The organism is Streptomyces sp. NPDC006872 (assembly GCF_040635845.1).
GTDB lineage: Bacteria > Actinomycetota > Actinomycetes > Streptomycetales > Streptomycetaceae > Streptomyces.
Genome location: NZ_JBEYIL010000013.1, coordinates 180,847 through 238,334 on the forward strand (window position 1 = coordinate 180,847; position 57,488 = coordinate 238,334).

At 70.0% G+C, this 57,488-nt stretch carries 51 protein-coding genes and 1 pseudogene (2 of these 52 only partly in view); 32 read left to right on the forward strand and 20 right to left on the reverse strand.

Annotated elements, in window-relative coordinates; genetic code table 11:
* The 3 genes from ABZ725_RS34140 to mshC all read left to right on the forward strand — a co-directional run.
* On the forward strand, positions 1-228 hold the final stretch of the coding sequence (locus ABZ725_RS34140) for a DUF3090 domain-containing protein (protein WP_351920664.1). It extends 363 nt beyond the left edge of the window; the window shows 228 of its 591 coding nt (coding positions 364-591); the start codon falls outside the window, past its left edge; the stop codon is at positions 226-228.
* Complete coding sequence (locus tag ABZ725_RS34145; protein WP_358806347.1) at positions 192-1,034, forward strand: SCO1664 family protein; 843 nt, start codon at positions 192-194, stop codon at positions 1,032-1,034. Before ABZ725_RS34140 ends, ABZ725_RS34145 begins: the two co-directional genes overlap by 37 nt.
* A gap of 231 nt (positions 1,035-1,265) precedes the next feature.
* A complete protein-coding gene (gene mshC / locus ABZ725_RS34150) occupies positions 1,266-2,495 on the forward strand; it encodes a cysteine--1-D-myo-inosityl 2-amino-2-deoxy-alpha-D-glucopyranoside ligase (RefSeq protein WP_358806348.1) in 1,230 nt (409 codons plus the stop codon).
* A 104-nt stretch (positions 2,496-2,599) separates the two neighbouring features.
* Here mshC and ABZ725_RS34155 read toward each other — a convergent pair whose 3' ends face one another.
* The 8 genes from ABZ725_RS34155 to ABZ725_RS34190 all read right to left on the reverse strand — a co-directional run bounded on the left by ABZ725_RS34155 (position 2,600) and on the right by ABZ725_RS34190 (position 10,958).
* On the reverse strand, positions 2,600-3,535 hold the full coding sequence (locus ABZ725_RS34155; RefSeq protein ID WP_358806349.1) for a PAC2 family protein: 936 nt from the start codon (positions 3,533-3,535) through the stop codon (positions 2,600-2,602).
* Positions 3,536-3,672: 137 nt separating this feature from the next.
* Positions 3,673-4,344, reverse strand: a complete 672-nt coding sequence (locus ABZ725_RS34160) for a FadR/GntR family transcriptional regulator (protein WP_351908204.1) — start codon at positions 4,342-4,344, stop codon at positions 3,673-3,675.
* A gap of 93 nt (positions 4,345-4,437) precedes the next feature.
* Entirely contained in the window at positions 4,438-5,733 is a 1,296-nt protein-coding gene (locus ABZ725_RS34165) for an amidohydrolase (protein ID WP_358806350.1), read from the reverse strand.
* Complete coding sequence (locus ABZ725_RS34170; protein WP_358806351.1) at positions 5,730-6,491, reverse strand: nucleoside phosphorylase; 762 nt, start codon at positions 6,489-6,491, stop codon at positions 5,730-5,732. The genes ABZ725_RS34165 and ABZ725_RS34170 overlap by 4 nt, the downstream gene beginning before the upstream one ends.
* Positions 6,488-7,354 (reverse strand): ABC transporter permease, encoded by an 867-nt coding sequence (locus ABZ725_RS34175; RefSeq protein WP_358806352.1) that lies wholly within the window; start codon positions 7,352-7,354, stop codon positions 6,488-6,490. Before ABZ725_RS34175 ends, ABZ725_RS34170 begins: the two co-directional genes overlap by 4 nt.
* Complete coding sequence (locus ABZ725_RS34180; protein WP_358806353.1) at positions 7,354-8,400, reverse strand: ABC transporter permease; 1,047 nt, start codon at positions 8,398-8,400, stop codon at positions 7,354-7,356. The genes ABZ725_RS34175 and ABZ725_RS34180 overlap by 1 nt, the downstream gene beginning before the upstream one ends.
* A 1-nt stretch (position 8,401) precedes the next feature.
* Positions 8,402-9,922, reverse strand: coding sequence for an ABC transporter ATP-binding protein (locus tag ABZ725_RS34185; RefSeq protein WP_358806354.1), 1,521 nt, complete (start codon positions 9,920-9,922; stop codon positions 8,402-8,404).
* Entirely contained in the window at positions 9,903-10,958 is a 1,056-nt protein-coding gene (locus ABZ725_RS34190; protein ID WP_358806355.1) for a BMP family ABC transporter substrate-binding protein, read from the reverse strand. Before ABZ725_RS34190 ends, ABZ725_RS34185 begins: the two co-directional genes overlap by 20 nt.
* 318 nt (positions 10,959-11,276) lie before the next feature.
* Between ABZ725_RS34190 and mtnA the strand changes: the two genes are divergently transcribed.
* Entirely contained in the window at positions 11,277-12,308 is a 1,032-nt protein-coding gene (gene mtnA / locus ABZ725_RS34195; protein WP_358806356.1) for an S-methyl-5-thioribose-1-phosphate isomerase, read from the forward strand.
* Positions 12,309-12,370: 62 nt separating this feature from the next.
* Here the strand turns inward: mtnA and mtnB are convergent, their stop codons facing one another.
* The 3 genes from mtnB to ABZ725_RS34210 are packed head-to-tail and all read right to left on the reverse strand — an operon-like array spanning position 12,371 to position 14,297.
* Positions 12,371-12,979 (reverse strand): methylthioribulose 1-phosphate dehydratase, encoded by a 609-nt coding sequence (gene mtnB / locus ABZ725_RS34200; protein ID WP_358806357.1) that lies wholly within the window; start codon positions 12,977-12,979, stop codon positions 12,371-12,373.
* The gene (gene mtnC / locus ABZ725_RS34205) at positions 12,976-13,701 is read right to left on the reverse strand and encodes an acireductone synthase (RefSeq protein ID WP_358806358.1); all 726 of its coding nucleotides are present in this window, start codon (positions 13,699-13,701) and stop codon (positions 12,976-12,978) included. The genes mtnB and mtnC overlap by 4 nt, the downstream gene beginning before the upstream one ends.
* The gene (locus tag ABZ725_RS34210; RefSeq protein WP_351908184.1) at positions 13,698-14,297 is read right to left on the reverse strand and encodes a cupin; all 600 of its coding nucleotides are present in this window, start codon (positions 14,295-14,297) and stop codon (positions 13,698-13,700) included. Before ABZ725_RS34210 ends, mtnC begins: the two co-directional genes overlap by 4 nt.
* A 442-nt stretch (positions 14,298-14,739) precedes the next feature.
* Here ABZ725_RS34210 and ABZ725_RS34215 point away from each other — a divergent pair, with 442 nt between their 5' ends.
* The 4 genes from ABZ725_RS34215 to mtnK are packed head-to-tail and all read left to right on the forward strand — an operon-like array spanning position 14,740 to position 19,652.
* Complete coding sequence (locus tag ABZ725_RS34215; protein WP_358806359.1) at positions 14,740-15,837, forward strand: substrate-binding domain-containing protein; 1,098 nt, start codon at positions 14,740-14,742, stop codon at positions 15,835-15,837.
* Complete coding sequence (locus ABZ725_RS34220) at positions 15,824-17,374, forward strand: sugar ABC transporter ATP-binding protein (protein WP_358806360.1); 1,551 nt, start codon at positions 15,824-15,826, stop codon at positions 17,372-17,374. The genes ABZ725_RS34215 and ABZ725_RS34220 overlap by 14 nt, the downstream gene beginning before the upstream one ends.
* 36 nt (positions 17,375-17,410) lie before the next feature.
* The gene (locus ABZ725_RS34225; protein WP_358806361.1) at positions 17,411-18,457 is read left to right on the forward strand and encodes an ABC transporter permease; all 1,047 of its coding nucleotides are present in this window, start codon (positions 17,411-17,413) and stop codon (positions 18,455-18,457) included.
* A 22-nt stretch (positions 18,458-18,479) separates the two neighbouring features.
* A complete protein-coding gene (gene mtnK, locus ABZ725_RS34230; protein ID WP_358806362.1) occupies positions 18,480-19,652 on the forward strand; it encodes an S-methyl-5-thioribose kinase in 1,173 nt (390 codons plus the stop codon).
* Positions 19,653-19,658: 6 nt separating this feature from the next.
* Here mtnK and ABZ725_RS34235 read toward each other — a convergent pair.
* The 5 genes and pseudogenes from ABZ725_RS34235 to ABZ725_RS34255 form a co-directional block, all read right to left on the reverse strand.
* A pseudogene (locus ABZ725_RS34235) lies at positions 19,659-19,865 on the reverse strand (SMI1/KNR4 family protein); the annotation flags it as partial.
* A 98-nt stretch (positions 19,866-19,963) separates the two neighbouring features.
* Positions 19,964-21,580 (reverse strand): glycerol-3-phosphate dehydrogenase/oxidase, encoded by a 1,617-nt coding sequence (locus ABZ725_RS34240; protein ID WP_351908174.1) that lies wholly within the window; start codon positions 21,578-21,580, stop codon positions 19,964-19,966.
* A gap of 9 nt (positions 21,581-21,589) precedes the next feature.
* Positions 21,590-23,128: a glycerol kinase GlpK gene (glpK, locus tag ABZ725_RS34245; RefSeq protein WP_351908172.1), complete on the reverse strand. Its 1,539-nt coding sequence runs from the start codon at positions 23,126-23,128 to the stop codon at positions 21,590-21,592.
* A 96-nt stretch (positions 23,129-23,224) separates the two neighbouring features.
* The gene (locus ABZ725_RS34250; protein WP_358806363.1) at positions 23,225-24,019 is read right to left on the reverse strand and encodes an MIP/aquaporin family protein; all 795 of its coding nucleotides are present in this window, start codon (positions 24,017-24,019) and stop codon (positions 23,225-23,227) included.
* 367 nt (positions 24,020-24,386) lie between these two features.
* Positions 24,387-25,151 carry an IclR family transcriptional regulator gene (locus ABZ725_RS34255; protein WP_351908168.1) on the reverse strand — a complete coding sequence of 255 codons (765 nt, stop codon included), beginning with the start codon at positions 25,149-25,151 and terminating at the stop codon, positions 24,387-24,389.
* A gap of 355 nt (positions 25,152-25,506) precedes the next feature.
* On the opposite strand from ABZ725_RS34255, the gene metH reads away from it, so the two are divergent.
* The 4 genes from metH (at position 25,507) to ABZ725_RS34275 (ending at position 33,567) form a co-directional block, all read left to right on the forward strand.
* A complete protein-coding gene (metH, locus tag ABZ725_RS34260; RefSeq protein ID WP_358806364.1) occupies positions 25,507-29,043 on the forward strand; it encodes a methionine synthase in 3,537 nt (1,178 codons plus the stop codon).
* Between the two features lie 114 nt (positions 29,044-29,157).
* Positions 29,158-29,856, forward strand: a complete 699-nt coding sequence (locus ABZ725_RS34265) for an HAD family phosphatase (protein WP_358806365.1) — start codon at positions 29,158-29,160, stop codon at positions 29,854-29,856.
* A 444-nt stretch (positions 29,857-30,300) separates the two neighbouring features.
* On the forward strand, positions 30,301-31,908 hold the full coding sequence (locus ABZ725_RS34270; protein WP_358806366.1) for an ABC transporter substrate-binding protein: 1,608 nt from the start codon (positions 30,301-30,303) through the stop codon (positions 31,906-31,908).
* Positions 31,909-31,980: 72 nt separating this feature from the next.
* On the forward strand, positions 31,981-33,567 hold the full coding sequence (locus ABZ725_RS34275; protein WP_358806367.1) for an ABC transporter substrate-binding protein: 1,587 nt from the start codon (positions 31,981-31,983) through the stop codon (positions 33,565-33,567).
* A gap of 92 nt (positions 33,568-33,659) precedes the next feature.
* Here ABZ725_RS34275 and ABZ725_RS34280 read toward each other — a convergent pair whose 3' ends face one another.
* The gene (locus tag ABZ725_RS34280) at positions 33,660-34,331 is read right to left on the reverse strand and encodes a response regulator transcription factor (RefSeq protein WP_020141342.1); all 672 of its coding nucleotides are present in this window, start codon (positions 34,329-34,331) and stop codon (positions 33,660-33,662) included.
* Positions 34,332-34,345: 14 nt separating this feature from the next.
* Positions 34,346-35,335 carry a RecB family exonuclease gene (locus ABZ725_RS34285; RefSeq protein WP_358806368.1) on the reverse strand — a complete coding sequence of 330 codons (990 nt, stop codon included), beginning with the start codon at positions 35,333-35,335 and terminating at the stop codon, positions 34,346-34,348.
* Between the two features lie 187 nt (positions 35,336-35,522).
* On the opposite strand from ABZ725_RS34285, the gene ABZ725_RS34290 reads away from it, so the two are divergent.
* The 3 genes from ABZ725_RS34290 (at position 35,523) to ABZ725_RS34300 (ending at position 38,687) form a co-directional block, all read left to right on the forward strand.
* On the forward strand, positions 35,523-36,941 hold the full coding sequence (locus ABZ725_RS34290; protein WP_358806369.1) for a site-2 protease family protein: 1,419 nt from the start codon (positions 35,523-35,525) through the stop codon (positions 36,939-36,941).
* A 44-nt stretch (positions 36,942-36,985) separates the two neighbouring features.
* Positions 36,986-37,888, forward strand: coding sequence for a tRNA (adenine-N1)-methyltransferase (locus tag ABZ725_RS34295; RefSeq protein WP_358806370.1), 903 nt, complete (start codon positions 36,986-36,988; stop codon positions 37,886-37,888).
* 220 nt (positions 37,889-38,108) lie between these two features.
* Positions 38,109-38,687 carry a hypothetical protein gene (locus ABZ725_RS34300; RefSeq protein WP_358806371.1) on the forward strand — a complete coding sequence of 193 codons (579 nt, stop codon included), beginning with the start codon at positions 38,109-38,111 and terminating at the stop codon, positions 38,685-38,687.
* Between the two features lie 57 nt (positions 38,688-38,744).
* Here the strand turns inward: ABZ725_RS34300 and ABZ725_RS34305 are convergent, their stop codons facing one another.
* Positions 38,745-39,050, reverse strand: coding sequence for a ferredoxin (locus tag ABZ725_RS34305; RefSeq protein WP_358806372.1), 306 nt, complete (start codon positions 39,048-39,050; stop codon positions 38,745-38,747).
* Between the two features lie 243 nt (positions 39,051-39,293).
* Between ABZ725_RS34305 and arc the strand changes: the two genes are divergently transcribed.
* From arc to prcA, 6 genes are all read left to right on the forward strand, one after another.
* On the forward strand, positions 39,294-41,060 hold the full coding sequence (gene arc, locus ABZ725_RS34310; protein ID WP_351908148.1) for a proteasome ATPase: 1,767 nt from the start codon (positions 39,294-39,296) through the stop codon (positions 41,058-41,060).
* A 233-nt stretch (positions 41,061-41,293) separates the two neighbouring features.
* Positions 41,294-42,805: a depupylase/deamidase Dop gene (gene dop, locus ABZ725_RS34315; protein ID WP_358806373.1), complete on the forward strand. Its 1,512-nt coding sequence runs from the start codon at positions 41,294-41,296 to the stop codon at positions 42,803-42,805.
* Positions 42,806-42,993: 188 nt separating this feature from the next.
* Positions 42,994-43,212, forward strand: a complete 219-nt coding sequence (locus ABZ725_RS34320) for a ubiquitin-like protein Pup (protein ID WP_030955201.1) — start codon at positions 42,994-42,996, stop codon at positions 43,210-43,212.
* A 113-nt stretch (positions 43,213-43,325) separates the two neighbouring features.
* Positions 43,326-43,838, forward strand: a complete 513-nt coding sequence (locus tag ABZ725_RS34325; RefSeq protein ID WP_358806374.1) for an endonuclease VII domain-containing protein — start codon at positions 43,326-43,328, stop codon at positions 43,836-43,838.
* Positions 43,790-44,635: a proteasome subunit beta gene (gene prcB / locus ABZ725_RS34330; RefSeq protein ID WP_351908141.1), complete on the forward strand. Its 846-nt coding sequence runs from the start codon at positions 43,790-43,792 to the stop codon at positions 44,633-44,635. The genes ABZ725_RS34325 and prcB overlap by 49 nt, the downstream gene beginning before the upstream one ends.
* A gap of 62 nt (positions 44,636-44,697) precedes the next feature.
* Complete coding sequence (gene prcA, locus ABZ725_RS34335; protein WP_351908139.1) at positions 44,698-45,435, forward strand: proteasome subunit alpha; 738 nt, start codon at positions 44,698-44,700, stop codon at positions 45,433-45,435.
* A gap of 75 nt (positions 45,436-45,510) precedes the next feature.
* On the opposite strand, the gene ABZ725_RS34340 is transcribed toward prcA, so the two are convergent.
* A complete protein-coding gene (locus ABZ725_RS34340; protein ID WP_358806375.1) occupies positions 45,511-46,527 on the reverse strand; it encodes a LacI family DNA-binding transcriptional regulator in 1,017 nt (338 codons plus the stop codon).
* 132 nt (positions 46,528-46,659) lie between these two features.
* Here ABZ725_RS34340 and ABZ725_RS34345 point away from each other — a divergent pair, with 132 nt between their 5' ends.
* The 11 genes from ABZ725_RS34345 to ABZ725_RS34395 form a co-directional block, all read left to right on the forward strand.
* Positions 46,660-47,928, forward strand: a complete 1,269-nt coding sequence (locus tag ABZ725_RS34345; RefSeq protein WP_358806376.1) for an MFS transporter — start codon at positions 46,660-46,662, stop codon at positions 47,926-47,928.
* Positions 47,929-47,937: 9 nt separating this feature from the next.
* Positions 47,938-49,299, forward strand: coding sequence for a Pup--protein ligase (pafA, locus tag ABZ725_RS34350; protein WP_358806377.1), 1,362 nt, complete (start codon positions 47,938-47,940; stop codon positions 49,297-49,299).
* Between the two features lie 125 nt (positions 49,300-49,424).
* Complete coding sequence (locus ABZ725_RS34355) at positions 49,425-50,429, forward strand: FKBP-type peptidyl-prolyl cis-trans isomerase (protein WP_358806378.1); 1,005 nt, start codon at positions 49,425-49,427, stop codon at positions 50,427-50,429.
* Positions 50,430-50,490: 61 nt separating this feature from the next.
* Positions 50,491-50,862: an FKBP-type peptidyl-prolyl cis-trans isomerase gene (locus tag ABZ725_RS34360; RefSeq protein WP_351908129.1), complete on the forward strand. Its 372-nt coding sequence runs from the start codon at positions 50,491-50,493 to the stop codon at positions 50,860-50,862.
* Positions 50,863-51,018: 156 nt separating this feature from the next.
* Positions 51,019-51,996, forward strand: coding sequence for a WYL domain-containing protein (locus tag ABZ725_RS34365; protein WP_351908127.1), 978 nt, complete (start codon positions 51,019-51,021; stop codon positions 51,994-51,996).
* 18 nt (positions 51,997-52,014) lie between these two features.
* Positions 52,015-53,052 carry a WYL domain-containing protein gene (locus tag ABZ725_RS34370; RefSeq protein WP_358806379.1) on the forward strand — a complete coding sequence of 346 codons (1,038 nt, stop codon included), beginning with the start codon at positions 52,015-52,017 and terminating at the stop codon, positions 53,050-53,052.
* Positions 53,049-53,339: a hypothetical protein gene (locus ABZ725_RS34375; protein WP_358806380.1), complete on the forward strand. Its 291-nt coding sequence runs from the start codon at positions 53,049-53,051 to the stop codon at positions 53,337-53,339. Before ABZ725_RS34370 ends, ABZ725_RS34375 begins: the two co-directional genes overlap by 4 nt.
* Before the next feature lie 20 nt (positions 53,340-53,359).
* Positions 53,360-53,554, forward strand: coding sequence for a hypothetical protein (locus ABZ725_RS34380; protein ID WP_079663381.1), 195 nt, complete (start codon positions 53,360-53,362; stop codon positions 53,552-53,554).
* 281 nt (positions 53,555-53,835) lie between these two features.
* A complete protein-coding gene (tatA, locus tag ABZ725_RS34385) occupies positions 53,836-54,126 on the forward strand; it encodes a Sec-independent protein translocase subunit TatA (RefSeq protein ID WP_351908119.1) in 291 nt (96 codons plus the stop codon).
* A gap of 47 nt (positions 54,127-54,173) precedes the next feature.
* Positions 54,174-55,136, forward strand: coding sequence for a twin-arginine translocase subunit TatC (gene tatC / locus ABZ725_RS34390; RefSeq protein ID WP_358806381.1), 963 nt, complete (start codon positions 54,174-54,176; stop codon positions 55,134-55,136).
* A 191-nt stretch (positions 55,137-55,327) separates the two neighbouring features.
* On the forward strand, positions 55,328-57,488 hold the 5' portion of the coding sequence (locus tag ABZ725_RS34395) for a DEAD/DEAH box helicase (RefSeq protein ID WP_358806382.1). Its footprint extends 692 nt past the window's final position; 2,161 of the gene's 2,853 nt are visible here — the first part of the coding sequence; it begins with the start codon at positions 55,328-55,330; the stop codon falls past the right edge of the window.

The following is a 57,488-nucleotide window of genomic DNA, read 5'->3' on the forward strand; positions in this document are numbered from 1 at the left end:
GACTCCGAGGAGGACCTCGCCGAGGCCGAGGAAAGGCTTCTTCAGGACGAGGAGAACGGGCCCCCGATGCTGCGGGTCCGGCTCACCGGCGCGCAGGCGCGAGCCTTCGCCAAGCGTGCCCTCGACGTCGTCAACGCGGGCCGGCCGCCGTGTCCGCTGTGCAGCCTGCCGCTCGACCCGGAAGGACACGTATGTCCGCGCCAGAACGGATACCGCCGGGGGGCGTGAAGACCACCGACCCGGCCTCCGCCGAAGCGTACGAACTCCTCGCGCACGGCGAGCTCACCGTCCGCGGCCGTATCCGTGACGCCTCGAACGCCGCCCTGTACTGCACCGTCGCGCACGAGGGCCGGGAGGCCGCCTGCGTCTACAAGCCGGTGGCCGGCGAGCGACCCCTGTGGGACTTCCCCGACGGCACCCTCGCCCAGCGCGAGGTCGCCGCCTACGAGGTCTCCGAGGCGACCGGCTGGGGCCTCGTCCCGCCTACCGTGCTGCGGGACGGGCCGCACGGCGAGGGCATGTGCCAGCTGTGGATCGAGACGGCCCCGGAGGCCGAGCTGCTCGCCCTCGTCGACGCGGAGGAGCCCGCGCCGGGCTGGAAGGCGATCGGCTTCGCCGAGGTCGGCGAGGGCCGCACCGCACTGCTCGTGCACGCCGACGACGAACGGTTGCGCCGGCTCGCCGTCCTCGACGCGGTGATCAACAACGCCGACCGCAAGGGCGGCCATCTGCTGCCCACCGCCGACGGCCGGCTCTACGGCATCGACCACGGCGTCACCTTCAACGCCGAGAACAAGCTGCGCACGCTCCTGTGGGGCTGGGCGGGCGAGCCCCTGACCGGGGAGGCCGTCGAGGCGCTCAAGGCCCTCAGAAGCGCCCTGGAACCCGGCGAGCGGCTGGCGGTCACCCTGGCCGGGCTGGTCACGCCCGTGGAACTCGACGCCACGCGCGCGCGTGCCGACGCGCTGCTGGCCTCCGGGAAGCACCCGGAGCCGAGCGGAGAGTGGCCGGCGATCCCCTGGCCGCCGGTCTGACGCCGGTCCGGCGTCGGCCTGCTGTCGGTCCGGCATCGGTCCGGCATCGGTCCGACAGCAGTGTGACGTCCGTCTGACATGGTCCGGCATGTTCCGACCCGGTTCGACCAGGTCTGACCGGCCCCTGTCGGGCCGGGACGCACACCGGCCGGAATCACACAAGACCGTCTTCCCGGCCATCCGGCCCGCTCCGGTTCGTATACGTAACTTCCGTCCGGTTAGGCTCATGACATGCATGCCTGGCCCGCTTCCGAGGTCCCCGCCCTGCCTGGTCAGGGCCGCGACCTGAGGATCCACGACACCGCGACCGGCGGCCTCGTCTCCCTCGACCCCGGTCCCGTCGCCCGTATCTACGTCTGCGGCATCACGCCGTACGACGCGACCCACATGGGTCACGCGGCGACCTACAACGCGTTCGACCTCGTTCAGCGCGTGTGGCTCGACACCAAGCGGCAGGTCCACTACGTCCAGAACGTCACCGACGTCGACGACCCGCTGCTGGAGCGGGCCGAACGCGACGGCGTCGACTGGGTCGCCCTCGCCGAGAAGGAGACGGCCCTCTTCCGCGAGGACATGACGGCCCTGCGGATGCTCCCGCCGCAGCACTACATAGGCGCCGTCGAGGCCATACCCGGAATCGTCCCGCTCGTCGAACGACTGCGGGACGCGGGCGCCGCGTACGAACTCGAAGGCGACACCTACTTCTCCGTCGAGTCCGACCCGAACTTCGGCAAGGTCTCGAACCTCGACGCCGCCGCGATGCGGCTGCTGTCCGCCGAGCGCGGCGGCGACCCGGACCGCCCGGGCAAGAAGAACCCGCTCGACCCGATCCTGTGGCAGGGCGCCCGCGAGGGCGAGCCCAGCTGGGACGGCGGCTCGCTCGGCCGCGGCCGGCCCGGCTGGCACATCGAGTGCGTCGCCATCGCCCTCGACCACCTCGGGATGGGCTTCGACGTCCAGGGCGGCGGCTCCGACCTCGCCTTCCCGCACCACGAGATGGGCGCCTCCCACGCCCAGGCGCTGACCGGCGAGTTCCCCATGGCCAAGGCGTACGTCCACGCCGGCATGGTCGCCCTCGACGGCGAGAAGATGTCCAAGTCCAAGGGCAACCTCGTCTTCGTCTCGAGGCTGCGCCAGGACGGCGTCGACCCCGCCGCCGTCCGGCTCACCCTCCTCGCCCACCACTACCGGGCCGACTGGGAGTGGACCGACCAGGTCCTGACGGACGCCGAGGCCCGGCTCGGGCGCTGGCGTGCCGCCGTCTCCCGGCCCGACGGACCGCCCGCCGAGGCACTCGTCGAGGAGATCCGCGAGGCCCTCGCGAACGACCTCGACGCGCCCGCCGCCCTCGCCGCCGTCGACCGCTGGGCCGCGCTCCAGCAGGAGCGGGGCGGCACGGACATCGGCGCACCGGGCGTCGTGTCGCGGGCGGTGGACGCACTGCTGGGCGTCGCCCTGTAGCCGTCCGGTCCCACTCCCGCACCCGCGTACGACGTGAGGGGCGGTGCGCGCCACATGGCGCGCACCGCCCCTCATCAGTGCTTTCAGGCCGTTTTCTGGCCCTTTCAGTCCTCCGACGAATCGTTGTCGTCGGAGGAGTCGCCGCTCGCTTTCGGCGGTTTCGGGGGGCGTGTGCGCTCCCCGGGCCCGGGCGGGCCGCCGCCGTCCCGGCGTCGCAGATAGCGCTCGAACTCGCGGGCGATCGCGTCGCCCGACGCCTCCGGCAGCTCCGCCGTGTCCCGGGCCTCCTCCAGCGTCTGCACGTACTCGGCGACCTCGCTGTCCTCGGCGGCCAGCTGGTCCACGCCCACCTGCCAGGCACGCGCGTCCTCGGGCAGCTCGCCCAGCGGGATGCGCACGTCGATCAGGTCCTCCAGGCGGTTGAGGAGGGCCAGCGTCGCCTTCGGGTTCGGCGGCTGCGAGACGTAGTGCGGGACGGCCGCCCAGAGGCTGACCGCCGGCACGCCCGCGTGCGTGCACGCCTCCTGGAGGACGCCGACGATGCCCGTCGGCCCCTCGTACTTGGTCTCCTCCAGGTCCATCCGCTGCGCCAGGTCCGCGTCGGACGTGGTGCCGCTGATCGGAACCGGACGCGTGTGCGGGGTGTCACCGAGCAGGGCGCCCAGGATGACCACCAGCTCCACGCCCAACTCGTGCGCGAAGCCCAGCAGCTCGTTGCAGAACGAGCGCCAGCGCATCGACGGTTCGATACCGCGTACGAGCACCAGGTCGCGTGGCTTCTCGCCGCCGACCCGGACGACCGACAACCTTGTCGTCGGCCACGTGATCTTGCGCACGCCGGCGTCCATCCACACCGTGGGGCGGTTCACCTGGAAGTCGTAGTAGTCCTCGGCGTCCAGCGCCGCGAACACCTCGCCCTTCCACTCCCGCTCCAGGTGCGCGACCGCGGTGGAGGCGGCGTCGCCGGCATCGTTCCAGCCCTCGAACGCGGCCACCATGACCGGGTCGATCAGCTCGGGAACCCCCTCGAGCTCGATCACCCAGCGCCTCCTTCCGACGTGCCCTCGCTTGACCACCCAACCTTACGGCGTTCTGCGGGGGCGCCCGCAGCCCCCTTGTACGGGGGAGTGACCGGATCACTGCCCCGTTCGCCACCCCCGAACACCCCCCACCGGCCTCAGAGCGTGGACCGCAGCCACTGCTCCACGCTCGCGATGTGCACCGTCGCCCACGACCGCGCCGCCTCCGCGTCCCGGTCGCGCAGGGCCGCCAGGATCGCGCGGTGCTCGCGCAGGGTGCCGGAGACCGCGTCCTCCTGCGTCAGTCCGCGCCAGATCCGGGCCCGGGTGGTCGGCCCCGAGAGCCCGTCCAGCAGCGAGCAGAGCACCGAGTTGCCGGCGCTCTGCACGATGCCCCGGTGGAACTCCAGGTCGCAGGCGACCAGTTCCTCCACCGACGGCTCGGCGCCGAGCTTGTCCAACTGGGCGTCCAGCGCGTCCAGTTGCTGCTCGCTGATCCGCAGGGCCGCCATCGCCGTCGCGGCCGGCTCCAGGATCCGGCGCACCGCGAGGAACTCCAGGACGGTGTCGTCGCGGTGGAAGTCGACGACGAAACTCAGCGCCTCCAGAAGCAGTTGCGGATCCAGGCTGGTGACGTACGTGCCGTCGCCCTGCCGTACGTCCAGGATCCGGATCAGCGACAGGGCGCGCACCGCCTCCCGCAGGGAGTTGCGGGACAGGCCCAGCTCGGCGGCCAGCTCGCTCTCCTTGGGGAGCCGGTCGCCGGGGCGCAGCGCACCCGAGACGATCATGCCCTTGATCTTCTCGATCGCCTCGTCGGTGACAGCCATGGCCGGCCTCCCTGTGGTTCCTCGTGGTACCTGGTGGTTCGACGTCCAGACATCGGATGTCTCAGCGCCATTATGGGGCCAGATGAGGCCAGATCAGAGGGTTGCCTCCAGATCCGCGATCACCGCTCGCTCGTCGAGCGTCCTGAGCGTGCGGTCGCGCATCAGCACCCGTCCGTCGACGACCGTGTCCCGCACGTCAGCCGAGTGCGCCGCGTACGCGAGCGTCGACCACGGGTCGTGGCGCGGACGCAGATGCGGTGCGTCCAGGTCCAGCACGATCAGGTCGGCCCGCTTGCCCGCCTCCAGCGAACCGAGCCGCTCCGCGAGCCCCAGCGCCCGCGCGCCCTCGATCGTCGCCATCCGTACGGCCTGCTCGGCGCCGACCGCCGTAGGGTCGCCGCCCGCCTTGTGCACCAGCGCCGCCTGCCGCACCGCCCCCAGCACATCCAGCGAGTTGGAGCTGACGGCGCCGTCCGTGCCCAGCCCCACCGTCACGCCCGCGCTCAGCAGCCGCGGCACCGGCGCGATCCCGCAGCCCAGCTTCAGGTTCGACACCGGACAGTGGGCGACGGCCGTGCCCGTGCGCGCCAGCGCCGCGATCTCCGGCCCGGTGAGGTCGACGGCGTGCGCGAGCAGCACATCGGGGCCGAGCAGCCCGAGCGAGTCCAGCAGCTCCACCGGCCGCTTCCCGTGCTTCACCTCGACGGTGGCGACCTCGGTGGCGTTCTCGGCGGCGTGGATGTGCACCAGCGCCCCGAACTCCCGGGCCAGCGCGAAGACCTCGATGAGCTGCTCGGGGGAGAGGGTGTACGCGGAGTGCGCGAAGACGACCGGGCGGCGCCCGTCCCGCGCGGCCCCGCGCCCCTCCAGATCCCGTCGTGCCCACGCGAGCCGGTCCCCGTACGCGATGCCGTCCGGCGGTTCGGGCACGTCCATGAAGGTGGGCCCGGTGTGCAGCCGCCAGCCCGCCTCACGGGCCGCCCGCTCGGCCGCCTCGTGGAACCAGTACATGTCCAGCGCCGAGGTCACCCCGGCCCGCACGCTCTCCGCGACCGCCAGCCGCACCGCCGCCGCCACGTTCTTCGGCGCCAGCAGCTCCGCCTCCCACGTCAGCACCCGCTCCAGGAAACCCTGCAGGGTGACGTCGTCGGCGCGACCGCGCAGCAGGGTCATCGCGAGGTGGGTGTGCGTGTTGATCAGGCCGGGCAGGACGAGACAGCCCCGGGCGTCGATCTCCTCGTCCGCCGGGTACCGCGCCCTGAGGTCCTCGGCGGATCCGACGGCGAGGATCTCGCCCTCGTGGACCGCGACCGCCCCGTCCGGCACGACCGTTCCCGCCTCGTCCACCGTCAGCACGTCACCGCCGTGCACCAGCAGGTCGATGCTCACGCCTGCTCGCCTTCCGCCAGCAGCCGCAGCGCCTCCAGGGCCACCACCGCGCCCCGCTCGACGCCGGCCGCGACGACCTCCCGGTGCGGGTCGTAGGCGCCGGTCGACAACGGTGCGTCCTCGTCGACCAGCTCGTCGGCGTTCGCCCCGTCGATCACCAGTACGCCGCCCGCGACCAGACCGCGCAGCGAGGCCGTGACCAGCAGCGCGGACAGCTCCATCTCGATCGCGGCGAGCCCGGCGCCGTCATAGGAGAACAGCGGGATCAGGCCCGGCTGGAAGGCCGCCCGCGTCCACACGATGCCCCGGTGGTGCGGGGCGTCGGCCTCGCGGGCCGCGCGCAGGAGCGCGAAGACCGCCTCGGGCGCCGACACCGCCGGGTACTCCGGGGGCAGCAACTGGTGGGTCACGCCGTCGTCGCGGACGGCCGCCTCCGCGACGACCAGGTCGCCGTCGGCGATGCCCGGCTTCATCGCGCCCGCCGTGCCGAACCGCAGGACGGTGCGCACGCCCGCGTCCGCCAGCTCCTGGAACAGCAGGATCGCGCCCGGCCCGCCCACCCCGTGCGAGGCGACGACGACCGGCACGCCCTTCCAGCTTCCGCTGAACACCCGGTACTCGCGGTGGTACGACACCTCCTCGGCGCCGTCGAGGAGCGCGGCCACCGCCGCGGCCCGGGCCGGGTCGCCCACGACCACGGCGTGCGCCGGGAGCCCGGTGCGCGGTATACGGGTGACGGGCAGCAGGTCCTGTGTCATCGGACGGCTCCAGTGGGACGGGGGCGGCGACGGCGGCGGGCCGTCGTGAGGAACAGGGCGCCGAGCGTGACGACGTACGGCGCGGCGTCGGTCGCCTGCTGGGGCATGCCGAGCCCCTGGAGACGGAACCCGGCCGCCTCGGCGAGCCCGAACAGCAGCGCGGCGAGCAGCACGCCCAGCGGCGCGGCGCGGCCCAGCATGACGGCCACGACAGCGATCCAACCACGGCCCGCCGTCATGTTCTCCGTGAACAACGTGACGTTCCCCAGGGCCAGTTGGGCGCCCGCGAGCCCGCACAGCACGCCCGACAGCAGGATCGCGCCGTACTGGTACTTTGCCGGGCTCACGCCGAGCGTGGCCGCCGCGTCGGGCGCCTCGCCGACCCCGCGCAGCCTGAGCCCCCACACATGCCGGGACAGCAGCAGCGCGGCGACCGCGACCGCCGCCCAGGAGAGATACGCGAGCGGGGTGAAGCCGCCGATCAGCGGCAGCCCGGCGAGCGACGGATCGTCGAAGGTGCCCTGCACGCCGAAGACCGTCCGCAGCAGGAAGCTGGTCAGGCCGACGGCCAGCAGGTTCATGGCGATGCCGAGCACCACCGCGTCCCCGCGCAGGGTGACGGCTCCCACGGCCAGGATCAGCGAGTACCCGGCCGCCGCGAGGGCCGCCGCCAGGACGCCGAGCCAGGGGCTGCCGGTGAACCAGCTCGTCGCCACGGAGGTGAAGCAGCCCATCAGCATCATGCCTTCGAGGCCGATGTTGAAGACCCCGGCGCGTTCGCAGATCGCGCCGCCGAGGGCCGCCAGCAGGATCGGGGTGAGGGCGCGCAGCGCCGACATGAGCAGATCGGAGTCCAGGAACATCAGACCGCCTCCCTTTCCCGGGAACGACGGGTGAACCACCGGCTCGGGAAGCTCAGCCGGGCCGCCAGGAACACGATCACGATCGCCTGCAGCACCTGCGTCAGCTCGCGCGGCACCTCGGTCGTCCGCTCCATCGCCAGTCCGCCGACCTGGAGGACGGCGAAGAAGAACGCGGCGATCACCGTGCCCAGCGGAGCCGCGGCGGCCAGCAGCGCCGCCGTCAGACCGGTCCAGGTGTAACCGGGCGCGGTGAGCGAGCCGTCCACGAAGCGGTACGGGAAGCTCAACACCCCGATGGCGCCCACGAGTCCGGCCAGACCCCCGGAGACCGACATCAACTTCAGTGTCAGGCCCCGGCGTTCCACACCCGCGTACGCGGAGAAGCGGGAGTTGAGGCCCGTCATGCGGATCTCGTAGCCGACGGCGGTGCGCCGGTCGGTGAACCAGTAGGCGGCGGCCGCGATCGCCACCAGGACGAGCCCGAGGGTGACCGTGGAGTCGCCGAACGCGGGCAGCGCCACCCCGTCCGGCAGCGCCCGGGTCTGCGGCAGGCTGGAGCCCGGCTCCTTGAGCGGATACCGCGCCAGGTAGGAGGCCAGCGACATCGCCGGGTAGCTGAGCAGCAGGCTGCTGACCAGCAGCGGGACCCCGAGGTGGTTCTCGCACAGGGCGGCCAGCACGGCGTATCCGGCGCCCGCGGCCATCCCGGCCAGCAGGGCCGCGGCGACGGTGAGGGGCGCGGGCAGCGGCGAGTAGAGCCCGGTGACGGCGGCCGTGATCCCGCCGAGCACCAGCTGGCCGTCGCCGCCGAGGTTGATCAGCCCGGCCCGCAGCGGGATCGCCAGCGCGAGCGCCAGCCCGAGCACGCTGGTGCCGGTGGTCAGGGTCGAGCCGATGCCGTCGCCGCCGAGCGCGCCGGTCAGCACGGCCTCGTACGCGCCGATCGGGTCCGCGCCGGTGCCGAGCAGGAACAGCGCGCCGATGACGAGTCCCGCGAGCACGGAGAAGGTGAGGGGGGAGCGCAGGGCTCCGGATATCCGTGTCATGTCAGTGGGTGACCTCCACAGGGGCGCCCGCCATCGCGAGGCCCAGCGTCCGCTCGTCCGCCTCGCCCTTCGGGTACGACGCCGCGATCCGGCCCTCGTACATCACCAGGACGCGGTCCGCGAGCCCCCGGATCTCGCTCAGCTCGGCCGAGACGAGGAGCACGGCATGGCCGGCGTCCCGGTAGGCGATCAGCTCGTCGTGGATGTTCTGGACGGCGCCGATGTCGACGCCACGGGTGGGTTGCTCCACGAGCAACAGCGGTGCGTCGTGGGCGAGTTCACGGCCGATCAGCAGCTTCTGCAGATTCCCGCCGGACAGCGCCGAGGCGGGGACCTCGACGGTCGCCGCCTTGATCCCGAACCGCTCGACCAGCCGTCGGGCGTGCGCGCGGACGGCGCTCGGCGGCAGCAGACCGCGGGCGGAGAGGGACGTGCGGTGGTGGCCCATCGCCAGGTTGTCCGCGACCGAGGCGGCGGGGGCCGTGCCGACCGCGTGCCGGTCCTCGGGGACGTAGGCGAGGCCCTTCGCGCGTCGCTCGGTCGCGGAGGCATGGGTGACGTCGTCGCCCTGCAGCGTGACGCGGCCCGCGGTGACCGGCCGCAGCCCGGCCAGCGCCTCGACCAGCTCGCTCTGGCCGTTCCCGGCCACGCCCGCGACGCCGACGATCTCGCCGGCATGGACGGTGAGGTCCACATCGTGGACGGAGTCCGTACTGACACCGGTCACCTGCAGCACCGCCGCACCGGGCGTGCCCGACGCGTGGACGCGATCCAGCTCCACCGCGCGGCCGGTCATCGCGGCGGCGATCGCGGCGGCCGTCGTGTCGGCGGTGACCAGCCGGGCGACGACCCGGCCGTCCCGCAGGACGGTCACCCGGTCGCTGCCCTCCAGCACCTCGCGCAGCTTGTGGGTGACGAGGATCACCGTACGGCCCTGTGCGGCAAGCGACTTGAGCACGGCGAACAGGGCGTCCGCCTCGGCCGGCGTGAGCACGGCCGTCGGCTCGTCGAGGATCAGCGTGCGGGCGCCCCGGTGCAGCAGCTTGAGGATCTCCACCCGCTGGCGCAGGCCCACCGGCAGCTCGCCGACCCGGGCGTCCGGGTCGACGTCGAGACCGTGTTCGTCGGCGAGTTCGCGCACCCGCCGGCGGGCCGCGGCCCGGTCCACCAGGCCGAAGCGGCGCGGTTCGGCGGCGTAGACGATGTTCTCGGCGACCGTCAGCGAGTCGAACAGCTTGAAGCTCTGGTGGACCATGCCGAGCCCGGCGGCCATGGCGTCGGACGGGCTCGTGAAGCGCACGTCCGATCCGTCGATCCGGATCGACCCGGCGTCGGCGCGCTCCATGCCGTACAGGACCGACATCAGCGTGGACTTGCCCGCGCCGTTCTCACCCATCAGGGCGTGGATCTCGCCGCGGCGGACGGTGAGGTCGACGGCGTCGTTGGCGAGCGTGCCGGGGAACCGCTTGGTGATTCCCCGGAGCTCGACGGCGACATCCGTGTCAGGCGGCTGCGGGGTCATCGACCTTCAGCTCTCCGGAGACGATCTGGTCGCGCAGCGCCTCGACCTTCGTCAGCACGTCCTTGTGGTCGGCGATCACGCACTTCGACGAGTCCACGCCGTCCTCCAGGCCGGTCAGGCTGATGCCGCCCTCCTTCAGGCCGTACGAGACGGTCGTGCCCGTGGTGCCGCCGAGGACCGACTCGACGCCCTTCTCCACGGCGACGTCCGTGCGCTTGATCACGTTGTCGACGACCGTGCCGGGCGCCGAGGGGCACTGGTTGACGTCGACGCCGTACGCGAACGCGCCCTTGGCCTTCGCCGCCTCGAAGACGCCGTAGTTGCCGGCCGCGGCAGCCGCCATGAGCTGGTCGTAGCCCTTGGCGAGCAGGGTGTTCGCCTGCTCCTTGGCACGGGCCGAGTCGTCGAACGGGGACTGACCGCCGACGAAGCGGGTGGACGTCTCCGTCTTCGCGGCGACCTTCTTGGCGCCGGCCGCGAACGGGTCGCTGTAGCGCCGGAACTGGGGGGTGTCGAGCACGTCCACCGCGCCGACCTTGCCGGACTTGCTGAGCAGGCCCGCCTCGGCGCCCGCGAGGTAGACGCCCTCGTGCTCGCGGAAGACCGCGCAGCTGACGTTCTTGAAGGTCTTCGCGGTGCACGCGTCGATGATCAGGAACTGCTGCGTGGGGTTCTTCTCGGCCTGCTGGGCCACGATGTCGGCGAACTCGAAGCCGACCAGCACGATGACGTCCGGCTTGGCGTCCACGGCGGCAGCCACGTTCTGCTGCTGGGAGGCGGTGTCGGTGGACTCGTAGACCTTCTGCGTCCCGTCGTGCTGCTTCGCCGCGCTCTCGATGCCGGTGACCGCGAGCTTCAGGAACTCGTTCTGCCCGACGGCGTCGGGGGTGACGAGGGTGAAGGACTTGCCGCTGCCGCCGCTCGCGCTCGCTGCGGAGTCGTCCTTCTTGGCGGCGGCGTTGCAGGCGGTGGCGAGGAGAGCTGCGCCGGTCGCGAGCGCGGCGAGCTGCAGGGAACGGCGGTGTCTGCGAGGCATCGGGAGACCTTCCGGGTATGCCGAGGGGCGCGCTCGGCGGTGAGCACGGGGGTGGGGAGAGGGTGACGCTGGGACGGACTGCGGTGGTGCGGGCCGAGGGAACGGGCTCAGCTATGACAGCCGTCGCCGGCACACCGGCCGAAGTCGAGGAAACGGCGCTTGGTCAGCAGCACGGGTCTTCCTCCTTCGTCTCGGTCTGCGGACTGGGTGCTGGACTGTAACACCCGTTTCCGGACACCTGCTCGACTGTCTCGAACTATGGTTCTCCCAGGTCATGTACGGTGGCCGACACCACCGGAACATCAGGAGTGTCCCGATATGTCCCAGGAACTGCGCGCCGTCGAGTGGACCGGAACCGGCCTCGCGCTGATCGACCAGACCGTCCTCCCGCACCGCACCGAGACCGTCGCCGTCCGCGATGTGGACACCCTGGTCGACGCGATCCAGCGGCTCGTCGTGCGCGGCGCCCCCGCGATCGGCGCGGCGGGCGGATACGGGGTCGCGATCGCTCTGCTCCAGGGCGAACGCGAGGGCTGGTCCGAGGACGAGGTGCGCGCGGCCGTCGCCCGCATCCGCGAGGCCCGTCCGACGGCCGTGAACCTCATGGTGTGCGTGGACCGGGTCATGACCCGCTTCGCCGAGGGGCTCGACGCGGTCCTGGCGGAGGCGGCCGCGGTCCAGCACGAGGACGTCGCGGCGAACCGCGCGATGGGCGCGTTCGGCGCCGACTGGCTGCTGAAGCGGATCGACGAGGACCGGCCGCTGCGGATCCTGACGCACTGCAACACCGGCGCGCTGGCCACCGCCGGCTGGGGCACCGCCCTCGGCGTCATCCGCGAACTGCACGCGCGCGGGCGGCTGGAGGTCGTCTACGCCGACGAGACGCGCCCGCTGCTCCAGGGCTCGCGACTGACCGCCTGGGAACTGGTCCAGGAGGGCATCCCGCACTACGTCCAGGCCGACGGGGCGGCGGCGGGCACGATCCTGCGCGGCGAGGTCGACGCGGCGATCGTCGGCGCGGACCGCATCGCCGCCAACGGCGACACCGCCAACAAGGTCGGCACCGTGGGCGTGGCCCTGGCCTGCGCCGACGCGGGCATCCCGTTCCTGGTGGCGGCGCCCACCACGACCGTCGACCTGTCGACGCCGACCGGGGACGCCATCCACATCGAACTCCGCGGCGAGGACGAGGTGTTGGAGTGGGGCGGCGTCCGGACGGCCCCGGCCGGGTCGCGCGGCCACAACCCGGCGTTCGACGTCACGCCGGGTCGGCTGGTGACGGGCCTGGTCACGGAGCGGGGCGTGCTGGAGGTGTCGGCCGGTCAACTGCCCGGCGACCGGCTGAAGTAGCGGCCGACGCACGAGAAGAGGGGATCCCCGGGTTCGGGGATCCCCTCTTCTCGTGCGGCGGGTCAGCAGCGGGTCAGTTCCAACTCCAGCAGCCACTCGACGACTTCGGTGTGGTGGCGGGCCTGACGCGGATTGTCGCCCCACACGTACAGACCGTGTCCGGCCACGACCACCGCGGGCATCCGCGGGTCGCGCGCCGCCTCCAGTCGGTCGCCGAGGACCTTCATGTCCTGGCTGTTGGCGATGACGGGCAGGGTCACCTCGACGTCGTGCGCGGGCTGGCCGACGCCCTTGAGCATCTCCACGTCCTTGAAGACGATCCCGCCGGGGTGCCGGTGCCCCATCGCGACCGACGCCACGGTGTGCACGTGCACCACCGCCCCGGCCCCCGTCAGCGCGGCCACCCGCGCGTGCAGCTCGGCCTCCGCGGACGGCTTTCCGCCGCTGACGGCCGCGCCCTGACCGTCCACCAACACCACGTCGGCGGGCGTCAGTTCGCCCTTGTCGTGGCCGCTGGCGGTGACCGCGAGGCGCAGCGGCTCCCGGGTGAGCACCACGGACAGGTTCCCGGAGGTGCCCCGCATCCAGCCGAAGGACGCGAACCGCGCGGACTCGGCGGCGAGGACGGCCCCCGCCTCCTCCAGGTCGAGTGCGGTGATCTCGGTGGTCATGCGGAACTCCCAGAGGTGCTGATGTCGATCTCGTCGAACGTGCCCGCCTGCGCGTGGTCGCCGACGCCTTGCTCGTAGTAGGGCTCCCCGGGCCGCCGGATCCCGACGGCGTGCCAGCCGGCCTCGCGGGCCGCGTCCAGCTCGCCCGGGCGGTCGGAGAGGAAGAGGAGACGGTCCGGGGCGTGCCCCGTGGCTCCGGCGATCCGGCGGTAGGACTCCGCCTCCTGCTTGGGCCCGGCGTTCTCGGTGTCGTACAGACCGGAGACCAGCGACGTGAGGTCGCCCTCCGGGCTGTTGGCGAACCACGCGCGCTGGGCGGACACCGAGCCGGACGAGTACACGTACAGCCGCGCGCCCGCCGTGTGCCAGGCGCGCAGCGTGGGCACGACGTCGTCGTAGAAGTGCGAGACGAGGTCGCCGCGGGCGAAGCCCTCGGACCAGATGACGCCTTGCAGGGTCTTCAGCGGAGTCGCCTTGCGGTCGTCGTCGAGCCAGGCGTTCAGCGCCTTCTCGACGCGTGCCGCGTCGGCGTCCGGGTCGCCGATCTCCTCCCGGACCTGGTCCACCGCCCGCGCCACGTCCGGGTCGTCGCCCCGCTCGGCGAGCAGCGCGGCGAAACGGGAGCGCGAGTACGGGTACAGCACGTCGACGACGAACCCCGTGGCGCTCGTGGTGCCCTCGATGTCGAGCACCACGGCGTCCACGTCGTGGTGGGAGGTCACGCGGCGGCCCTGTCCGCCTCGTAGCCGGCCGCGATCGTGTCGTAGTCCGGGAACCGGCCGGCGATCGTGGAGCCGGTGAAGTTGCCGATCCAGCCGTCCTCCTCGTGGAAGAAGCGGATCGCCGTGAACGACGGCTTCGTGCCCATGTCGAACCAGTGGGTGGTGCCGCGCGGCACGCCGAGGAGGTCGCCCTTCTCGCAGAAGACCGCGTGCACCTCGCCGTTCACGTGCAGGTAGAAGATGCCGGAGCCGGAGACGAAGAAGCGGACCTCGTCATCGTCGTCGTGGGTGTGCTCCTGGAGGAACTTCGCGCGGGCCGCCTTCGCCTTCGCCGGGAACTCCGGGTCGTCGCTCGGGTGCAGCCCCAGGACGTCGACGGTGGTGAAGCCCTCCTCGGCGTTCAGCTTCTCGATCTCCGGGCCGTACGCCGCGAACACCGTCTCGCTGTCGGCGTCGAACGGCACGTCCTCACGGATCGGCCACTGCTCGTAGCGCACGCCGAGCGGCTTGAGGGCCTCGGCGATCTCGGCGGGGTCGGCAGTGCGGCGGACCAGGGTCTCCGGGCCGGACTCGGACCAGGTCGTCAGCAGCGTCATGGAAGCAACTCCAGCAGTCTGGGAGGGGGGAAGAGGGGGAAGTGGGGGAAGTGGGGGAGGGCGGCGGTGGAGGAACGTCACTCGACCGCGACACGGCAGGGCGGGTGCCGGTCCCGTGATGGTAACTCGCGGCCGTGCGCTCACCGCGTGTGACGTAATCGTTGTCTCGATATCTGGGATTCGGTGTCCATTTCTTTGACGCTGGCTGGAAACGTTCTCATGATCTGCATATGAAGACGCTGCTGCTCGTGCGGCGGCTGTACGTGGACTTGCTCCGGTCGACCACAGCCAGCTGTCGCTGACCCCTCCCGGAGCTCCGACGCGCCCCCGTTCCCGGGGCGTTCCCAGCCGCCCGTGCGGTGGCTCATTTCCGTCCCTGGCTCCGGGCCCGCGCTCGCCCGTTTCTGTATCCCCTCAGCACCGCCCGTAACTGGAGCCCCTCATGTCCCGTGCCCGTCTGCCGCTCGCCGCGCTCTCGCTGGCCTCCGTCTCCGCCCTCGTCCTCGCCGGCTGCGCGCAGTCCACGGACGCCTCGAAGGGCAGCGGTGACACCGCCGCCTCGGCCTCGGCCGCCACCGGCAAGAAGCCCGCCCCCTTCAGCGAGGGCACCGTCAAGGTGGCCCTGGTCCGGCAGAGCGGCGCCGGCGACTACTTCGAGCAGTGGGGCAACGGCGCGAAGGCCCAGGCCAAGGCCCTCGGCATCGACCTGACCGTGTACGACGCCCAGGCCGACAACGCCAAGCAGGCCACGGACCTCTCCTCGGCGATCAACTCCGGCGCGAAGGCGATCATCATCGACCACGGCTTCCCGGCGACCATCCAGCCGGAGATCGACAAGGCCGTGAAGAAGGGCATCAAGGTCGTCGTCTACGACGTCGAGACGGCCACCAAGGGCGTCGTCTCCACCAAGCAGGACGACGCGAGCATGGCCCAGGCCGTCCTCGACGTGATGGCCAAGGAGGTCGGCAAGGACGCCAAGGTCGGCTACGTCAACGTCGCCGGCTACGCCGCCCTCGACAAGCGGGACACCGTGTGGAAGTCCACGGTGACCTCCGAGGGCTGGAAGCAGCAGTTCAAGGTCGGCAAGGTCACCGACTCCACAGCCACTGACAACGTTCCCCTCGTCTCCGCCGCGCTCACCCAGCACTCCGACGTGACCGGCGTCTTCGCGCCCTACGACGAGCTCGCCAAGGGCGCCGTCCTCGCCGTGCAGAACAAGAAGCTGCAGGACAAGGTGAAGGTCTTCGGCGCGGACGTCTCCAACGCCGACATCCAGCAGATGACCGCCGCCGACAGCCCCTGGGTCGCCACGGCGGGCACCGACCCGTCCGCCGTGGGCGCGGCCGTCGTGCGCACCGCCGCCCTGGAGCTGGCGGGCCAGTTGAACAAGACCTCCGTGGAGTTCCCGGCCGTCGCCATCACCCAGGACTTCCTGCGCGAGAAGAAGATCGCGAACATGGACCAGCTGCGGGAGGCGCTGCCCGCGCTGAACCTGTCCCAGGTCTCGACCGCGGACTGGATCTCGAATGTCGCCCACTGAGACGAGCGGGACGAGTGACCCGAGCCGTTCGAAGGCCGCCGTCAGCCTGACGGACGTCAGCATGGCCTTCGGCGGCAGGACGGTGCTCGCCTCCGTCTCGCTCGACATCGCACCGGGCAGCGTGGTCGCGCTGCTCGGCGCGAACGGCGCCGGCAAGTCCACGCTGATCAAGATCCTGTCGGGCGTGCACACCGACCACGGGGGAGAGGTGCGCGTGGACGGCTCCTCCGTCACCCTCAACTCTCCCCTCGCCGCACGCCAGTTGGGCATCCAGACCGTGCACCAGCGGATCGGCGAGGGCATCGTGCCGGGCCTCAGCGTCGCCGAGAACCTGGTCTTCGAGGAACTCGCCCAGAAGCGCGGCAACCCGTTCCTGAACGGCCGCGCCACGCTCGCCCGCGCCCGGGAGATCCAGGCCGGCCTCGGCCTGGCCTGGAGCGATGCGGTCCTGAAGCAGGACGTCACCGAACTCGGCATCTCCGACCGGCAGTTGCTGATCCTGGCCCGCGCCCTGGCGACCCGCCCCCGGCTGCTGATCCTCGACGAGCCGACCTCCGCGCTCTCCGCCGCCGAGGCGGAGCGGCTGTTCGCGCTCGTCGAGCGGATGCGCGCCGACGGCATCGCCGTGCTGTACGTCTCCCACCGGCTCGGCGAGATCGACGCGCTCGCCGACCGGCTGGTCGTTCTTCGAGACGGCCGTCTCACCGAGGACCAGACCAAGCCCTTCGACTGGGACGCGGCCCTGCGCGCGATGCTCGCCCAGGCCCAGGAAGCGACCACCGCCCGGCCCGTCCGGGAGGGAGCCGGGGGAGAGGTCGTCCTCTCCCTGCGGGGCGTCCGCCTCTTCGAGGGCCGCTCACCGCTCGACCTCGACCTGCGGGCCGGAGAGGTCACCGGCGTCGTGGGCCTGCTGGGCGCGGGCAAGACCGAGCTGGCCCGCGGCCTGTTCGGCGCCGAGCCCTTCGCCGCGGGCGCCCTCGCACTGGACGGCACGGCCTACGCGCCCCGCCGCCCGTCCGACGCCATCCGGGCCGGCGTCCACCTCGTCCCCGAGGACCGGCACGCCGACGCCCTGGTGCCCGGCTGGCCCCTCGCCCAGAACATCTCGCTGCCCTTCCTGAAGTCCCTGTCCCGGGGCGGCCTGGTGAACCGCTCCCGGGAGGACGCCCTCGGCCGCGCCGCCATCGAGGCCCTGGGCGTCGTCGCCCGCGACGAGCACAGCACCGTCGAGGAGCTGTCCGGCGGCAACCAGCAGAAGGTCGTCGTCGGCCGCTGGCTCGCCGAGACCCCCCGCGTCCTCATCCTGGACGAACCGTTCCGAGGCGTGGACATCGGCGCCCGGCGCGACATCGGCCGCCGGGCCCGCGCCCTGGCCGCCGACGGCGCGGCCGTCCTCGTCCTGTCCGCAGACGTCGACGAGGTCCTGGAGGTCGCCGACCGGGTCGTCGTCCTCGCGGCCGGCGAGGTCCATCTCGACGCCTACGGCGAAGACGCGGAGCGCGACCGCGTGATCCAGACCATCTCGGCGTCCGTCTGACGCCGGCCCGCCCCACGAGGTCCCAGGAAGCACCCCATGACCACTGCACAGAGCACCGAGGTCCCTGCCAAGGCGGCGACCGCGCCCGCGACCTCCACCGCGGTGCGCGTCCAGAACGCCGTGATCAAGTACGGCTTCATCTTCGTGACGGTCGCGCTGTTCCTGTACTTCGCGCTGAGCGAGGGCTCCTTCCGCGAGTCGGCGACCCTCCTCGACACCCTGCGGTACGTCTCCGTCGCCGCGATCCTCGGCCTCGGCGTCACCCTCACCATGGCCGTCGGCGGAATGGACATGTCCGTCGGCGCCGTGGCCGGCCTCGGAGTGTCCGTCGCCGCTCAGACGATGGTCGTCTTCAACCAGGTCGGCACCGTGGCGATCCTCGCGGTCCTGGTGGCGGGCGCCCTCGCGGGCCTGCTGAACGCCCTGCTGATCGTCGTACTGAAGATCCCCGACATGCTCGCCACGCTCGGCACGATGTTCGTCATCCAGGGCAGCAAACTGATCCTCGTGGACGGCCAGTCGATCACTCCGGGCATGACGCTGGACGACGGCAGCACCGCGCCCGGCAAGTTCACCGACGGCTTCCTGAAGATCGACCGCGGCACGGTCCTCGGCATCCCGATCTCGGTGCTGATCTTCGGCGGCCTGACGATCGCCGCCTGGGTCTTCCTCGCCCGCACCCGCTGGGGCCGCGTCCTCTACGCCATCGGCGCCAACCCCGAGGACGCCCGGCTGGCCGGCATCCGCGTCGGCGCCTACCGCGCCCTGGCCTACGTCATCTCCGGCGTCCTCGCCTCGGTGGGCGGCCTGATCCTGGCGTCCCGGATCGGCCAGGGCGATGTGTCGGCCGGCACCTCCCAGCTCCTCGAGGCGGTGGCGGTCGCGCTCGTCGGCACCTCCGTCCTGGGCCGCGGCCGCCCGAACGTCTGGGGCACGGCCCTGGGCGCGGTGCTCATCGGCATCATCACCACGGGCCTGACCATCAAGGGACTGCCGTACTACACCCAGGACGTCGTCGAGGGCGCGGTGCTGATCCTCGCCCTGGTCTTCAGCTTCACCCTGTCCAAGCGCCGCACCGCATAAGGAAGTTCGAGGAGTTCGCACCATGGGCTACCGCATCCTGGAGACCGACGACATCCCCGCCTACCTGCACGAGCGGGGCCACTGGGCGGACCCGGCGGACATCCGGGTCCGCGAGGTGTCGGACGGCAACATGAACCGCGTGTTCCTCGCCTCCTCCGCCGACGGCGCCCGCAGCCTCGCCGTCAAGCAGGCCCTGCCCTGGGTCCGCGTCGCCGGCCCCTCCTGGCCGATGAACCCCGACCGCGCCGACGCCGAGGCCCGCGCCTACGAGCAGCTCGCCAAGGTGGCCCCCGACAAGATCCCGGCGGTCCACGGCTACGACCCCGAGAACTACGCCCTCGTCATGGAGGACATGTCCGACCTCGAGGTCCTGCGCACGCTCCTGAACGAGGGCGAGCCCTACGGCCCGCACACCTCGGCGCGGATCGGCGAGTTCGTCGCCCAGTTCTCCTTCGCCACCAGCGACTTCGGCATGCCGTCCGCCGACCGCAAGGCGCTGATCGCGGCCTCCGTCAGCCCGGAACTCTGCAAGATCACCGAAGACGTCGTGCTCTCCGAGCCGTACATCGAGCACGAACACAACCACTGGCACGAGGGCCTGGACGACCTCGCCTCGGCGTTCCGCGCCGACACGAGGCTGCGCACCGAGGTCGCCGACCTCCGCCACGCCTTCATGACCGGCGCGCAGGCCCTCCTCCACGGCGACCTGCACACCGGCAGCGTGATGGTCGGGACGCGCGCGGGAGCCCCCGTGGTGCGGGTCTTCGACCCCGAGTTCTCCTTCGTCGGCCCCATCGGCTACGACCTCGGCCTGTACTGGGCCAACGCGCTGGTCTCGGAGGAACGCGCGCGGGCGCTCGGCACGCTGTCCGACCACGCCGAACAGCTCCGCCTCTCCTGGGAGGCGTTCGAGAGCGAGTTCCGCCGCCTGTGGCCGACCCGCGTCGACGCCTTCTTCGACGACGCCTACCTCGACCGGTTCCTGCGCCGCGTCTGGACCGACTCCGTCGGCTACGCCGGCACCGAGATCGTCCGCCGCATCATCGGCTTCGCCCATCTGACGGACCTGACGACCCTGCCGGACCCGGTGCCCGCCTCCCGCCGCGCACTGCTCCTCGGCCGCGAACTCATCGTGCGCCGCGAGGAGTTGACGGACGTCGACGCGGTGCGCGCGGTCGTGGGCTCACTCGGCTGACCCGGCTCACTCGGCCGACTCCGCGTCGAACCCCTGCTTGCCGGCCGTCCAGTGCCTCACCCAGCCGACGAAGCCGGGCTCGGAGGTCGTGAAACCGAACTCCGAGCCGAACGGCACGGCGCCCTCACCGGTGACCATCCATATGTGCCCGCGATGGGGGCCGGCGACGACCAGATGCCAGTTCATCGCGCACCCGTCCGTCCCCAGCACGATATACGCCCATGCAACCACCCGGCACTGACAGCCGGGCAGCCGATCGGGCATGCGTAAGGGGCGGCCCCCGGGAGAGCCGCCCCTTACGGTCGTACCGCCTACTTCTTGTCGAGCAGGTCCTGCACCTTCGCACGGACGTCGTCCGTGGCCAGGCCCCGGATCGTCAGCGTCGTGCGCCGACGCAGCACGTCGTCCTGTGTCTCGGCCCACTCGTTGTCCCGGGCGTAGACGACCTGCGCCCAGATCTCCGGAGCGTCCGGGTGGACACGCGCGCCCAGCTCCGGGTTCTCGTTCGCCAGCCGGGCGATGTCGAACGCCAGCGAACCGTAGTGCGTGGCCAGGTGTTTGGCGGTGTCGGCCGCCATGCGCGGACCCGGCGCCGGGTTGTCGACCAGCAGCCGGTGCGCGACCGCGCGCGGGTTGGCGACGCCGGGCAGCGGCAGCTTCTTCGGCAGCGAGGAGATCGGCTCGAAGTCGTCGCCCAGCGGGTGGCCCGGCAGCGCCTCCAGCTTCTGCATGACCGTACGGCCGATGTGCCGGAACGTCGTCCACTTGCCGCCCGCGACGGACAGCATGCCGCCCCTGCCCTCGGTCACCACGGTCTCGCGCTTGGCCTTCGCCGTGTCGCCGGGCCCGCCCGGCAGCACGCGCAGACCCGCGAACGAGTACGTGATGAGATCACGGGACAGCTGCTGGTCGCGGATGGAGAACGCGGCCTCGTCGAGTATCTGGGCCGTGTCCTTCTCGGTGACCGCGACGTCCGCCGGGTCGCCCTCGAACTCCTCGTCGGTGGTGCCCAGCAGCAGCATGTCCTCCCAGGGCAGGGCGAACGTGATGCGGTACTTGTCGATGGGGGTCGCGAGCGCGGCCCTCCACGCGGACGTCCGCTTCAGGACCAGGTGCGCGCCCTTGGAGAGGCGGATGGACGGAGCCGAGTTCGGGTCCTCCATCTTGCGCAGGTGGTCGACCCAGGGACCGGTCGCGTTCAGCACGAGACGGGCGTTGACCCCGAACTCGTCGCCGGACGTGCGGTCCTTGAGGTCGGCGCCGGTCACCCGGCCCTTGGTGAACCGCAGGCCGGTCACCTCGGCGTGGTTGAGAACCACCGCGCCCGCCTCGACGGCCCCGCGGACCGTCATCAGCGCCATGCGCGCGTCGTTCATCTGGTCGTCGCCGTACACGGCCACGGCCTTGAGGTTGTCGGTGCGCAGCTCGGGCACGTCCTGCGCGGCCTTGGCCGGGGACAGGAGGTGGCCGACGCCGTCGCCGAACGCCGACAGCGCGGAGTAGGCGAAGACGCCCGCCCCGAGCTTCGCCGCGCCGTGCGGCCCGCCCTTGTACACGGGGAGGTAGAACGTGAGCGGGTTCGCCAGGTGGGGGGCCACCTGCCGGGACACCGCACGGCGCTCGAAGTGGTTCTCCGCCACCAGCTTCACCGCGCCGGTCTGCAGATAGCGCAGACCGCCGTGGAGCAGCTTGGAGGAGGCGGAGGAGGTGGCGCCGGCGAAGTCGCCGGCGTCGACCAGTGCCACCCTGAGGCCGGACTGCGCGGCGTGCCAGGCGGTGGAGATGCCCAGGATGCCGCCGCCGATGACGAGGAGGTCGTACGACGCCTTGGAGAGCTGCTCCCGGGTCTCGGCACGGCTCGGGTTCGAGCCGGACGCCGGGCGCGTCCCGAGGGCAGGCACGGACTGCAGGGTGGACTGACTGCTCATGTGGGGTTCTTACTCCTCGTCCTCGAGCCAGCCCATGGTCCGCTCGACGGCCTTGAGCCAGCTCTTGTACTCACGGTCGCGCTTCTCCGCGGCCATGTTGGGGGTCCACTCGGCGGCTCGGCGCCAGTTGGCGCGCAGGTCGTCGGTGCTGGTCCAGAAGCCGACGGCGAGGCCGGCGGCGTAGGCGGCGCCGAGGCAGGTGGTCTCGGCGACCATCGGGCGCACCACGGGGGCGTCCACGAAGTCCGAGAGCGTCTGCATCAGCAGGTTGTTGGAGGTCATGCCGCCGTCGACCTTGATCGCCGCGAGCTCGACGCCGGAGTCCTTCGTCATGGCGTCGGTGATCTCACGGGTCTGCCAGGCCGTGGCTTCCAGGACGGCGCGCGCGAGGTGCGCCTTGGTGACGTACCGGGTGAGGCCGGCGATGACGCCACGGGCGTCGGAGCGCCAGTACGGGGCGAACAGACCGGAGAAGGCCGGCACGAAGTACGCGCCGCCGTTGTCCTCGACCGTGAGCGCGAGCGTCTCGATCTCGGCGGCGGTGGAGATCAGGCCCATCTGGTCGCGCATCCACTGCACCAGCGAACCGGTGACGGCGATCGAGCCCTCGAGGGCGTAGACCGCCTTCTGGTCGCCGATGCGGTAGCCGACCGTGGTCAGCAGGCCGTTGTACGAGTTGACCGGCTTGTGGCCGGTGTTCATCAGCAGGAAGGTGCCGGTGCCGTACGTCGACTTGGCCTCGCCCTCGGCGAAGCAGGTCTGGCCGAACAGGGCCGCCTGCTGGTCGCCGAGCGCGGACGCGACGGGGATGCCGCCGAGGAGCTCGCCGAGCCGGCCGCCCGTGACCTCGCCGTAGACCTCGGCGGAGGAGCGGATCTCCGGCAGCATCTGCAGCGGGACGCCGATGGACTCGGCGATCTTCTCGTCCCACTCCATGGTGTGCAGGTTCATCAGCATGGTGCGCGAGGCGTTGGTGACGTCGGTGACGTGGTGGCCGCCGTCGACGCCGCCGGTCAGGTTCCAGATGACCCAGCTGTCCATGGTGCCGAAGAGGATGTCGCCCGCCTCGGCGCGCTCGCGCAGCCCCTCGACGTTGTCGAGCAGCCAGCGGGCCTTGGGGCCGGCGAAGTAGCTCGCCAGCGGCAGGCCGGTCTCGCGGCGGAAGCGGTCCTGGCCGACGTTGCGGCCGAGCTCCTTGCAGAGCGCGTCGGTGCGGGTGTCCTGCCAGACGATGGCGTTGTGGACGGGCTCACCGGTGTTCTTGTCCCACAGCAGCGTGGTCTCACGCTGGTTGGTGATGCCGATGGCCTTGATGTCGTCCCGCGTGATGCCGGCCTTCTCGACCGCTCCGGCGACGACTTCCTGGACGTTGGTCCAGATCTCGTTGGCGTTGTGCTCGACCCAGCCCGGCTTCGGGAAGATCTGCTCGTGCTCCTTCTGGTCGACGGAGACGATCCGGCCGTCCCGGTCGAAGACGATGCAGCGGGACGAGGTGGTGCCCTGGTCGATGGCCGCGATGAAGGGGCCGGCGGTGTGCGCGTCGGTCACTGTGTGCTCCCGGGGGTTCCGTGGTTGAGGGCGGTACGTACGGCGCGTGCTGCGAGGTTCCGTGAAAGCGCGGTGCTCTCAAGCAAAGCGGTGCTCTTAAGCAAAGGCGACGTTGTAGATGCCTGCAGCGATCGCGCCGCCGATCAGCGGACCGACCACGGGGATCCAGGCGTAGCTCCAGTCGGAGCCGCCCTTGTTGGGCAGGGGCAGGAGTGCGTGCACGATGCGCGGGCCGAGGTCACGGGCCGGGTTGATCGCGTAGCCGGTCGGGCCGCCGAGCGACAGACCGATCGAGACGACCACGAGCGCGGTGATCAGCGCGCCCAGGTTGCCGAGGCCGTTGCCCTTGTCGTTGAGGCCCTGCGTGAGGACGGCGAGCACCAGCACGAAGGTGCCGATGATCTCCGTGGCGAGGTTCTGCCAGACGACCCGGATCTCCGGGCCGGTGGAGAAGATGCCCAGGACCGGGCCTGCGCCCGCTTCCTGCGCCTCGACGGCCTTCACGTTCGTGGACTGCGCGCCCGGACCGCCGACGATCTCCTTGTCGGTGAGGTGCGCGTGGAACTGGCCGTAGTAGGCCACCCAGACCAGCGTGGCGCCGATCGCGGCGCCGAGCAGCTGTCCGGCCCAGTAGACCGGAACGTTGCTCCAGTCGTCGTCCTTGATCGCGAGAGCGAGGGTGACCGCCGGGTTGAGGTGGGCGCCGGAGAGGGGCGCCGAGGTGTAGACCGCCGTCAGAACGGCGAAACCCCACCCGAAGGTGATGGCGAGCCAGCCGGCGTTACGAGCCTTGGAGGCCTTCAGCGTGACGGCGGCGCAGACGCCACCGCCCAGCAGGATGAGTATGGCGGTACCGATGGTCTCGCCGATGAAGATGTCGGAGCTGGACACCCGCGACTCCTTTGTCCTTCGTCCAGGGAAGCCGAACCCCGGGTCCCACCGGGGATTCGAGCGCCCTCGGGGGTGAGAGCGATGCCGGCCTTTGGCGTTGTCACACCTTAGCGCGTATTGCCGTTAGGTGTTCGACAATGCCGACCGATGGACGGGAGTCTTGCCCGGCTGTTACGTGTGCGTCAAGGGTGCTGTTATCGAAAACGCGATCGTTATTGATCGCTGTGAGGTATGGATCTTCGCGCCGGTGTGCATACTCTCGACCTTAATGTCCATTTCAGGTGGTTATATCAGGGTATGACAAGGGCCGGAACGTCGAACGGCGTTCCGGCCTGCTCTTACGTACTTCTCAGACGCGGCGGACCGCTCAGAACCGCCCGGCGCCCAGGTCGCGCGAGACCGCGCGGGCGCAGTCGCGCACCGCGGCGATCAGCTCGGGGCGCAGCTCGCCGTCCCGGCCCAGCCGCTCCACGGCGCCCGTGATGCCGACCGCGCCGACGGGCATCCGCCGTCGGTCGTGGATGGGCGCGGCGATGGAGGCCACGCCCTCCCAGGTCTCCTCGACGTCGGCCGCGTACCCACGCGCGCGCGTGAGGTCGAGGATGTGCTCGAAGTCCTCCAGTTCGCACACCGTGCGGTCCGTGAAGGGCTTGCGGTCGGCCTCCAGGGCCTCGCTGTGCGCGACCGGGTCGTAGGCGGAGAGCACCTTGCCCAGGGCCGTCGAGTGCAGCGGCTGCATGGCCCCGATCTCCAGCACCTGCCGGCTGTCGTCGGGCCGGAAGACGTGGTGCACGATCAGCACGCCCTGCTGGTGCAGCACCCCCAGGTGCACGCTCTCGCCGCTGGAGCGGGCCAGGTCGTCCGTCCACACCAGGGCACGCGCGCGTAGCTCGTGCACGTCCAGATAGGTGGTGCCCAGGCGCAGCAGCTCCGCGCCCAGCTGATAGCGCCCGGAGGCGTCGTCCTGCTCGACGAAGCCCTCCTGCTGGAGGGTGCGCAGGATCCCGTGTGCGGTGCCCTTGGCCAGGCCCGTGGACGAGGCGATGTCCGACAGGCCCAGTCGTCGCTCGCCGCCCGCGAGCAGCCGCAGCATCGCAGCCGCACGTTCGACCGACTGGATGTTCCGTGCCATCGCCCTCCTGCCTCCGTCCCCTTACGACCGTCTCCGCACGGCATGTACTGCCACCGTTCGGCAATGTCGAACACTACCGGTCCATGCCGACCTCCCGCTAATGGTCGGTCGATCCGTGTTACGTCACTCGTCCCCCTGCGGTGGCACGGGCGTCGCCCGCCCGTGCCGCACGGCCCCGCACCACCCTGTCCGGGCCCGCGCCCGTCCGCCAGGCTCGTCCGCCCGCTGGACGCCCCTGACCATAAGGCCTCCGTCCCGGCTACCCTGACGGCGTGCGCGCTCCTCGGGAAGCGTTTCTGCCCGCATCCTGAGGTGACGCAAAGCCGACAGCCGTCGCATCTGAGGGAGCCCTTTCATGGCCTCTGTGCCGCCGACCCCTTCCGCCGACAGCCGGACCCGTGTGTCCGCGCTCCGCCAGGCCCTGGCCACCCGTGTGGTGGTGGCCGACGGAGCCATGGGCACCATGCTCCAGGCCCAGGAGCCCACCCTCGAGGACTTCGAGAACCTCGAGGGCTGCAACGAGATCCTCAACGTCACCCGGCCGGACATCGTCCGCTCCGTGCACGAGGAGTACTTCGCCGCGGGCGTGGACTGCGTGGAGACCAACACGTTCGGCGCAAACCACTCCGCCATGGCGGAGTACGACATCCCCGAACGGGTGCACGAGCTGTCCGAGGCGGGCGCCCGCATCGCCCGCGAGGTGGCCGACGCGTTCGGCGCCCGCGACGGCCGACAGCGCTGGGTGCTCGGCTCGATCGGACCCGGCACCAAGCTGCCGACGCTCGGCCACATCGGCTACGGCACGCTCCGCGACGGCTTCCAGGCCAACGCCGAGGGCCTGCTGGCCGGCGGCGCCGACGCCCTGATCGTCGAGACGACCCAGGACCTCCTGCAGACGAAGTCGTCCATCCTGGGCGCCCGGCGCGCCATGGAGGCGACCGGCGCCGAGGTGCCGCTGCTGGTCTCCATGGCCTTCGAGACGACCGGCACCATGCTGCTGGGCTCGGAGATCGGCGCCGCGCTCACCGCGCTGGAGCCCCTCGGCATCGACATGATCGGCCTGAACTGCTCGACCGGCCCCGCCGAGATGAGCGAACACCTGCGCTACCTGGCCCGGCACTCCCGCACCCCGCTGCTGTGCATGCCCAACGCCGGCCTGCCGATCCTCACCAAGGACGGCGCCCACTTCCCGCTCGACCCGGAGGGCCTGGCCGACGCCCAGGAGACCTTCGTCCGCGACTACGGGCTGAACCTGATCGGCGGCTGCTGCGGCACCACCCCCGAACACCTGCGCCAACTCGTCGAGCGCGTCCACGGGGCCACGCCGACCGAGCGCCACCCGCAGCCCGAGCCCGGCGCCGCCTCCCTCTACCAGACCGTCCCCTTCCGCCAGGACACCTCCTACCTGGCCATCGGCGAGCGAACCAACGCCAACGGCTCCAAGAAGTTCCGCGAGGCCATGCTGGCCGGCCGCTGGGACGACTGCGTCGAGATGGCCCGCGAGCAGATCCGCGAGGGCGCACACCTGCTCGACCTGTGCGTGGACTACGTCGGCCGCGACGGCGTCGCCGACATGGAGGAGCTCGCCGGCCGCTTCGCCACCGCCTCCACCCTGCCGATCGTCCTGGACTCCACCGAGGTCGAGGTCATCCGGGCCGGCCTGGAGAAGCTCGGCGGCCGCGCCGTGATCAACTCCGTGAACTACGAGGACGGCGACGGCCCCGAGTCCCGCTTCGCCAAGGTCACCCGGCTGGCCCAGGAGCACGGCGCCGCGCTGATCGCCCTCACCATCGACGAGGAGGGCCAGGCCCGCACCCCCGAGAAGAAGGTCGAGATCGCCGAACGGCTCATCGACGACCTCACCGGGAACTGGGGAATCCTGGAGTCGGACATCCTCATCGACACCCTGACCTTCACCATCTGCACCGGTCAGGAGGAGTCCCGGGGCGACGGCGTCGCCACCATCGAGGCCATCCGCGAGCTCAAGCGCCGCCACCCCGACGTCCAGACCACCCTGGGCCTGTCGAACATCTCCTTCGGCCTCAACCCGGCCGCCCGCGTCCTGCTCAACTCCGTCTTCCTCGACGAGTGCGTCAAGGCCGGCCTGGACTCCGCGATCGTCCACGCCTCGAAGATCCTGCCCATCGCCCGCTTCACCGAGGAAGAGGTGCAGACGGCCCTCGACCTCGTCTACGACCGCCGCGTCGCCCAGCAGGGCGACGAACCGGCCTACGACCCCCTCCAGAAGCTCATGCAGCTCTTCGAGGGCGCCACGACCAAGTCGCTCAAGGCCGGCCGGGCCGAGGAACTGGCCGCCCTGCCGCTGGAGGAGCGCCTCAAGCGCCGCATCATCGACGGCGAGAAGAACGGCCTGGAGGCCGACCTCGACGCGGCCCTCGAAAGCCGCCCGGCGCTCGACATCGTCAACGACACCCTCCTGGACGGCATGAAGGTCGTCGGCGAACTGTTCGGCTCCGGCCAGATGCAGCTGCCGTTCGTGCTCCAGTCCGCCGAGGTCATGAAGACCGCCGTCGCCTACCTCGAACCGCACATGGAGAAGACCGACGACGACGGCAAGGGCACCATCGTCCTGGCCACCGTCCGCGGCGACGTCCACGACATCGGCAAGAACCTCGTCGACATCATCCTGTCCAACAACGGCTACAACGTCGTCAACCTCGGCATCAAGCAGCCCGTCTCCGCGATCCTGGACGCCGCCGCCGAGCACCGCGCCGACGTCATCGGCATGTCCGGCCTCCTGGTCAAGTCCACGGTGATCATGAAGGAGAACCTGGAGGAGCTCAACCAGCGCGGCCTCGCGGCGAACTACCCCGTCATCCTCGGCGGCGCCGCCCTGACCAGGGCCTACGTCGAGCAGGACCTGCACGAGATCTACCAGGGCGAGGTCCGCTACGCCCGCGACGCCTTCGAGGGGCTGCGCCTCATGGACGCCCTCATCGGCGTCAAGCGCGGGGTGCCCGGCGCGAAGCTGCCCGAGCTCAAGCAGCGCCGGGTGCGCGCGAGCGCCGCCGCCGTCGAGGTCGAGGAGCGCCCGGAGGAGGGCCACGTCCGCTCCGACGTCGCCACCGACAACCCCGTCCCGAAGCCGCCGTTCGAGGGCACCCGCGTCATCAAGGGCATCCAGCTCAAGGAGTACGCCTCCTGGCTCGACGAAGGCGCCCTCTTCAAGGGCCAGTGGGGCCTGAAGCAGGCCCGCGCCGGCGACGGACCGACCTACGAGGAACTCGTCGAGACCGAGGGCCGGCCCCGGCTGCGCGGTCTGCTCGACAAGCTCCAGACCGACAACCTTCTCGAGGCGGCCGTCGTCTACGGCTACTTCCCCTGTGTGTCCAAGGACGACGACCTGATCCTCCTGGACGAACAGGGCAACGAACGCACCCGCTTCACCTTCCCCCGCCAGCGCCGCGGCCGCCGGCTGTGCCTGGCCGACTTCTTCCGCCCGGAGGAGTCGGGGGAGACCGACGTCGTCGGCCTCCAGGTCGTCACCGTCGGCTCGCGCATCGGCGAGGAGACGGCCAAGCTCTTCGAGTCCAACTCCTACCGCGACTACCTCGAACTGCACGGCCTGTCCGTCCAGTTGGCGGAGGCACTCGCCGAGTACTGGCACGCACGCGTGCGCTCCGAACTCGGCTTCGCCGGCGAGGACCCGGCCGACGTCGAGGACATGTTCGCCCTGAAGTACCGCGGCGCCCGCTTCTCCCTCGGCTACGGCGCCTGTCCGAACCTGGAGGACCGCGCCAAGATCGCCGAGCTGCTGCGGCCCGAGCGGATCGGCGTCCACCTGTCCGAGGAGTTCCAACTCCACCCCGAACAGTCCACGGACGCCATCGTGATCCACCACCCCGAGGCGAAGTACTTCAACGCACGGTGACGCCCGCGCGCCGATCGGCACACTGATCGGATAAGTCGTACACTGGTCGGTCCACTGCAGGCCGGTTCCCCACAGCGGGGAACCGGCCTGCTCGTCCCTCAAGGAGGTACGTGGATGACCAGCACGGTTCCCGCGCCAGTAACCCGCACGGCCGAGGGCTCCGCCCTGCAGGCCGTGCTCCTCGACATGGACGGCACCCTCGTGGACACCGAGGGCTTCTGGTGGGACGTCGAGGTCGAGATCTTCGCCGGACTCGGCCACCCCCTCGACGACTCCTGGCGTCATGTCGTGGTCGGCGGCCCGATGAGCCGCAGCGCCGGGTTCCTGATCGAGGCGACCGGGGCCGACATCGCCCTCGCCGACCTCACCGTCCTGCTCAACGAGGGGTTCGAGGACCGCATCACCCGCGCCCTGCCCCTGATGCCGGGAGCGGCCCGGCTGCTCGCCGAACTGGCCGAGCAGGAGGTCCCCACGGCCCTCGTCTCCGCCTCCCACCGACGCATCATCGACCGCGTCCTCACCTCGCTCGGCGCCGAGTACTTCCGCCTGAGCGTGGCCGGCGACGAGGTCGCCCGCACCAAGCCGTACCCCGACCCCTACCTCTTCGCGGCCGCCGGACTCGGTGTGGATCCGGCCAGATGCGCCGTCATCGAGGACACCGCGACCGGGGTCGCCTCGGCGGAGGCGGCCGGCTGCCAGGTGGTCGCCGTGCCCTCCGTGGCGCCGATCGCGCCGTCCCCGCGGCGCACCGTCGTTCCGTCCCTCGAACAGGTCGACCTGACATTTCTGCGCGGTCTGATGCCGCTCCGATGACGGAAATGCGATAGGCGTTCACCCAGCGTGCACCGCCGATAACAAGGGAATTCGGCGGGTGTGCGCGCAGGAGAATTCGGATCTTCAACAACCTCTCGCGGACGGCTGAATTCCACCCCGACCGGACCCCGTCCGGCGTGTGACGTTCCCCACCTGGACGGGGCTCGACAGTCGTCCCTCCGTATGCATCCCGCCCATGTCGGAGGGGGTTTCGCGCGTCCTTGTGTCCCGATTGATGAACGGCTGTACGAATCCTTCCGCTGACGGCTGTTCAGTGCGTCCGCGGCCGGTTTCGCTCCGTGATGGGGATTCAACTCCGGTGGCCGCGAACCCTCCTGCCGGTCCGGACTAATCTCGTCGCGAGAACATCGCCCTAACTCCGTGACCGCTGCGCCACCCCTGCATGCCGGATACACGGACCGACAGCTCTGGAGAAAATCGAGCATGAACCGTAAGACTTTGGTGCTGCCGGCCGTGGCCGGTCTCCTCGCGCCCGCACTCGCCGCCTGCGGCGCGTCCGACAGCGGGAGCAACAGCGGCGACGCCATCGTCGTGGGCACCACCGACCGGTTCACCGCCACCAAGGACGCCCCGGCCCCGCTCGACCCGGCCTACTCCTACGACGTCGGCACCTGGAACATCCTGCGCCAGACCGTGCAGACCCTGATGATCCAGCCCAAGGGCGAGGGCGAACCCGTCCCGGAGGCGGCCCAGAGCTGCGGCTTCACCGACACCGGCAACGAGCGCTACGCCTGCAAGCTGCGCAGCGGCCTGAAGTTCGCGAACGGCGACGCCATCACCGCCGAGGACGTCAAGTTCTCCATCGAGCGCGCCCGCACCATCAAGGCCGACTCCGGCGTGTTCGCCCTGCTGTCGACCATCGACACCATCGAAACGCAGGGCGACAACGAAGTCATCTTCCACCTCAAGACCGCCGACGCCACTTTCCCCTTCAAGTTGTCGACCCCGGTCGCCGGCATCGTCAACCCCGACGACTACGAGAAGGACAAGCTGCGCGACGGCTTCGCGGTCGACGGCTCCGGCCCCTACACCCTCGAGGCCAAGACCGACGGCGACGAGATGACCAAGGCCGTGTTCACCAAGAACCCCAACTACAAGGGGACGCTGAGCGTGAACAACGACGAGGTCGACATGGTCTCCTACGAGGACGCCGACGAGATGGGCACCGCCCTCGAAAAGGGCGACATCGACCTCATGACCCGCACCATGTCCCCGGAGCAGATCAAGAAGCTCTCCGAGGCCCCCGCCGGCGGGGACATCGACCTGGTCGAACTGAGCGGCCTCGAGATCCGCTACCTCGCCTTCAACACCACGGCCCCGGCGGTCAAGTCCAAGGCCGTGCGCCAGGCGATGGCCCAGGTCATCGACCGCGCCCAGCTCGTCTCCGAGGTGTACGGCTCCCAGGCCGAGCCGCTCTACTCGCTCGTCCCGGCCACCCTCACCGGCCACTCCAACTCGTTCATCAACACCTACGGCGAACCCGACAAGGCCAAGGCCAAGGCCCTGCTCGCCGACGCGGACGTCAGCACCCCCGTGAAGCTGACGCTGAACTACACGACCGACCACTACGGGCCGGCCACCAAGCAGGAGTTCGAGACGCTGCAGAAGCAGCTCAACGCCAGCGGCCTGTTCGACGTCACCATCGAGGGCACCCCCTGGGAGACCTTCGTCCCGGCCGAGCGCAAGGGCGAGTACGCCGTCTTCGGCATGGGCTGGTTCCCCGACTTCCCCGACGCCGACAGCTTCGTCGCGCCGTTCCTCGACAAGGACAACTTCCTCAAGTCCCCGTACTCCAACAGCGACATCATCACCAACCTGATCCCGGCCTCCCGCCGCGAGGCCGACCGCCTCAGCGCCGCCAAGACCCTCACCAAGATCCAGGACATCGTCGCCGAGGACGTCCCCGTCCTGCCGCTGTGGCAGGGCAAGCAGTACGTCGCCGCCAACAACGACGTCACCGGCACGGCGTACGCGCTGAACTCCTCCGCGACCCTGCAGCTGTGGGAGCTCGGCCACGGTGTGAGCAACTGACCACCCCCCTCCCGAACCCAGGGGCCCGGGACGGCGGGCTCGGTGTGACGAGAAACGACGACAAGGCATTTCGTGAACATGCGTAACCAGTGGCCGGTCCTGCCGATCGTGGCGGGGCTGGCCTCCGGCCTGCTGACCGGCTGCGGCACCCAGAGCGGAGGCTCAGGAGGCGACGCCTCCTCCGTGGTCCTGGGAATGTCCGACGACGTCCTGAGCACCGACCCGGCCGCCGGCTACGACCCCGGCTCCTGGCTGTTGTTCAACAACGTCTTCCAGTCACTGCTGAGCTTCCCCAAGGGCGGCACGGAACCCGAGCCCGACGCGGCGAAGGAATGCTCCTTCAGCGACACGAAGACCCAGGTCTACACGTGCACGCTGAAGGACGGCCTCCAGTTCAGCAACGGCGACGCGCTCACCTCCGAGGACGTCAAGTTCTCCTTCGACCGCATGCTGAAGATCAACGACGACGCCGGCCCGGCCATCATGTTCCCCATGCTCGACAAGGTCGAGACCCCCGACGCCGAGACCGTCGTCTTCCGCCTCAAGACCCCCGACGCCACCTTCCCCAGCAAGCTCGCCTCGGGCGCCGGCTCCATCGTCGACCACAAGGAATACGACGCCGACGGCCTGCGCAAGGACGGCGGCGCCATCGGCTCCGGCCCCTACAAGCTGGACTCCTTCGGCGACGACCAAGCCGTCTTCTCCGTCAACGAGAACTACCGGGGCACCGCCGCCGACGCCCGCAACACCGGCGTCACCCTCAAGTTCTTCGGCGGCGACCAGAAGGCCCTCAAGCAGGCCCTGCTCGCCGGCGACATCGACATCGCGTACCGAGGCCTCACCGCCGACGACATCTCCGACATCCAGCAGAGCACCGACGCCGATGCGAGCGTCGAGGTCGTCGAAGGCAGCAGCGCCGAAGTCCAGCACCTCGTCTTCAACATGGACGACCCCGTCGCCGGCAAACTCGGCGTCCGCCAGGCCATCGCCCACCTGATCGACCGCGAAGCCCTCATCAAGGACGTCTACCAGGGCACCGCCGACCCCCTCTACTCGATCATCCCGGCCGGCATCACGGGCCACAACACCGCCTACTTCGACCGCTACGGCGCCCGCCCCTCCAAGGCCAAGGCCGCCGCCGCGCTCGCCGACGAGGGCATCACCGACAAGGTCGAGCTCACCCTCTGGTCCACCCCGTCCCGCTACGGCCCGGCCACCGACCAGGAACTCGAGACCATCGCGGCCCAGCTCAACGCCAGCGGCCTGTTCGACGCCGACGTCCAGTCCGTCGCCTTCGACCAGTACGAGAAGGACATCGCCGACGGCAAGTACGGCGTCTACGTCAAGGGCTGGGTGCCCGACTACCCCGACGCCGACAACTTCACCTCGCCCTTCTTCGGCGAGGGCAACGTGCTCAGCAACAACTACACCAACACCACCATCACCGGCACGCTCATCCCGCGCACCGCCGCCCAGAGCGACCGCAGCGCCACCGACACCGACTACGGCCAACTCCAGGACATCGTCGCCGAGCAGCTGCCCGTCCTGCCCATCTGGCAGGCCAAGCAGTACGCCGTCGTCGGCGAGAACGTCTACGGCCTGGAGAGCTGCCTCGACGCCTCGACGGTGTTCCGCTTCTGGGAACTCAGCAAGGGCTGACAGCCGCACGGCCATGCCGATACAACAGGGCGCCCCCTTCTCCCGAAGAGGGCGCCCTGCGCCGTGCACATGACCTACTGCGGCTACTGCCGCTACTGCGCGCCCGGGCGCACCAGACCGCTCTCGTACGCGTACACCGCGGCCTGCACCCGGTCCCGCAGCCCCAGCTTCGTCAGCACATGCCCCACATGCGTCTTCACCGTGGTCTCGCTGACGAACAGATCGGCGGCGATCTCGGCGTTCGACAACCCCCGAGCCACCAGCTTCAGCACCTCCACCTCACGATCGGTGAGGGTGTGCAACGTGTCCGGCACCGGCTCGTCGCCCGACGGAAGATGCGTGGCGTACTTGTCCAGCAACCGCCGCGTGATGCTCGGCGCCAACATCGCCTCACCCGCGGCCACCACCCGGATCGCCTGCACCAACTCGTTCGCCGGCGCATCCTTCAGCAGGAACCCGCTCGCCCCCGCCCGCAGCGCCTCCACGACGTACTCATCGAGATCGAACGTCGTCAGCACCAGCACCTTCGCCGGACCGTCCCGGCCAGGACCGGTGATCTGCCGAGTCGCCTCCACCCCGTCCATCCGCGGCATGCGGATGTCCATCAGCACCACATCGGGCTGCAACGCCCGCACCTGGTCGAGAGCCTGCAGGCCGTCTCCGGCCTCGCCGACGACCGCGATGTCCTGCTCGGCCTCCAAGATCATGCGGAAGCCCGTGCGCAACAGCGGCTGGTCGTCGACCAGTAGGACACGGATGGCCACGTGGATCTCCTTTTTTAGCCCGGCCCCATTCTGCCCTGCGCCCCACCCTCGGACTCGGCCGCCCTCACCGACGACCCCGCCGAAGGCGTCACCGGCAACGGATACGGCGGGGGAGTGCCCCCGAACTCCGGACAGTGCGCCTGGTGGTCGCACCAGCCGCACAGCTTCGTCGGCCGAGGCCGCCACTCACCCGTCTCCGTGGCCAGCCGGATCGCCTCCCACAGCGCCAGCAGCCTGCGCTCCACCCGCTCCAGATCCGCCAGGACCGGGTCGTACGTCAGCACGTCACCACTGCCCAGATACACCAGCTGCAGCCGCCGCGGCACCACGTTCTTCAGCCGCCACACGACCAACGCATAGAACTTCATCTGGAACAGCGCACCGTCGGCGTACTCCGCCCGCGGCGCCTTGCCCGTCTTGTAGTCGACGATCCGCACCTCCCCGGTGGGCGCCACATCCACCCGGTCGATGATCCCGCGCAGCCGCAGCCCCGACTCCAGCTCCGTCTCCACGAACAGCTCCCGCTCGGCAGGCTCCAGCCGCGTCGGATCCTCCAGCGTGAACCAGCGCTCGACCAGCCGCTCCGCCTCCGCCAGCCAGCCCGCGAGCCGCTCGCCCTCCGGATCGTCCGCGAACAGCTCCACGACCTCCGGCCGCGACTCCCGCAGCCGGTCCCACTGGCCCGGAATCAGCGACTTGGCCCGCGGCGCCGTCCGCTCGGCCGCCGGAGCGTCGAACAGCCGCTCCAGGACCGCGTGCACCAGCGTCCCCTTCGTCGCCGCCGCACTCGGCTTCTCCGGCAAGCGGTCGATCACCCGGAACCGGTACAACAGCGGGCACTGCATGAAATCACCGGCCCGCGAGGGCGACAGCGAAGTGGGCGCCATGGCGACGACCTCCGCCGCCACCGCCTCCGCCTCCGGCGCGACCGCCCCCGTCTGCGCCGGAACCTCCACGACACCGCCGTCGCCCACCCGGGCGACCCCCTCGCTGCTGCTCTCCATGACTCCAGACCTTACGACCCACCACCGACAGTGACCCAGCCACGCACCCCAGCCCGTTCCCGACACCGGCGACAAGCCGGGAAACACAGGGGGTGCCGGGGCGGAACACGCCACGACCGCCGCATACCATCGGTCCCAGAGCCTCCCGCGCGACACGAGCGGGAGACGCATCGATCGAGGGGACACCGTGGTGGAAAGCGGCGGGAGCGGGCGACCGCGGCCGGACAGCGAACAGTCGGCCGAACACCCCGCGACACCTGCGTCTCCGGCCACCGACCTCGCGCAGACCCCGGACGAGCCAAAACCCGAGGACGACAGCGGCACCGGCGACACCGACACCGGGGCCGGTACCGGCACCGAGGCCGGGAACGACAAGACCGAAGCGGAAACCGCGGCCGAACCGACCGCACCCCCCACCCTCCCCAAAGGCCCCCCACCCCCACGCCCCCCGGAGCAGCCCCGCGGCGGCCTCCTCATGGGCCGCCCCTTCGGCGTACCCGTCTACGTCGCCCCCAGCTGGTTCCTCGTCGCCGCCCTCATCACCTGGGTCTTCGGCGGCCAGCTCGACCGCGTACTCCCCGAACTCGGCGCCGCCCGCTACCTCGTCTCCCTCTTCTTCGCCGTCGCCTTCTACGCCTCCGTACTCATCCACGAACTCGCCCACACCATCGCCGCCCTCCGCTTCAAGCTCCCCGTCCGCCGCATCCAGCTCCAGTTCTTCGGCGGCGTCTCCGAGATCGAGAAAGAAGCCGAGACCCCCGGCCGCGAGTTCTGGCTCGCCTTCGTCGGCCCCCTCCTCTCCCTCGTCCTCTCCGGCCTCTTCTACCTCGCCCTCCAGCCCGTCGAACCCGGCACCGTCCCCGGTGTCCTGCTGGCCGGCCTGATGATCTCCAACCTCATCGTCGCGATCTTCAACCTCCTCCCCGGCCTCCCCCTCGACGGTGGCCGCATGCTCCGCGCCGTCGTCTGGAAGATCACCGGCAAACCCATGAGCGGCACCATCGCCGCCGCCTGGGTCGGCCGCGCCCTCGCCGTCTCCGTCCTCGTCGGCCTCCCCCTCCTCACCCAGTCCGGCGCCCTCGGCTCCAGCGCCGAGGACAGCGTCGGCATGGACACCGTCACCGACGCACTCCTCGCCGCCATCCTCGCCGCCATCATCTGGACCGGCGCCGGCAACAGCCTGCGAATGGCCCGCCTGCGCGAACACCTCCCCGACCTGCGCGCCCGCACCCTCACCCGCCGCGCCGTCCCCGTCGAGACCGACACCCCCCTCTCCGAAGCCCTCCGCCGCGCCAACGACGCCGGCGCCCGCGCCCTCGTCGTCGTCGACGCCCACGGCGAACCCCTCTCCCTCGTCCGCGAGGCCGCCATCGTCGGCGTACCCGAACACCGCCGCCCCTGGGTCGCCGTCAGCGGCCTCGCCCAGGACCTCACCGACGGCATGCGCATCTCCGCCGAACTCGCCGGCGAAGACCTCCTCGACGTCCTGCGCGCCACCCCCGCCACCGAATACCTCGTCGTCGAGGAGACCGGCGAGATCTTCGGCGTCCTCTCCGCCGCCGACGTCGAACGCGCCTTCGTCAAAGCCATGGCCCGCCCCAGCTGACCACCGTGGTCGGCGGCCCCCACAAACGCCGGTAGGCTGTTCACATGTCCGAACCGACCGGTGCCGCCCGCAGGCGCGGGCCCTTCAAGGTCGGGGACCAGGTTCAGCTGACCGACCCCAAGGGCCGCCACTACACGTTCACGCTCGAAGCCGGGAAGAACTTCCACACCCACAAGGGTTCCTTCCCGCACGACGAACTGATCGGCGCACCCGAGGGCAGCGTTGTCCGCACCACCGGGAACGTCGCCTACCTCGCGCTGCGCCCCCTGCTCCCCGACTACGTCCTGTCCATGCCCCGCGGCGCCGCCGTGGTCTACCCCAAGGACGCGGGGCAGATCCTCGCCTTCGCCGACATCTTCCCCGGCGCACGCGTCGTCGAAGCCGGCGTCGGCTCCGGATCGCTCAGCAGCTTCCTGCTGCGCGCCATCGGCGACCAGGGCATGCTCCACAGCTACGAGCGCCGCGAGGACTTCGCCGAGATCGCCCAGGCGAACGTCGAACGCTACTTCGGCGGCCCCCACCCCGCCTGGCAGCTCACCGTCGGCGACCTCCAGGACAACCTGAGCGACACCGACGTCGACCGCGTCATCCTCGACATGCTCGCCCCCTGGGAATGCCTCGAAGCCGTCTCCAAGGCACTCGTCCCCGGCGGCATCCTCTGCTGCTACGTCGCCACCACCACCCAGCTCGCCCGGACCGTCGAGTCCATCCGCGAGATCGGCTCCTTCAACGAGCCCACCGCCTGGGAATCAATGATCCGCAACTGGCACGTCGAAGGCCTGGCCGTCCGCCCCGACCACCGGATGATCGGCCACACCGGCTTCCTGCTCACCGCCCGCCGCCTCGCCGACGGCGTCGAACCGCCCATGCGCCGCCGCCGCCCCGCCAAGGGCGCCTACGGAGACGACTACGACGGCCCCAACGCCGACGGAGGCGCCGGCCGCTGACCCGGCCCCGCACCACGCCCAACGACACGGCGCCGTGGTCGAGTTCCCGAACACACCACAGGAACTCGACCACGGCGCCTTCCCGTTGACACCCGACCAACCCACCACACCCCCACACCGGACAACCCGCACCCCGCCGTTCCCCCACCCTGTGACGTGTGGCACGATGCTGGCCAATCCCCCACCCCCACCGGCACAGCCATCACAGGAGACGCTCCTAGTGCAGCAATCCGCCGTCCCGGAACTGGCACACACCCACACCCGGCCGATCCACTGGGTAGCGACCGCCACGGCCCTCGCCGGCGTCATCGCCCTCTCCTCGCTCCTGCAACCCAAGTCCGCGACCGCCGCCCAGACCGCCGGACCAGCCGCCGCACCCGCCCCCACCAGCACCGCGGCCCCCGCCACCACCGGCGTCGACTTCCCCCTCGAATGCGGCCCCGTCCAAGCACTCGTCGTCAAGAAGGCCACCGGCGACCTCGACGGCGACGGCCGTCCCGAAACCGTCGCCGTCGTCCACTGCGACGCCTCCATGGGCACCCCGCCCGACGCCGTCTACGTCCTCACCCAAGGCGCCGACAGCACCCACGCACGCGTGGTCGCCACCCTCGTCGACCCCAAGGACCGCACCACCGTCACCACCCTCGCCATCACCGACGGAGCCGTCCTCGCCACACTCCTCGGCTACTCCACGGCCGACGTACCCAGTTGCTGCCCCGACGTCAAGGACAGCGCCAAGTGGCAGTGGAAGGACAACACGTTCATCCGCTCGACACCCGCAGGCGCCCACAGCGTCTGATCCGGGCCACCCGCCCTGTGAGAAATCAGACAGACATCACAGCCCGCGACGATCGGCTCACTCCGCGTCCGGACCGTAGACCTCGACGCTGTCCGAAACTCGCCGCACATGAATGCAGTCACCCGGACACTCCCGCGCCGAGTCCACCACGTCCGTCAACAACGGCAACGGCACCGGCGTCGTGGCCCCCTTGGCCTGCAGAAGCTCGTCATCCGCGCTCTTGACATACGCCAGACCGTCGATGTCCAGCTCGAACACCTCAGGCGCGTACTGCACGCAGATCCCGTCGCCGGTACAGAGATCCTGGTCGATCCAGACCTCCAGAGCCTCGCCGCCGACACCGGCCTCCTGCTGCACGTCCATGACTCCTGCCGTTTACTGTCGAGCCGCAAGGGAACGATGCAGGCTCTGACGGGTGTTGAACAGTTCGACCCTACCCTCGGCCGCTTCCCAATCATGTTCGGTGGGTATTCCCCTGGCGTGAGGGAGAGCGCAAGGGTGAAGATCGGACACACCCCGACCGTCTTTGTGATCTAGGGGTTTCAATCGACACCCACCCAGGTAGGGTCTGGAAGCGTCCAGCTCCCCTTGGAGGAGGTGAGGACCGTGGCAGCCCACGACGACGACATGAACCGCGGCATCCGCCCGGGACGAGGGTCCGACGACCCGTCCGGGCAGATTGCCTACCTTGAGCAGGAGATCGCCGTCCTGCGACGCAAGCTCGCCGACTCTCCGCGACACACGAGGATTCTCGAAGAGCGGATCGTCGAGCTGCAGACAAACCTGGCCGGCGTGTCCGCCCAGAACGAGCGACTCGCCAACACACTCCGTGAGGCCCGCGACCAGATCGTGGCCCTCAAGGAGGAAGTCGACCGGCTCGCACAGCCGCCGGCCGGCTTCGGCGTCTTCCTCACGGCGAACGAGGACGGCACGGCCGACATCTTCACCGGAGGCCGCAAACTCCGCGTGAACGTCAGCCCCAGCGTCGAGCTCGAAGAGCTCCGACGCGGCCAGGAAGTGATGCTCAACGAAGCACTCAACGTGGTCGAGGCCATGGAGTACGAGAGCGTCGGCGACATCGTCACCCTCAAGGAGATCCTCGAGGACGGCGTACGCGCCCTCGTGCAGGGGCACACCGACGAAGAACGAGTGGTCAGGCTCGCCGAGCCACTCCTCGACGTCGTCATCCGCCCCGGCGACGCCCTCCTGCTCGAACCCCGATCCGGCTACGTCTACGAGGTCGTCCCCAAGAGCGAGGTCGAAGAACTCGTCCTCGAAGAGGTCCCCGACATCGGCTACGAGCAGATCGGCGGCCTCGGCGGCCAGATCGAGATGATCCGCGACGCCGTCGAGCTCCCCTACCTCTACCCCGACCTCTTCAAGGAGCACGAGCTCCGCCCGCCCAAGGGCGTCCTGCTCTACGGACCCCCCGGATGCGGCAAGACGCTCATCGCCAAGGCCGTCGCCAACTCGCTGGCCAAAAAGGTCGCCGAAGTCACCGGCCAAGCCACCGGCAAGAGCTTCTTCCTCAACATCAAGGGCCCCGAGCTCCTCAACAAGTACGTCGGCGAGACCGAGCGACAGATCCGCCTCGTCTTCCAGCGTGCGAGGGAGAAGGCCAGCGAGGGCACCCCCGTCATCGTCTTCTTCGACGAGATGGAATCCCTCTTCCGCACCCGCGGCTCCGGCGTCAGCTCCGACGTCGAGAACACCATCGTCCCCCAGCTCCTCGCCGAGATCGACGGCGTCGAAGGCCTGCAGAACGTGGTCGTCATCGGCGCCTCCAACCGCGAGGACATGATCGACCCCGCCATCCTGCGACCCGGCCGCCTCGACGTGAAGATCAAGATCGAGCGCCCGGACGCCGAAGCGGCCAAGGACATCTTCCAGAAGTACCTCACCGAACGCCTCCCCCTCCACTCCGAGGACGTCGGCGAACACGGCGGCGACAAGACCACCACCGTCCAGAGCATGATCCAGACGGCCGTGGAACACATGTACGCCGAAACCGAGGAAAACCGCTTCCTGGAAGTCACCTACGCCAACGGCGACAAGGAAGTCCTCTACTTCAAGGACTTCAACTCCGGCGCCATGATCGAGAACATCGTCGGCCGCGCCAAGAAAATGGCCATCAAGGACTTCCTCGACAAGAACCAGAAGGGCCTACGCGTCTCCCACCTCCTCCAGGCATGCGTGGACGAGTTCAAGGAGAACGAGGACCTGCCCAACACCACCAACCCCGACGACTGGGCCCGAATCTCCGGAAAGAAGGGCGAACGGATCGTCTACATCCGTACCCTCATCACCGGAAAGCAGGGCGCGGACACCGGACGCTCCATCGACACGGTGGCCAACACCGGACAGTACCTGTAAGAACAGGGCGGCTGCGGGTGCCCACCACGGGCACCCGCAGCCGACTGTTTTCCAGGCCACGGCTGGAGCAAGGCAATGACGCAAATGATCTCCCCACCAGCGCAGAGGCGTTCTAGGCTCTTCCGTACCGCCGGGTCGCGAGTTGCGGGGACGGGCACCGCACACGCACCGGAGCACCACCGGTATCTGAGCGGCGCCCACGACCGAGGGTGCCGCCGGGCAAGGAGGGCCGCATGACCGTACGGCGAGTAATGGGCATCGAGACGGAGTACGGCATCTCCGTCCCCGGCCACCCCAACGCCAATGCCATGCTCACCTCGTCCCAGATCGTCAACGCCTACGCGGCGGCGATGCACAGGGCCCGCCGGGCCCGCTGGGACTTCGAGGAGGAGAACCCGCTGCGGGACGCGCGAGGCTTCGACCTCGCCCGCGAGGCCGCCGACTCCAGCCAGCTCACCGACGAGGACATCGGCCTCGCCAACGTCATCCTCACCAACGGCGCCCGCCTCTACGTCGACCACGCACACCCCGAATACAGCTCCCCCGAAGTCACCAACCCCCGCGACGCCGTCCTCTGGGACAAAGCCGGCGAACGCATCATGGCCGAGGCCGCCGAACGCGCCGCCGCGCTCCCCGGCGCCCAGCCCATCCACCTCTACAAGAACAACACCGACAACAAGGGCGCCTCCTACGGCACGCACGAGAACTACCTGATGAAGCGCGAGACCGCCTTCTCGGACATCGTGCGCCACCTCACCCCGTTCTTCGTCTCACGCCAGGTCGTCACCGGCGCCGGCCGCGTCGGCATCGGCCAGGACGGCCACGAACACGGCTTCCAGCTCAGCCAGCGCGCCGACTACTTCGAGGTCGAGGTAGGCCTGGAGACGACGCTGAAGCGCCCCATCATCAACACCCGCGACGAGCCGCACGCCGACGCCGAGAAATACCGCCGCCTCCACGTGATCATCGGCGACGCGAACCTCTCCGAGATCTCGACCTACCTCAAACTGGGCACGACCGCCCTGGTCCTGTCCATGATCGAGGACGGCTTCATCGCCGTCGACCTCGCCGTCGACCAGCCCGTACGCACCCTCCACCAGGTCTCCCACGACCCCACCCTCAAGCGACTGGTCACCCTCCGCAGCGGCCGCACACTCACCGCGGTCCAACTGCAGATGGAGTACTACGAGCTCTCCCGCAAATACGTGGAGGAGCGCTTCGGCGCGGACGTCGACGACCAGACGAAGGACGTGCTCGCGCGCTGGGAGGACACCCTCACCCGCCTGGAGAACGACCACATGAGCCTCGCCGGCGAACTGGACTGGGTCGCCAAGCGAGAACTCATGGAGGGCTACCGGCGCCGCGACAGCCTCGACTGGGACGCCGCCCGCCTCCACCTCGTCGACCTCCAGTATGCCGACGTACGGCCCGAGAAAGGCCTCTACAACCGTCTCGCGGCCCGCGGCCGCATGAAGCGCCTCCTGGACGAGACCGAGGTCGAGCGGGCCATCACGACGCCCCCGGAGGACACCCGGGCCTACTTCCGCGGCCGCTGCCTGGAGCAGTACGCCGACGACGTCGCCGCGGCCTCCTGGGACTCGGTGATCTTCGACCTGCCGGGCCGGGATTCGCTCCAGCGCGTCCCAACCCTCGAACCACTTCGCGGAACGCGAAATCACGTCAAGGAGCTGCTGGACCGCTGCCGCACGGCAGAAGACCTGGTCAGGGTCCTTTCGGGCGGCTGAACGGTTACCCGGACGGAACCTGCCGGACGGGGTGGAAAGTCCCCTGTCCGGGAATCATCGAGGTGGCTCCCGTACGTTGAAGCAACTGCGGGGCCGATGTCGGACCCGGCTTGTAGGGTCTGATCATCACCGATCGGCAGGAATGCCGACCTGTCGACCATGTCGGGCGAAAGAGCGGGGTGAGGGTTATGGCGACCAAGGACACCGGCGGCGGCCAGCAGAAGGCGACGCGCTCCACGGAGGAGGTCGAGGAGCAGGCGGCGGAGACGCAGGCTTCGGAGGACCTCAAGGAGCGTCAGGAGAAGCTGAGCGACGACGTGGACTCGGTTCTTGACGAGATTGACGATGTACTCGAGGAGAACGCAGAGGATTTCGTTCGCTCATTCGTTCAAAAAGGTGGCGAGTAGCCTTCGAATCGAAGGTGACGGGGGCTCTGGAGTTGGCAGAGGATGGGAACGTGAAGCGCTGCTCGAGGTGTAAGCAAGACAAGCCTCGAGCAGCGTTCGCGAGCAACAAATCGATGCGCGACGGGCTGCAGGCCTACTGTCGGGAGTGCGCGGCCGAGTACCACCAAGAGCGGCAGGTCGCCAAGGGGCTGAACGTTCGACCGAGAGTGGTTGTGCCCGACGGGCACAAGTACTGCCGCACGTGCGGCGAGACCAAGCCCCACAGAGAGTGGACGCGAAATCGAAGCGCTTCGGACGGTCTGGCGACACTTTGCAAGGTGTGTAAGGCGGTAAAGGGCCGCGCCGGGCACCTGAAGCGCAACTACGGCCTCACCGAAGCCGAGCGCGACGCGATGGTCGCCTCTCAAATGGGGCTCTGTGTGATCTGCCTGAAAGCTCCTGCCGTCCATGTGGATCACTGCCACGAGACGGGTAGGGTCCGAGGCGTACTGTGCTTCAACTGCAATTCGGCCATCGGCAAGTTGGGAGACGACCCCGACGCTGTTCGTCGGGCAGCCGCCTACCTGGAGGGAACTTCGTGGAAGCCAACACTCGTAGCACCGGGCGTCTACCAGCTGCCTTCCTGACGCCTGGGTCCTCGTCCTTCATGGACTTCCTCTCCGATCACCAGCCGGAGATGCTGCCCGGCAAGCGGCAGCTGCCGCCCACGCAGGGTGTGATCGAGGCGCCGCACGGGACGACGATCGTGGCCGTCACGTTCCCCGGGGGCGTCGTGCTCGCCGGTGACCGTCGGGCCACGATGGGCAACGTCATCGCGCAGCGGGACATCGAGAAGGTGTTCCCGGCGGACGAGTACTCGGCCGTCGGCATCGCCGGCACGGCGGGTCTGGCCGTGGAGATGGTGAAGCTGTTCCAGTTGGAGCTGGAGCACTTCGAGAAGGTCGAGGGGGCGCAGCTCTCGCTGGAGGGCAAGGCGAACCGTCTTTCGACGATGATTCGTTCGAATCTGGGCATGGCCATGCAGGGTTTGGCGGTCGTGCCGTTGTTCGCCGGGTTCGACGTGGACCGTGACCGGGGTCGGATCTTTTCCTACGACGTGACGGGTGGTCGTTCGGAGGAGCATCACTTCGCGGCGACGGGGTCGGGTTCGATCTTCGCGCGTGGGGCGATGAAGAAGCTGTTCCGTGGTGATCTGACCGAGGACGAGGCCACGATGCTGGTGGTGCAGGCTCTGTACGACGCGGCGGACGACGATTCGGCGACGGGCGGTCCGGATGTCGCGCGTCGGATCTATCCGATCGTCACCGTGATCACCGAGGACGGTTTCCGTCGGCTGACCGACGAGGAGTCGTCGGAGATCGCCCGTTCGATTCTGGAGCGTCGTCTGGAGCAGCCGGACGGCCCGCGTGCCGCTCTGCTGTAGTCGGCGGTCCCGTTCTTATCCCAGGTGATGCAGTGATTTCGACAGAAAGGGACGGATAACCGGTGTCGACGCCGTTCTATGTCTCACCCCAGCAGGCGATGGCGGACCGCGCGGAGTATGCGCGGAAGGGCATCGCGCGTGGTCGCAGCCTGGTTGTGCTGCAGTATGCCGACGGCATTGTGTTCGTCGGTGAGAATCCGTCCCGTGCGCTGCACAAGTTCAGCGAGATCTATGACCGGATCGGTTTCGCGGCCGCCGGTAAGTACAACGAGTACGAGAATCTTCGGATCGGTGGTGTGCGGTACGCGGATCTGCGTGGTTACACCTATGACCGCGATGACGTGACGGCGCGTGGTCTGGCGAACGTGTACGCGCAGACGTTGGGCACGATCTTCTCTTCGGCGGGTGAGAAGCCGTACGAGGTGGAGCTGGTGGTGGCGGAGGTCGGTGAGACTCCGGACGGTGATCAGATCTATCGGTTGCCGCACGACGGTTCGATCGTGGATGAGCACGGTTCGGTGGCAGTGGGCGGTAATGCCGAGACGATCAGCAGTTATCTGGATCAGCGCCATCAGGACGGGATGAGCCTGGCGGAGGCGTTGAAGCTGGCTGTTCAGGCGTTGTCGCGTGACACGAACGGCAGTGAGCGGGAGATTCCGGCGGAGCGGCTGGAGGTGGCGGTGTTGGACCGTACGCGGCCGCAGCAGCGGAAGTTCAAGCGGATCGTGGGGCGTCAGCTGGGTCGTCTGCTGGAGGCGGACGGTGCGTCGACGGAGGCGGAGAGCGCGGACGAGGAGTAGGTCGTCCGCGGGTTCGCTCTCGCTCCTTGTTCCTGTTGTGCCCCGGTCGGTTCGTCGGCCGGGGCACAGGGCGTTTCAGGAGGGGCTGGGCGGGGCTGTGGAGGCTCGTACGACGAGGTCGACGGGGATGTCTCCGCTGTCGGGTGTTCGGCCTTCCAGGACGGCGAGGAGGGCTTGCATGCCGCGTTCGCCGAAGAGTTCGGCGTCGAGTCGTACGGTCGTGAGTTCGGGGTCGAGGGCGGTGGCGAGGGCGAGGTCGTCGAGGCCGGTGACGGAGATGTCGTCGGGGATGCGCAGGCCGAGGCGGCGGAGGGCTTTGTAGGCGCCGGCGGCGAGTTTGTCGTCGTCGCAGACGATGGCGGTGGGGCGTGGTCCGGGGGTGTCGAGGGCGGTCTCGGTGGCGGTGCGGGCTTCGTCGATGGAGATGGGGGCGGGGGCGGTGCGCAGGGTGGTGCCGGGGGCGGCGGCGAGGCGGGTGGCGAGTTCGCGGGCGCGTACGTCGAAGGTCCAGGAGGGGATGTCGGCGGCGAGGTGGAGGAAGTGTCGGTGGCCGAGGTGGAGGAGGTGGTCGGCGACCTGGCGTACGCCGTCGGCGATGTCGAGGTTGACGGTGGCGGCGCCGAGGCTGCCGGTGGGGTCGCTGTCGAGCATGACGAGGGGGAGTTGGTCGCCGCGGATGGTGGTGAGGGCGTCGGCGGCCATGGAGGAGGCGAGGACGCCGTCGAGGGCGGCCTGGGCGGAGGCGAAGGGGTCGCGGGCGGGGCCGACGCCTTCGGGGGAGGGGTAGAGGACGACGCCGAAGCCGTGGTCGGCGGCGACGCGCGCGGCGCCGGTGTAGACGCCTGCGAAGAACTCCGTGGTGAGGGCGGGGACGACGAGGAGGACGGTGCGGGTGCGGCCGAGGCGGAGGTTGCGGGCGGCGAGGTTGGGGCGGTAGCCGAGGTCGCGGGCTGCTTCGCGGACGCGTTCGGCGGTGGTCTCGGAGACGCGGCCGCGCCATTTGTCGCCGAGGACGAGGGAGACGGCGGCTTGGGAGACTCCTGCGGCCCGGGCGACGTCGCGGCTCGTCGGGCGCGTGCTACCTCGTGGCACCGTGGGCCTGCTCTTTCGTCTGGACTGGTGAACAGCGCACATGGTACGTATGACAAGAGGCGTTATACGTAAAACTTCGAGGTGGCTCGCTGCCTCGGGCGAGCCGACGGCGGACGCGATGGAGGCGGGACAATGGCCGGGGGATACGCGGGATACCTGGAGATCCTGAGGGCGAAGCACGCCGCCCGGCTGCTGACCGGCACGCTGGTCGGCCGGCTGCCGAACGCCACCTCGGCGATCGCGATCGTGCTGTTCGTGCGGGCGGAGGGGGCCTCGTACAGCCTGGCGGGCGCGCTGGTGTCGGTGTACGGCGTCGCGAGCGCGGTGGGTCAGCCGGTGCTCGGGCGGCTGGTGGATCTGTACGGGCAGCCGCGGGTCCAGTTGCCGGCCGCGCTCGTGTCGGCGCTGGCGATGGGGTTCTTCGCGTTCGCCGGCACGGATCCGCTGCCGGTGGCGTACGCCGCGATGGTGGTCGGCGGGCTCTTCACGCCGCCCCTGGAGGGCGGTCTGCGGGCGCTGTGGCCTTCGGTGCTGCGTCGGGAGGACCAGGTGCCGACGGCGTACGCGATGGACGCGGTGGCGCAGGAGGTGATGTTCACGGTCGGGCCGCTGCTGGTGACGTTGTGCACGTCGGTGTGGTCGGAGCGGGCGGCGCTGCTCGTGCTGAACGGCGTCGGGGTGCTCGGGGCGCTGTCGGTGGTGCTGTCGCCCCCCTCGCGCGCGTGGCGCTCCGCTGCGCGCGAGGCGCACTGGCTGGGGGCGCTGCGCTCGCCGGGGCTGCTGGTGCTGCTCGGCGCGCTGCTCTTCGTGGGTGTCGCGATGGGGTCCATCACGGTGGCCGCGGTGCCGTACGCGGACGACAACGGCGGTGACGCGGTGTACGGGTGGCTGATGGCGGCGCTGGGTCTGGGGGCGCTGGTCGGAGGTATGGCGTACGGGGCGCGGCAGTGGGCGGGTGCGCCGGAGCGGCGACTGCGGGTGCTGGTGGCGTTTCTGGCGGTGTGTTATCTGCCGCTGATGCTGATGCCGGGCGCGGTGGCCATGGTGGTGTTGGCGACGCTGGCCGGGTTGTTCCTGGCGCCGGTGCTGGCCTGTGCGTTCGTCATCGTGGACCGGCATGCGCCGCGCGGGACGGTGACCGAGGCGTTCTCGTGGCTGGTGACGATGTTCACGGTGGGCGCGTCGGTGGGAACGGGTCTTGCGGGGCCGGTCGTGGAGGCGGGCGGGGCGCTGTGGGGGTTCGCGGTGCCGGGTGTCGCGGGTGCCGTGTCGTTGGTGGTTTTGCTGGCCACGGGGCGGGTACTCGCAGTTCCGGCCGGGGGTGGGTTGGTTGCGGCTTCATCGGAAAATGATCCAAACCGTGCTGCCGAACCCCGTTTCAGTTCAGGGGATCGGGCGTAATGTTCAGTCATGGACCGCCGCATTTTCGGGCTGGAGAACGAGTACGGCGTCACATGTACGTTCAGGGGACAGCGTCGACTGTCTCCCGACGAGGTGGCGCGGTACCTCTTCCGCCGTGTCGTGTCATGGGGCCGAAGCAGCAATGTCTTTCTGCGGAACGGCGCCCGCCTCTATCTCGACGTGGGATCGCATCCGGAATACGCGACACCGGAATGTGACAACGTGACCGAGTTGGTCACCCACGACAAGGCCGGCGAGCGCATTCTCGAAGGACTCCTGGTGGACGCGGAGCGACGCCTGCACGAGGAAGGAATCGCGGGCGACGTCTACCTCTTCAAGAACAACACGGACTCGGCGGGCAACTCCTACGGTTGCCACGAGAACTATCTGGTGGCCCGGCACGGGGAGTTCTCCCGGCTCGCGGACATTCTGATCCCGTTCCTGGTGACCCGGCAGCTGCTGTGCGGCGCGGGCAAGGTGCTGCAGACGCCCCGTGGGGCGGTCTACTGCGTCAGTCAGCGGGCCGAGCACATCTGGGAGGGCGTCTCCTCGGCGACGACCCGCTCGCGGCCCATCATCAACACGCGTGACGAGCCGCATGCGGACGCCGAGCGGTATCGCCGGCTGCATGTCATCGTGGGCGATTCGAACATGTCCGAGACGACCATGCTGCTGAAGGTCGGTGCGACCGATCTGGTGCTGCGCATGATCGAGGCGGGCACGGTGATGCGGGATCTGACGCTGGAGAACCCGATCCGGGCGATCCGCGAGGTCAGTCATGACATCACGGGTCGGCGCAAGGTGCGGCTGGCCAGCGGCCGGGAGGCCTCGGCGCTGGAGGTGCAGCGCGAGTACTACGAGAAGGCCGTGGACTTCGTGGAGCGTCGCGGGATCCGCACCGGCACGGTCGACCAGGTCCTGGAGCTGTGGGGCCGCACGCTGGACTCGATCGAGGCGGAGGACCTCGACGCGATCGGCACCGAGATCGACTGGGTGATGAAGTACAAGCTCATCGAGCGGTACCGGGCCAAGCACAACATGACGATGTCGCATCCGAGGGTGGCGCAGATAGACCTCGCCTACCACGACATCCACCGTCGTCGTGGTCTGTACTACCTGCTGGAGCGCAGGGGCCAAGCCGCGCGGATCTGCAACGACTTGAAGATCTTCGAGGGCAAGTCGGTGCCGCCGCAGACCACTCGGGCGCGGTTGCGCGGTGACTTCATCCGCCGTGCGCAGGAGCAGCGCCGGGACTTCACGGTGGACTGGGTGCATCTGAAGCTCAACGACCAGGCGCAGCGCACCGTGTTGTGCAAGGACCCGTTCCGGTCGGTGGACGACCGGGTGGAGAAGCTGATCGCCGGCATGTGAGGGTGGTGTTCCGCAGAGGCACGGAACGCAACACGGGCACCGTACGTTTTCCGTACGGTGCCCGTTTCACGCCGTAGAGTTGCGCGCACGCCATCAGAAGATCGACCGATTACGAGGCTTTCACCGTGCGCCGACGCTCACTCATCCTTGCCGCCGTACCCGCGGGACTGGTCACTCTTTCCGCGTGCGGTGATGAAAAGTCCGACTCGAGCAAGGTGAGCGACGGCGCGTCGCCGTCGGCCTCGGACGGTTCCGCGGCGCCTGCGCCGAAGATCGTCGACGGTCCGTTGCCGGCGATCACCGCGGGTGTGAAGTTCGGTGAGAAGCCGACGATCGCCAAGGGCACGGGTGAGCCTTCGGATCAGCTGGCGGTGAAGACGGTGATCGCGGGCGGCGGCAAGCCCGTGGCGGAGAACGACTACATCCAGGCCGACTACCTGGGGCAGATCTGGGCCAGTGCGAAGGTCCTGGACAATTCCTACGACCGTAAGGTCCCGCTGGTCACCCAGATTGCGCAGGGCACGACTCTCGACGGCTGGCGTTATGCGCTGACGGGTAAGAAGACCGGCAGCAGGGTTCTGTTCTCGGTGCCGCCGACCTGGGGTTTCGGCAAGGAGGGCAATTCGCAGGTGGGGGTGACGGGCACGGACACGCTGGTGTTCGTCTTCGACATCAAGGGCACGTTCAACGCCAAGAGCTCCGCCGAGGGCGAGACGGTGGCGCAGAGCGACGCGGATCTGCCGAAGGTGGGCACGAACACCGACGGCAAGGCGCCCTCGATCGAGATTCCCAAGGCGGACCCGCCGACGAAGCTGGTGGCGAACTACGTCATCGAGGGCGACGGCACGGCGGTGGCGGCGGACGACAGTGTGCTGGTGCAGTACAAGGGCGTCGTGTGGGACACGGGCAAGGAGTTCGACTCGACGTACGGCCGCAGCCAGCTGACGTCGTTCTCGTTGCAGCAGGTCGTCAAGGGCTGGGCGCAGGGGTTGACCGGCAAGAAGGTGGGCAGTCGGGTCGTCATCGTCGTTCCGCCGTCGTTGGGTTACGGGGACAGCCCGCCGAGCGGCAGCGGTATCGAGAAGGACTCGACGATGGTGTTCTCGGTGGACATCCTCGCGAAGATGTGAGGCCGCCGGAGGTGTAAGACTGTCCGTGTTGCCTTTCCGTGAGACATGCAGGAGCAGTGACGTGAGCATCGACAAGCCCGAGATCGACTTCCCCGAAGGCGCGCCCCCGGCGGACCTCGAGATCAAGGACATCTGGGAGGGCGACGGAGAGGTCGCGCAGGCCGGTCAGACCGTCTCCGTCCACTATGTGGGTGTCGCCTTCAGCACCGGTGAGGAGTTCGACGCCAGCTGGAACCGTGGGACCCCGTTCCGCTTCCCGCTCGGTGGCGGCCGGGTCATCAAGGGCTGGGACCAGGGCGTGCAGGGCATGAAGGTCGGCGGCCGTCGCCAGCTGACCATTCCGGCCCACCTCGCCTACGGCAACCAGAGCCCGACCCCGGCGATCAAGCCCGGTGAGACGCTGATCTTCGTGGTGGACCTGCTCGGGGTCTGATCGTCGAAGGAGCCGGTCCGCGCCGATCGTCGTGCGACCGGTGTCGATCATCTGGGGCCCATGCCTGCCCGGGCGTGGGCCCTCGGCTTTTGTCCGGGCACCGCGGGGCGGTACGGTCGACGATCGTAAGCACCATAGGGGAGGCGAAGGGCGTCGATGGCCATTGCCAAGGCCGAGCGGCTGATGAACCTGGCGCTGTGTCTGCTCGGGACGCGGCGGCCGCTCAGCAAGCGCGAGCTGCGCGATTCCATCGAGGCGTACGTCGAGACCTTCCGGCCGGGGAGCGGTGCGGCGGGGTCGGACGACTCGTTCAACCGGATGTTCGAGCGGGACAAGGACGATCTGCGTGAGCTCGGCCTGGTCATCGAGACCGTGGAGAGCCTGGACGGCGAGATCGGCTACCTGGCCCGCCGGGACAGCAACCGGCTGCCGGCCATCACCCTCGACGCCGAGGAGGCCGCGGCGCTGGGTCTGGCCGCCAAGGTGTGGCAGCAGGCCCGGCTGGCGGGCGCGGCGAGCGGCGCCCTGCAGAAGCTGCGCGCGGCGGGGCTTCCCGAGGACGTCGACCCGTACGAGGCGCATGGCGCTCTGGAGCCCCGGATCCCGGTGCACGAGGCCGCGTTCGAGCCGCTGATGCTGGCCTGCCGCGACCGTCGGCCCGTCGTGTTCGACTACCGCAAGGCCACCGCCGCGCACCCGGAGCCCCGGCACGTCGAGCCGTGGGCGCTGGAGTGCTGGCGCGGCCACTGGTATCTGGCGGGCTTCGACCGGGACCGGGGCGCCGAGCGGGTCTTCCGGCTGTCGCGGATCACCGGCAGGGTGCGTTCGCGCGGGGCGGCTTTCACCGTGCCGGTGCCCGATGTCGTCACCGTGCGGGAGACGGTCGCGAGCTGGGCGGGGGAGACCGCCGACCGCAGCGCGCTGATCCGGCTGCGGGCGGGCGCCGGGTACCCCTTGCGGGCGAAGGCCGGCTCGGTGCGGGAACTCGGGGACGGCTGGGACGAGTTGGAGATTCCGTACGGCCACGGGCTGGACGCCTGGCTGGTGGAGTTCGGTCCGGACGTGGTGGTCCTGGAACCCGCGGAGCTGCGGGCGGATGTCGTGGACCGGCTGCGGGCCGTGGCCAAGGGCTGAGGGGGAGCGAGCAACACAGTGGCAGGCAAACCGGTCAGGCCGGCGAACGCGATCGACCAGACCCGGCGGATGCTCTCCCTGGTGACGTATCTCAGGGAGCGCCCCGGCGCGCGCATCGAGGACGTGGCGCGCGCCTTCGGCATCACCGAGGACGAGCTGGTCTCGGATCTCGACGTGCTGCCCATGTGCGGCACCAGCTTCCGTGGCGGTGATCTTCTCGACATCGACACCGACGGTGAGCGCATCTGGTGGCACAACCCGGCCGCGCTGGGCGCGGAGGCCGCCGAGCCGCTGCGGCTGGCCGCCGACGAGGCGACGGCGCTGCTGGTGGCGGCGCGGGCCGTGGCCACGCTGCCCGGTCTGCGGGAGGGCGACCGGCAGGCGCTGCTGCGGGCGACCGCGAAGGTGGAGGCCGCGGCCGGTGAGGCGGCGGGGGCGAGCGCGCGGCTGTCGGTGACGTTCGAGTCCGAGGGCGGGGTCTTCGCGGACGTCGACCGGGCGATCTCCGAGCGGCGCAGGCTGTGGATCCGCTACTACTCGCCGGCTCGGGACGAGGTGACCGAGCGCGAGATCGACCCCATCCGGCTGGTCAGCGTCGGGCACACGTACGTGGAGGCCTGGTGCCGCCGCTCGGAGGCGCGCCGCACGTTCCGGCTGGACCGGGTCGCCGAGATCAAGATCCTCGACGAACCGTCGGCGCCGCCCGAGGTCGAGCTGCGGGATCTGTCGGAGGGGCTGGTGCAGCCGGCCGCCGAGGATCCGGAGGTCGTGGTCGAGGTCGATCCGGGCGGGCGCTGGGTCGCCGAGTACTACCCGCACGACAGCGCCGATGAGCTTCCGGACGGCGGACTGCGTATTACTCTGCGCACGCCCGAACCGGCGTCGCTGCGGCGGCTGGCGCTGCGGCTCGGCCGTGACGGCCGGATCGTCTCGCCGCCGGAGCTCGCCGACAGCGCCCGCAGGGCCGCCCGCGAGGCGCTGGCGGCGTACGACGGGACAGCGGGGCCGGGGGCGGGCGGCGACAGTCGGTTCGACGGGCGGGAGCAGGAGCGTTGAGCGAGTCGGTGACCTCTGGTGTGCGGGACGTCTCGGTGGCTTCCGCGTTCGCGGGCATGCGCAGTGTGGCCCCGGTCCGGTTCAGAGCCGGCTGCCCGGACTGCCGGGGGCACTTCGAGCTCACCGCGAGCGCTCTGATGCTGGCCATCGGCGCCTCCAGCCGCACCACGTTCTACTCCTTCACCTGTCCCGACTGCGGAGCGGCGGTGCGCAAGCCGGCCGGCGAGCGGATCGTCGAGCTGCTCACCGGCGGTGGGGTGCGCACCCTGCGGCTGCACACTCCGTAGCGGGGTCTAGGCTCGCCCCCATGTTCTGGCCGATGTTCGCGGTTGCCGTGGGTTTTGTGGGTCTTGCCGTTCTCGCGGTGTTCGCCGTGCGGGTTTTTCTGGAGGCGCAGCGGCTGGGGCGGCAGGTTGCGGAGTCCGCGCGTCGCATCGACCGGGCGGCTCAGGATCTGGAGCGGGCGGCGGTGAGCGCGGCCCGGGCTGTGGACACTCTGTGACAGCTGCTGTGGTGAGCTTCGCGGAGCGCTGTGGTGGTCCTGTGAGTCGAGCGGCTCATGCGTTTTGGGCCACTTCGCCCTCCCGCGCAGGTGGCGGGGACAGGTACGCTGCTGACGCGGCTCGGAGAACGAGGCCCGGACCGCTGACCGGGAGTACGCACGGGGATTGCCTCACGTTTACCCCTGAGCGTTACGATCGCTGCCAGCACGGTCCTTCGGACACATGTCCGACCGATCGGACAGCACCCCACCCAGCCGCCTCGGTGAGAAGGTAAAGACTTATGTTCGGAAGGCTCGGAGCTCCCGAGATCATTCTCATCCTCGTCGTCATCATCCTGCTGTTCGGCGCGAAGAAGCTTCCGGACATGGCCCGCTCGCTCGGCAAGTCCGCGCGCATCCTCAAGAGCGAGGCCAAGGCGATGAAGGACGAGGGCAGCAACAACGCGGCCACTCCGGCCGGCCCGCCCACCCCCGGCGAGCAGCCCCCCGCGCAGCGCACCATCCAGGCCGCCCCCGGCGACGTGACCAGCGCCCGCCCGGTCACCGAGCCGACGGACACGACCAAGCGCTGACCCAGGGCCGGTGACCTCCGGCCCGCCGCTCGAGATGGGAACGTGGGTTGCTGAAGTCTGCCCGCAAGCAGGAGGAGAAGGACCCCGAGGGGCGGATGCCCCTCGCGGATCATCTTCGTGAGCTGCGCAACCGGCTCGCGAAGGCGATGCTGGCCATCGTCGTCGTGACGGTCGTAGCCGCCTTCTTCTACAACGACATCATCAACTTCCTCACCAAGCCGATCCTCGACTCGGTCGGCTGTGGGAAGACTTTCGAAGAGATCGCGAGTCAGCTGAACTCGGGTGACGCCACCAACAAGTGCGCGAGCATCACGATCAACGGCCTCCTCGCACCCTTCACGCTGGCCCTTCAGGTCTCCCTGATGGCCGGCATCGTGTTCGCCTCGCCGGTCTGGCTCTACCAGCTGTGGGCCTTCATCGCGCCGGGTCTGCACAACCATGAGCGCAGGTACGCCTACGCGTTCGTCGGCACCGGCGTCCCGCTGTTCCTGGGCGGCGGCTACTTCGCCTACGCGGTGCTGCCGACCACCGCGAAGGTGCTGATCGACTTCACCCCGGGCGGGGTCAGCAACCTCCTGCCGCTCGACGACCTGCTGCAGCTGGTCACGCGCATGGTCATCGTCTTCGGTCTCTCCTTCGAGCTGCCGCTGCTGCTGGTCTTCCTCAACCTGACCGGCATGGTCACCGGCAGGCGCATGCTCGGCTGGTGGCGGGCCATGATCATCGGTATCACGGTGTTCGCCGCCGTGGCCACGCCCAGCACGGACCCCGTCTCGATGCTGGCGCTCGCCGGACCGATCTGGATCATGTACTTCGGCGCGACCGGCTTCTCCGTGCTGAACGACCGCCGTCGACGCCGCCGCGACGCCCAGGGCCCCGCCGACGACGAGGCCTCCGACCTGGACCTCACTCCCGAGGACGTCGGCGAGGTCGAGGCGGTCTCCGCCAGCCGCACGCTTCCGGAGCAGACCAGCACGGACCGCGTCAACGGCTATGACGACGTGACCTGACGTTCGTCGCAGAGTCCGTGGAGCTTGTGGAGCCGGTGGGGGCGTCCCACCGGTCATGACGTCACCGCGCCCCGGGGTGAGCCGAAAGGCACTCCCCGGGGCGCGGTGCGTGTCACGGGGCGGTGCGGCGGGTGCCCCGTGTGCGCCCGTGAGCTGGGCGTACCCAGGTTTTGTGGCAGGAGATCCGGATAATGATCGTCCTGTTGTCAGTGCGGCCCGGTACGCTCGAAAGCACGATGACAGAGGACCTCTCACCGGCCGAGCGGTACGCGGCAGCCCGTAAGCGTGCTGTCGAGCAGGCCACCGCGCTCGCGTCCTTCCGCGAGATGTACGACTTCGGTCTCGACCCCTTCCAGATCGAGGCCTGCCAGGCACTCGAGGCGGGCAAGGGCGTCCTGGTGGCCGCCCCCACCGGCTCGGGCAAGACGATCGTGGGCGAGTTCGCCGTCCACCTCGCCCTCCAGCGGGGCAAGAAGTGCTTCTACACGACACCCATCAAGGCGCTGTCGAACCAGAAGTACTCCGACCTGTGCCGTCGTTACGGCGGTGACAAGGTGGGCCTGCTCACCGGCGACAACAGCGTCAACTCCGACGCCCCGGTGGTCGTGATGACCACCGAGGTGCTGCGGAACATGCTGTACGCCGGCTCGCAGACGCTCCTGGGCCTCGGGTACGTGGTGATGGACGAGGTGCACTACCTCTCCGACCGTTTCCGGGGCGCCGTGTGGGAAGAGGTGATCATCCACCTCCCCGAGTCGGTCACCCTGGTCTCCCTGTCCGCGACCGTGTCCAACGCCGAGGAGTTCGGCGACTGGCTGGACACCGTGCGCGGGCACACCGAGGTGATCGTCTCCGAGCACCGGCCCGTGCCGCTGTTCCAGCACGTGCTCGCCGGGCGACGGATGTACGACCTGTTCGAGGAGGGCGAGGGCAACCGCAGAGCCGTCAACCCCGACCTCGCGCGGCTGGCCCGGATGGAGGCGAGCAGGCCCTCCTACCAGGACCGCAGACGCGGCCGCAACATGCGCGAGGCCGACCGTGAGCGGGAGCGCAGACAGCGGTCACGGGTGTGGACGCCGGGGCGGCCGGAGGTCATCGAGCGGCTCGACGCCGAAGGGCTGCTGCCCGCGATCACGTTCATCTTCAGCCGTGCCGCCTGCGAGGCCGCCGTCCAGCAGTGCCTGTACGCCGGGCTGCGGCTGAACGACGAGGAGGCGCGCGCCGAAGTCCGCGCCCTCGTCGAGGAGCGCACCGCCACCATCCCCGACGAGGACCTGCACGTCCTCGGCTACTACGAGTGGCTGGAGGGCCTGGAGCGGGGCATCGCCGCCCACCATGCGGGCATGCTGCCGACCTTCAAGGAGGTCGTCGAGGAACTGTTCGTGCGCGGGCTGGTCAAGGCCGTCTTCGCGACGGAGACCCTCGCACTCGGCATCAACATGCCCGCCCGGTCCGTGGTCCTGGAGAAGCTCGTCAAGTGGAACGGCGAGCAGCACGCCGACATCACCCCCGGCGAGTACACCCAGCTCACCGGGCGCGCGGGCCGGCGTGGCATCGACGTCGAGGGGCACGCCGTCGTGCTGTGGCAGCGCGCCATGAACCCCGACCACCTCGCCGGGCTCGCGGGCACCCGCACCTATCCGCTGCGCTCCAGCTTCAAGCCGTCGTACAACATGGCGGTCAACCTGGTCGAACAGTTCGGGCGGCACCGCTCGCGCGAACTGCTGGAGACGTCGTTCGCGCAGTTCCAGGCCGACCGGTCGGTGGTCGGGATCTCCCGGCAGGTGCAGCGCAACGAGGAGGGGCTGGAGGGCTACAAGGCCTCCATGACCTGCCACCTCGGGGACTTCGACGAGTACGCGCAGCTGCGTCGCGACCTCAAGGACCGCGAGACCGAACTGGCCAAGCAGGGCGCGGCCCAGCGGCGCGCCGAGGCCGCCGTCGCGCTCGAGAAGCTCAAGCCCGGTGACGTCATCCATGTGCCCACCGGCAAGTACGCGGGCCTGGCGCTGGTGCTCGACCCCGGTCTGCCCGCCGGCCGCGCCAACGGCCACCGCGGCTTCGACCAGCACGACGGGCCGCGTCCGCTGGTCCTCACCGCCGAGCGCCAGGTCAAGCGACTGGCCTCGATGGACTTCCCGGTGCCGGTCGAGGCACTGGAGCGGATGCGGATCCCGAAGACGTTCAACCCGCGCTCCCCGCAGTCCCGCCGTGACCTCGCCTCCGCGCTGCGCACCAAGGCCGGGCACATCCCGCCGGAGCGGGCCCGCAGGCAGCGCGCCCAGGCCGCGGACGACCGTGAGATCGCCCGGCTGCGCACCGAGATCCGCGCGCACCCCTGCCACGGCTGCA

What these genes read in the sequence shown, in the direction of transcription:
- ABZ725_RS34270 (WP_358806366.1), top strand. Translation starts at nt 30,301, where the DNA reads ATGAACCGTAAGACTTTGGTGCTGCCGGCCGTGGCCGGTCTCCTCGCG.
- metH (WP_358806364.1), top strand. Translation starts at nt 25,507, where the DNA reads ATGGCCTCTGTGCCGCCGACCCCTTCCGCCGACAGCCGGACCCGTGTG.
- ABZ725_RS34305 (WP_358806372.1), bottom strand. Translation starts at nt 39,050, where the DNA reads ATGGACGTGCAGCAGGAGGCCGGTGTCGGCGGCGAGGCTCTGGAGGTC.
- ABZ725_RS34145 (WP_358806347.1), top strand. Translation starts at nt 192, where the DNA reads ATGTCCGCGCCAGAACGGATACCGCCGGGGGGCGTGAAGACCACCGAC.
- ABZ725_RS34265 (WP_358806365.1), top strand. Translation starts at nt 29,158, where the DNA reads ATGACCAGCACGGTTCCCGCGCCAGTAACCCGCACGGCCGAGGGCTCC.
- ABZ725_RS34225 (WP_358806361.1), top strand. Translation starts at nt 17,411, where the DNA reads ATGACCACTGCACAGAGCACCGAGGTCCCTGCCAAGGCGGCGACCGCG.
- ABZ725_RS34380 (WP_079663381.1), top strand. Translation starts at nt 53,360, where the DNA reads ATGTTCTGGCCGATGTTCGCGGTTGCCGTGGGTTTTGTGGGTCTTGCC.
- pafA (WP_358806377.1), top strand. Translation starts at nt 47,938, where the DNA reads ATGGACCGCCGCATTTTCGGGCTGGAGAACGAGTACGGCGTCACATGT.
- ABZ725_RS34180 (WP_358806353.1), bottom strand. Translation starts at nt 8,400, where the DNA reads ATGACACGGATATCCGGAGCCCTGCGCTCCCCCCTCACCTTCTCCGTG.
- ABZ725_RS34185 (WP_358806354.1), bottom strand. Translation starts at nt 9,922, where the DNA reads ATGACCCCGCAGCCGCCTGACACGGATGTCGCCGTCGAGCTCCGGGGA.
- mshC (WP_358806348.1), top strand. Translation starts at nt 1,266, where the DNA reads ATGCATGCCTGGCCCGCTTCCGAGGTCCCCGCCCTGCCTGGTCAGGGC.
- ABZ725_RS34320 (WP_030955201.1), top strand. Translation starts at nt 42,994, where the DNA reads ATGGCGACCAAGGACACCGGCGGCGGCCAGCAGAAGGCGACGCGCTCC.
- dop (WP_358806373.1), top strand. Translation starts at nt 41,294, where the DNA reads ATGACCGTACGGCGAGTAATGGGCATCGAGACGGAGTACGGCATCTCC.
- ABZ725_RS34190 (WP_358806355.1), bottom strand. Translation starts at nt 10,958, where the DNA reads ATGCCTCGCAGACACCGCCGTTCCCTGCAGCTCGCCGCGCTCGCGACC.
- ABZ725_RS34210 (WP_351908184.1), bottom strand. Translation starts at nt 14,297, where the DNA reads ATGACGCTGCTGACGACCTGGTCCGAGTCCGGCCCGGAGACCCTGGTC.
- ABZ725_RS34215 (WP_358806359.1), top strand. Translation starts at nt 14,740, where the DNA reads ATGTCCCGTGCCCGTCTGCCGCTCGCCGCGCTCTCGCTGGCCTCCGTC.
- ABZ725_RS34345 (WP_358806376.1), top strand. Translation starts at nt 46,660, where the DNA reads ATGGCCGGGGGATACGCGGGATACCTGGAGATCCTGAGGGCGAAGCAC.
- ABZ725_RS34170 (WP_358806351.1), bottom strand. Translation starts at nt 6,491, where the DNA reads ATGACACAGGACCTGCTGCCCGTCACCCGTATACCGCGCACCGGGCTC.
- ABZ725_RS34255 (WP_351908168.1), bottom strand. Translation starts at nt 25,151, where the DNA reads ATGGCACGGAACATCCAGTCGGTCGAACGTGCGGCTGCGATGCTGCGG.
- ABZ725_RS34295 (WP_358806370.1), top strand. Translation starts at nt 36,986, where the DNA reads ATGTCCGAACCGACCGGTGCCGCCCGCAGGCGCGGGCCCTTCAAGGTC.
- mtnA (WP_358806356.1), top strand. Translation starts at nt 11,277, where the DNA reads ATGTCCCAGGAACTGCGCGCCGTCGAGTGGACCGGAACCGGCCTCGCG.
- mtnB (WP_358806357.1), bottom strand. Translation starts at nt 12,979, where the DNA reads ATGACCACCGAGATCACCGCACTCGACCTGGAGGAGGCGGGGGCCGTC.
- ABZ725_RS34220 (WP_358806360.1), top strand. Translation starts at nt 15,824, where the DNA reads ATGTCGCCCACTGAGACGAGCGGGACGAGTGACCCGAGCCGTTCGAAG.
- mtnK (WP_358806362.1), top strand. Translation starts at nt 18,480, where the DNA reads ATGGGCTACCGCATCCTGGAGACCGACGACATCCCCGCCTACCTGCAC.
- ABZ725_RS34285 (WP_358806368.1), bottom strand. Translation starts at nt 35,335, where the DNA reads ATGGAGAGCAGCAGCGAGGGGGTCGCCCGGGTGGGCGACGGCGGTGTC.
- ABZ725_RS34325 (WP_358806374.1), top strand. Translation starts at nt 43,326, where the DNA reads ATGCGCGACGGGCTGCAGGCCTACTGTCGGGAGTGCGCGGCCGAGTAC.
- ABZ725_RS34240 (WP_351908174.1), bottom strand. Translation starts at nt 21,580, where the DNA reads ATGAGCAGTCAGTCCACCCTGCAGTCCGTGCCTGCCCTCGGGACGCGC.
- ABZ725_RS34175 (WP_358806352.1), bottom strand. Translation starts at nt 7,354, where the DNA reads ATGTTCCTGGACTCCGATCTGCTCATGTCGGCGCTGCGCGCCCTCACC.
- tatA (WP_351908119.1), top strand. Translation starts at nt 53,836, where the DNA reads ATGTTCGGAAGGCTCGGAGCTCCCGAGATCATTCTCATCCTCGTCGTC.
- ABZ725_RS34365 (WP_351908127.1), top strand. Translation starts at nt 51,019, where the DNA reads ATGGCCATTGCCAAGGCCGAGCGGCTGATGAACCTGGCGCTGTGTCTG.
- ABZ725_RS34160 (WP_351908204.1), bottom strand. Translation starts at nt 4,344, where the DNA reads ATGGCTGTCACCGACGAGGCGATCGAGAAGATCAAGGGCATGATCGTC.